50 protein-coding genes (1 of these 50 running past the window's edge) are annotated in these 57671 nt (G+C 61.2%); 22 read left to right on the forward strand and 28 right to left on the reverse strand.

Annotated elements, in window-relative coordinates; all coding sequences use genetic code 11:
- The first annotated feature begins 273 nt into the window (after positions 1–273).
- Together HU806_RS08135 and HU806_RS08140 are read left to right on the forward strand one after the other, a co-directional pair.
- The gene (locus HU806_RS08135; RefSeq protein ID WP_186610905.1) at positions 274–735 is read left to right on the forward strand and encodes an REP-associated tyrosine transposase; all 462 of its coding nucleotides are present in this window, start codon (positions 274–276) and stop codon (positions 733–735) included.
- 230 nt (positions 736–965) lie between these two features.
- Positions 966–4073, forward strand: a complete 3108-nt coding sequence (locus tag HU806_RS08140; protein WP_186610906.1) for a transglycosylase domain-containing protein — start codon at positions 966–968, stop codon at positions 4071–4073.
- 212 nt (positions 4074–4285) lie between these two features.
- On the opposite strand, the gene HU806_RS08145 is transcribed toward HU806_RS08140, so the two are convergent.
- The 8 genes from HU806_RS08145 to HU806_RS08180 all read right to left on the reverse strand — a co-directional run bounded on the left by HU806_RS08145 (position 4286) and on the right by HU806_RS08180 (position 13489).
- Complete coding sequence (locus HU806_RS08145; RefSeq protein ID WP_186610907.1) at positions 4286–4798, reverse strand: CS1 type fimbrial major subunit; 513 nt, start codon at positions 4796–4798, stop codon at positions 4286–4288.
- Between the two features lie 143 nt (positions 4799–4941).
- The gene (locus HU806_RS08150; RefSeq protein ID WP_186610908.1) at positions 4942–5424 is read right to left on the reverse strand and encodes a CS1 type fimbrial major subunit; all 483 of its coding nucleotides are present in this window, start codon (positions 5422–5424) and stop codon (positions 4942–4944) included.
- A 44-nt stretch (positions 5425–5468) separates the two neighbouring features.
- On the reverse strand, positions 5469–6212 hold the full coding sequence (locus HU806_RS08155) for a molecular chaperone (RefSeq protein WP_186610909.1): 744 nt from the start codon (positions 6210–6212) through the stop codon (positions 5469–5471).
- 60 nt (positions 6213–6272) lie between these two features.
- Positions 6273–7517: a hypothetical protein gene (locus tag HU806_RS08160; RefSeq protein WP_186610910.1), complete on the reverse strand. Its 1245-nt coding sequence runs from the start codon at positions 7515–7517 to the stop codon at positions 6273–6275.
- 43 nt (positions 7518–7560) lie between these two features.
- Positions 7561–8808: a hypothetical protein gene (locus HU806_RS08165; protein ID WP_186610911.1), complete on the reverse strand. Its 1248-nt coding sequence runs from the start codon at positions 8806–8808 to the stop codon at positions 7561–7563.
- A 49-nt stretch (positions 8809–8857) separates the two neighbouring features.
- Entirely contained in the window at positions 8858–10105 is a 1248-nt protein-coding gene (locus HU806_RS08170) for a hypothetical protein (RefSeq protein ID WP_186610912.1), read from the reverse strand.
- A gap of 242 nt (positions 10106–10347) precedes the next feature.
- The gene (locus HU806_RS08175; protein ID WP_186610913.1) at positions 10348–12882 is read right to left on the reverse strand and encodes a TcfC E-set like domain-containing protein; all 2535 of its coding nucleotides are present in this window, start codon (positions 12880–12882) and stop codon (positions 10348–10350) included.
- Positions 12883–13003: 121 nt separating this feature from the next.
- Positions 13004–13489, reverse strand: a complete 486-nt coding sequence (locus tag HU806_RS08180; protein ID WP_186610914.1) for a CS1 type fimbrial major subunit — start codon at positions 13487–13489, stop codon at positions 13004–13006.
- 423 nt (positions 13490–13912) lie between these two features.
- Between HU806_RS08180 and HU806_RS08185 the strand changes: the two genes are divergently transcribed.
- The 4 genes from HU806_RS08185 to purT all read left to right on the forward strand — a co-directional run bounded on the left by HU806_RS08185 (position 13913) and on the right by purT (position 17246).
- On the forward strand, positions 13913–14491 hold the full coding sequence (locus HU806_RS08185; RefSeq protein ID WP_186610915.1) for a PadR family transcriptional regulator: 579 nt from the start codon (positions 13913–13915) through the stop codon (positions 14489–14491).
- Complete coding sequence (locus tag HU806_RS08190; protein WP_186610916.1) at positions 14488–15285, forward strand: siderophore-interacting protein; 798 nt, start codon at positions 14488–14490, stop codon at positions 15283–15285. Before HU806_RS08185 ends, HU806_RS08190 begins: the two co-directional genes overlap by 4 nt.
- Before the next feature lie 220 nt (positions 15286–15505).
- Positions 15506–15973 (forward strand): preQ0 transporter, encoded by a 468-nt coding sequence (locus HU806_RS08195; RefSeq protein WP_186610917.1) that lies wholly within the window; start codon positions 15506–15508, stop codon positions 15971–15973.
- A 91-nt stretch (positions 15974–16064) separates the two neighbouring features.
- Positions 16065–17246 carry a formate-dependent phosphoribosylglycinamide formyltransferase gene (gene purT / locus HU806_RS08200; RefSeq protein ID WP_186610918.1) on the forward strand — a complete coding sequence of 394 codons (1182 nt, stop codon included), beginning with the start codon at positions 16065–16067 and terminating at the stop codon, positions 17244–17246.
- 208 nt (positions 17247–17454) lie between these two features.
- Here the strand turns inward: purT and HU806_RS08205 are convergent, their stop codons facing one another.
- Positions 17455–19869, reverse strand: coding sequence for a glucose/quinate/shikimate family membrane-bound PQQ-dependent dehydrogenase (locus HU806_RS08205; RefSeq protein ID WP_186610919.1), 2415 nt, complete (start codon positions 19867–19869; stop codon positions 17455–17457).
- A gap of 495 nt (positions 19870–20364) precedes the next feature.
- On the opposite strand from HU806_RS08205, the gene HU806_RS08210 reads away from it, so the two are divergent.
- Together HU806_RS08210 and HU806_RS08215 are read left to right on the forward strand one after the other, a co-directional pair.
- Positions 20365–20595 (forward strand): VF530 family protein, encoded by a 231-nt coding sequence (locus HU806_RS08210; RefSeq protein WP_047228895.1) that lies wholly within the window; start codon positions 20365–20367, stop codon positions 20593–20595.
- A gap of 51 nt (positions 20596–20646) precedes the next feature.
- Positions 20647–21234, forward strand: a complete 588-nt coding sequence (locus tag HU806_RS08215) for a Pr6Pr family membrane protein (RefSeq protein ID WP_186611067.1) — start codon at positions 20647–20649, stop codon at positions 21232–21234.
- 165 nt (positions 21235–21399) lie between these two features.
- Here HU806_RS08215 and HU806_RS08220 read toward each other — a convergent pair whose 3' ends face one another.
- Genes HU806_RS08220 through HU806_RS08230 form a run of 3 tightly spaced genes read right to left on the reverse strand, consistent with a single transcriptional unit; the run spans position 21400 to position 22753 of the window.
- Positions 21400–21615, reverse strand: coding sequence for a DUF1289 domain-containing protein (locus HU806_RS08220; RefSeq protein ID WP_186610920.1), 216 nt, complete (start codon positions 21613–21615; stop codon positions 21400–21402).
- On the reverse strand, positions 21612–22136 hold the full coding sequence (locus HU806_RS08225; RefSeq protein WP_058546722.1) for a gamma carbonic anhydrase family protein: 525 nt from the start codon (positions 22134–22136) through the stop codon (positions 21612–21614). Before HU806_RS08225 ends, HU806_RS08220 begins: the two co-directional genes overlap by 4 nt.
- Positions 22137–22153: 17 nt before the next feature.
- Positions 22154–22753, reverse strand: coding sequence for a CoA pyrophosphatase (locus tag HU806_RS08230; RefSeq protein ID WP_186610921.1), 600 nt, complete (start codon positions 22751–22753; stop codon positions 22154–22156).
- A 147-nt stretch (positions 22754–22900) separates the two neighbouring features.
- Here HU806_RS08230 and HU806_RS08235 point away from each other — a divergent pair, with 147 nt between their 5' ends.
- Entirely contained in the window at positions 22901–23452 is a 552-nt protein-coding gene (locus HU806_RS08235) for an NUDIX hydrolase (RefSeq protein WP_186610922.1), read from the forward strand.
- A 42-nt stretch (positions 23453–23494) separates the two neighbouring features.
- Positions 23495–24001: a L,D-transpeptidase family protein gene (locus HU806_RS08240; protein ID WP_053124801.1), complete on the forward strand. Its 507-nt coding sequence runs from the start codon at positions 23495–23497 to the stop codon at positions 23999–24001.
- Between the two features lie 191 nt (positions 24002–24192).
- Here HU806_RS08240 and HU806_RS08245 read toward each other — a convergent pair whose 3' ends face one another.
- Positions 24193–24546, reverse strand: coding sequence for a DUF6124 family protein (locus tag HU806_RS08245; protein ID WP_186610923.1), 354 nt, complete (start codon positions 24544–24546; stop codon positions 24193–24195).
- Between the two features lie 569 nt (positions 24547–25115).
- On the opposite strand from HU806_RS08245, the gene HU806_RS08250 reads away from it, so the two are divergent.
- The 5 genes from HU806_RS08250 to nagE are packed head-to-tail and all read left to right on the forward strand — an operon-like array spanning position 25116 to position 32306.
- A complete protein-coding gene (locus tag HU806_RS08250; protein ID WP_186610924.1) occupies positions 25116–25847 on the forward strand; it encodes a UTRA domain-containing protein in 732 nt (243 codons plus the stop codon).
- 17 nt (positions 25848–25864) lie between these two features.
- The gene (gene nagA / locus HU806_RS08255) at positions 25865–26971 is read left to right on the forward strand and encodes an N-acetylglucosamine-6-phosphate deacetylase (RefSeq protein WP_186610925.1); all 1107 of its coding nucleotides are present in this window, start codon (positions 25865–25867) and stop codon (positions 26969–26971) included.
- Complete coding sequence (locus HU806_RS08260) at positions 26952–27974, forward strand: SIS domain-containing protein (RefSeq protein WP_186610926.1); 1023 nt, start codon at positions 26952–26954, stop codon at positions 27972–27974. Before nagA ends, HU806_RS08260 begins: the two co-directional genes overlap by 20 nt.
- Before the next feature lie 54 nt (positions 27975–28028).
- Complete coding sequence (gene ptsP, locus HU806_RS08265; RefSeq protein ID WP_186610927.1) at positions 28029–30542, forward strand: phosphoenolpyruvate--protein phosphotransferase; 2514 nt, start codon at positions 28029–28031, stop codon at positions 30540–30542.
- A gap of 33 nt (positions 30543–30575) precedes the next feature.
- Positions 30576–32306, forward strand: a complete 1731-nt coding sequence (gene nagE / locus HU806_RS08270; RefSeq protein WP_186610928.1) for an N-acetylglucosamine-specific PTS transporter subunit IIBC — start codon at positions 30576–30578, stop codon at positions 32304–32306.
- 185 nt (positions 32307–32491) lie between these two features.
- Here the strand turns inward: nagE and cutA are convergent, their stop codons facing one another.
- Positions 32492–32803, reverse strand: a complete 312-nt coding sequence (gene cutA, locus HU806_RS08275; protein WP_186610929.1) for a YqfO family protein — start codon at positions 32801–32803, stop codon at positions 32492–32494.
- Positions 32804–32807: 4 nt separating this feature from the next.
- Positions 32808–36704 carry a phosphoribosylformylglycinamidine synthase gene (gene purL / locus HU806_RS08280; RefSeq protein WP_186610930.1) on the reverse strand — a complete coding sequence of 1299 codons (3897 nt, stop codon included), beginning with the start codon at positions 36702–36704 and terminating at the stop codon, positions 32808–32810.
- A gap of 287 nt (positions 36705–36991) precedes the next feature.
- Here purL and mltF point away from each other — a divergent pair, with 287 nt between their 5' ends.
- On the forward strand, positions 36992–38452 hold the full coding sequence (gene mltF / locus HU806_RS08285) for a membrane-bound lytic murein transglycosylase MltF (protein WP_186610931.1): 1461 nt from the start codon (positions 36992–36994) through the stop codon (positions 38450–38452).
- A gap of 196 nt (positions 38453–38648) precedes the next feature.
- Here the strand turns inward: mltF and pdxJ are convergent, their stop codons facing one another.
- The 8 genes from pdxJ to lptF form a co-directional block, all read right to left on the reverse strand.
- Entirely contained in the window at positions 38649–39392 is a 744-nt protein-coding gene (pdxJ, locus tag HU806_RS08290) for a pyridoxine 5'-phosphate synthase (protein WP_186610932.1), read from the reverse strand.
- A gap of 50 nt (positions 39393–39442) precedes the next feature.
- Positions 39443–40132, reverse strand: coding sequence for a DNA repair protein RecO (recO, locus tag HU806_RS08295; protein WP_186610933.1), 690 nt, complete (start codon positions 40130–40132; stop codon positions 39443–39445).
- A 98-nt stretch (positions 40133–40230) separates the two neighbouring features.
- Complete coding sequence (era, locus tag HU806_RS08300) at positions 40231–41133, reverse strand: GTPase Era (RefSeq protein WP_186610934.1); 903 nt, start codon at positions 41131–41133, stop codon at positions 40231–40233.
- Positions 41126–41815 carry a ribonuclease III gene (gene rnc / locus HU806_RS08305; RefSeq protein ID WP_186610935.1) on the reverse strand — a complete coding sequence of 230 codons (690 nt, stop codon included), beginning with the start codon at positions 41813–41815 and terminating at the stop codon, positions 41126–41128. The genes era and rnc overlap by 8 nt, the downstream gene beginning before the upstream one ends.
- Before the next feature lie 184 nt (positions 41816–41999).
- A complete protein-coding gene (gene lepB, locus HU806_RS08310; RefSeq protein ID WP_186610936.1) occupies positions 42000–42854 on the reverse strand; it encodes a signal peptidase I in 855 nt (284 codons plus the stop codon).
- Positions 42855–42859: 5 nt separating this feature from the next.
- Positions 42860–44659 carry a translation elongation factor 4 gene (gene lepA, locus HU806_RS08315; RefSeq protein WP_186610937.1) on the reverse strand — a complete coding sequence of 600 codons (1800 nt, stop codon included), beginning with the start codon at positions 44657–44659 and terminating at the stop codon, positions 42860–42862.
- A 162-nt stretch (positions 44660–44821) separates the two neighbouring features.
- Positions 44822–45883 carry an LPS export ABC transporter permease LptG gene (lptG, locus tag HU806_RS08320; RefSeq protein WP_186610938.1) on the reverse strand — a complete coding sequence of 354 codons (1062 nt, stop codon included), beginning with the start codon at positions 45881–45883 and terminating at the stop codon, positions 44822–44824.
- Positions 45876–46997 carry an LPS export ABC transporter permease LptF gene (gene lptF, locus HU806_RS08325; protein WP_186610939.1) on the reverse strand — a complete coding sequence of 374 codons (1122 nt, stop codon included), beginning with the start codon at positions 46995–46997 and terminating at the stop codon, positions 45876–45878. Before lptF ends, lptG begins: the two co-directional genes overlap by 8 nt.
- Before the next feature lie 415 nt (positions 46998–47412).
- Here lptF and HU806_RS08330 point away from each other — a divergent pair, with 415 nt between their 5' ends.
- The 5 genes from HU806_RS08330 (at position 47413) to rlmF (ending at position 53931) form a co-directional block, all read left to right on the forward strand.
- A complete protein-coding gene (locus HU806_RS08330) occupies positions 47413–48903 on the forward strand; it encodes a leucyl aminopeptidase (protein ID WP_186610940.1) in 1491 nt (496 codons plus the stop codon).
- Positions 48904–48963: 60 nt separating this feature from the next.
- A complete protein-coding gene (locus HU806_RS08335; RefSeq protein WP_135847032.1) occupies positions 48964–49392 on the forward strand; it encodes a DNA polymerase III subunit chi in 429 nt (142 codons plus the stop codon).
- Positions 49393–49399: 7 nt separating this feature from the next.
- Positions 49400–49777, forward strand: a complete 378-nt coding sequence (locus HU806_RS08340) for a DNA polymerase III subunit chi (protein ID WP_186610941.1) — start codon at positions 49400–49402, stop codon at positions 49775–49777.
- A gap of 123 nt (positions 49778–49900) precedes the next feature.
- Positions 49901–52747, forward strand: a complete 2847-nt coding sequence (locus tag HU806_RS08345) for a valine--tRNA ligase (protein WP_186610942.1) — start codon at positions 49901–49903, stop codon at positions 52745–52747.
- A gap of 164 nt (positions 52748–52911) precedes the next feature.
- On the forward strand, positions 52912–53931 hold the full coding sequence (rlmF, locus tag HU806_RS08350) for a 23S rRNA (adenine(1618)-N(6))-methyltransferase RlmF (RefSeq protein ID WP_186610943.1): 1020 nt from the start codon (positions 52912–52914) through the stop codon (positions 53929–53931).
- Positions 53932–54003: 72 nt separating this feature from the next.
- Here the strand turns inward: rlmF and HU806_RS08355 are convergent, their stop codons facing one another.
- Positions 54004–54285, reverse strand: a complete 282-nt coding sequence (locus HU806_RS08355; protein ID WP_039591491.1) for an HU family DNA-binding protein — start codon at positions 54283–54285, stop codon at positions 54004–54006.
- A 395-nt stretch (positions 54286–54680) separates the two neighbouring features.
- Here HU806_RS08355 and yejK point away from each other — a divergent pair, with 395 nt between their 5' ends.
- A complete protein-coding gene (yejK, locus tag HU806_RS08360) occupies positions 54681–55685 on the forward strand; it encodes a nucleoid-associated protein YejK (protein ID WP_186610944.1) in 1005 nt (334 codons plus the stop codon).
- A gap of 41 nt (positions 55686–55726) precedes the next feature.
- Here the strand turns inward: yejK and HU806_RS08365 are convergent, their stop codons facing one another.
- The 4 genes from HU806_RS08365 to HU806_RS08380 all read right to left on the reverse strand — a co-directional run.
- Positions 55727–56662, reverse strand: a complete 936-nt coding sequence (locus HU806_RS08365; RefSeq protein WP_186610945.1) for a glutathione S-transferase family protein — start codon at positions 56660–56662, stop codon at positions 55727–55729.
- Between the two features lie 79 nt (positions 56663–56741).
- The gene (locus HU806_RS08370; RefSeq protein ID WP_186610946.1) at positions 56742–57065 is read right to left on the reverse strand and encodes a GIY-YIG nuclease family protein; all 324 of its coding nucleotides are present in this window, start codon (positions 57063–57065) and stop codon (positions 56742–56744) included.
- Between the two features lie 40 nt (positions 57066–57105).
- Positions 57106–57576 (reverse strand): nuclear transport factor 2 family protein, encoded by a 471-nt coding sequence (locus tag HU806_RS08375; RefSeq protein WP_186610947.1) that lies wholly within the window; start codon positions 57574–57576, stop codon positions 57106–57108.
- Between the two features lie 85 nt (positions 57577–57661).
- Positions 57662–57671, reverse strand: partial view of a CynX/NimT family MFS transporter gene (locus HU806_RS08380; protein ID WP_186610948.1) — the final stretch only. Its footprint extends 1319 nt past the window's final position; 10 of the gene's 1329 nt are visible here — the last part of the coding sequence; its start codon lies beyond the right edge, outside the window; it ends in the stop codon at positions 57662–57664.

Genomic DNA, 57671 nt, shown 5'->3' on the forward strand with positions numbered 1-57671 from the left:
GATGAAACTGGGCGGGCTAAGCCCTGTAGCGTACCGAGCTCAGTCCGCGATAGCCTAGCCAGCCAGTGTCCAGCTTTTGGGGCGCACTTCACTGTGCAGCAGCCGCCTGCATTCAGAAGCCGCGAAGCGAGGGCGGCTTCGCCACCCAGCGGGAGCAAGCTCCCTCGCCACGGGACTACGGCGATTTCAGAAAAGTCGTTCATGTATAAGGGCGTCAGGTCGTCGTGGGCGAAGCTACCGTCAAGGAGTATCCCAGCCACAGGAAGCCACGGAATGCATCCCCTACACCCAAACTCTCATAGGCTGCGTCATGGACGCTCATCAGAAGCGGGGCGAGGTTACCTCGTCACCACAGTCGTTCACCAACGCACACCGATCTTCAAGGACTGGCAGTTGGGCCGTTTGCTGGTGACAGAAATGCGTCAGGCTCATGAGCAAAGTCAGGTTAACTCGCTCGCCTGGGTTGTGATGCCGGATCATCTGCATTGGTTGGTACAGTTGGAACAAGCTCAACTGTCTGATGTGATGCAGAGGGTCAAGTCTCGCAGTACCCTTTCGATCAACCAAGTCATGGGCCGGAAGGGCGCGTTCTGGCAAAACGGCTTTCACGACAGGGCAATCCGCGATAATCAGGACTTGTTGCCCTGCGCCCGCTACATTATTGCCAACCCTCTTCGCGCAGGCCTGGTGGAGCGCATTGGCGACTATCCGCTCTGGGATGACAGTTGGCTCTGACCGCTCTTGTGGCGAGGGAGCTTGCTCCCGCTGGGGGGCGAAGCCGCCCTCGCTTTTCAGCTTTCAAAAGCTGACGACTGCTGCGCAGCCGAGCGGGAGCAAGCTCCCTCGCCACAACGGCCTCGTCACTCAATGACTTCCGTGCCAACCACAATTTCCCCTCCCCCCACGCCAACCACCGTCTAAGCTTCAAGCAAGTCCGATCAATCTGCTTAATGGATCAGTCGACTATGGGCGCTTTGTGGCAAACCGATTCGAATGAACCTGTGGTCCCGACTGAACGTATGGAAGAAGCGCCTTTACCTCAAAAAAAACGCCGCGTACGGCATGGCTGGCGGGCATTCTGGTTGTTGTTGCTGATTATCGTCGTGGTAGTCGGCCTGGCGGCGGCCAAGGAAATGCGCACGTCGCGGTTTCAGGCCCGGGAGCTCAGCCAGTACGCCGCGTCCCTGACCTATTCGGTGCAACCGGGGCCGAGCGATGCCATCGTTTATCCCGGGGCCGGCCCGTTCGATCGACGGTTGGGCTACAGCGCCCTGGGGGAGTTCCTGCCACGACTGCTCAAGCGTGATTACGTAATCGAGGCCCAGGCGCGTTTTTCACCGACCTTGATGGACTACGTCGAAAAAGGCCTGTTCGTACCCTATGCGGAAAAGATCCAGGCCGGGCTGACCATCACCGATTGCCGCGCGGCGCCGGTCTATCAGTTCAAATACCCGCAGCAACTGTATGCGAACTTCGAAGCGATCCCGCCGGTGGTGGTGCAAAGCCTGTTATTCATCGAAAACCGCTTCCTGCTCGACCCCAAGCAGCCACTCGCCAACCCGGCCGTGGACTGGCCGCGCTTCGGCATGGCGGCGTGGTCGCAGGTGGCCAAGCTGCTGAGCCTGCCGGGACAATCGGCCGGTGGCAGTACGTTGGCGACCCAGCTGGAAAAATACCGCCACTCCCCCGAAGGCCTGACCGTGTCGGGGGCGGAAAAAATCCGCCAGATGATTTCCGCCAGCGTCCGCGCCTACCAGGCCGGCCCGCAGACCCTCGAGGCACGGCAGCGGATTATCCGCGACTACCTCAACAGCGTGCCGCTCTCCGCCGTGCCGGGGCATGGTGAAGTCCACGGCATGGCCGAAGGCTTGCGGGTCTGGTACGGCGCCGATTTCAAGCGCGCCAACGAACGCTTGTTCAGCACCGCCACCGACCCCAAGAGCCTGGCGGAAAAAGGCCTGGCCCTGCGGGAAATGCTCTCGTTGATGATTGCCCAGCGCCGACCGTCCCATTACCTGTCCAAGGGCCACGATGAACTGGCACGGCTGACCGACAGCCACATCCGCTTGCTGGCACAGAACGGCGTGATCGACGGGGCGCTGGCCGAGGCAGCCCTTGCGAGCAAGGTCACCTATCGCGACTGGGTCCAGGACCCGACCGTCCAGCCCATCGAAACCAACAAAGGCATCAGCGCCGCCCGCAGTCGCCTCGCCACGTTGCTCAACCGCCCGCTGTACGACCTCGATCGCCTCGACCTCTCCGCCACCAGCACCTTGCAAAGCGATTTGCAGGCCCAGGCCACCGAGTACCTCAAGCGCTTGGCCGACCCGGCCTTCGCCGCCGAGATCGGCCTGATGGGAGAACGCCTGCTGACCCCCACCAGCACCACCCAGGTGCGCTACAGCTTCACCCTGCTGGAACTGACCCCCGATGGCTCGCGCGTGCGGGTGCAGACCGACAGCACCGACCAGCCCTTCGACATCAACGAAGGCAGCAAGCTGGAACTGGGTTCCACCGCCAAGCTTCGGGTACTGACCACCTATTTGCAGATCATCGCCGAACTGCATGAGCGTTATGCCCAACAGACCCCGGCGGCGTTGAAGAAAACCGAGATCGCCGAGCAGGACCGCCTGTCCCGCTGGGCGGTGGACTATCTGATCGAAAACACCGACCGCAACCTGCCAAAAATGCTCGAAGCAGCACTGGACCGCACGTATTCAGCCAGCCCCGGCGAGGCGTTCTTTACCGGTGGCGGGCTGCACACCTTCCACAACTTTCGCAAGGAAGACGACGGTCGCCTGCCCACGCTGCGCGACTCTTTGCGAGAATCCATCAACCTGCCGTTCATCCGCCTGATGCGCGACCTGGTGCGCTACGCCACCTACGCTGGGCCCAACAACAGTTCCGAACTGCTCAAAGACGACAAGGACCCGCGCCGCCAGGAGTACCTGGCCCAGTTCGCCGACCGCGAAGGGACTTCGTTCCTGCTCAGGTTCTGGAAGAAATACCAGAAGAAGGACACCGCCCAGCGCCTGGAAACCTTCCTCGACGGCATGCGCCCCACCGCGATCCGCCTGGCCGCCGTGCACCGTTATTTCTTTCCCAACGACAGCCAGGAAAGCTTCAACCGCTTCGTACGGGCGCACCTGAAGTCAGCCAAGAACGCCGAAAAACTCACCAACGAACGCCTCGAACGGCTCTACCAAAGCTATGGCCCTGGCGCCTATGACCTGCCCGACCAGGGTTTCATCGCCAAGGTCCACCCACTGGACTTGTGGCTGATGGGCTACCTGCTGAACAACCCCGACGCCAAGTTCAGCCAGATCGTCAAGGCCAGCCAGTTCGAGCGCCAGGAAGTTTATAGCTGGCTGTTCAAGAGCCGACACAAGAGCGCCCGCGACAGCCGCATCCGCACCATGCTGGAGATTGAGGCTTTCCTTGATATCCATCAGCGCTGGCAGCAAGTCGGCTACCCGTTCGACCATTTGGTGCCGTCGTTGGCGACCGCCATCGGGAGCTCCGGCGACCGCCCCGCCGCGCTCGCGGAATTGGTGGGTACGATCCTCAACGACGGTGTCCGCCGGCCGGCGCTGCGCGTCGACAGTTTGCAGTTCGCCGTCGGAACGCCTTATGAAACGCGACTGGTCAGCAACCCCGAAAACGGTAAGCGCGTGATGCCGGTGGAAGTGGCCCGCGCCTTGCGCGGTGCGCTGTCCCAGGTGGTGGATGCCGGCACCGCGAAACGCGTGGCCGGCAGTTTCAAATTGGCCGACGGTACGCCGCTGGCCATGGGTGGCAAGACCGGCACCGGCGACAACCGCATCGAAGCCGTCGGGGCCGGCGGGCGGGTGATCAGTTCCAAATCGATCAACCGCACCGCCACCTTCGTGTTCTACATCGGCGACAACCATTTCGGCACCCTCACCGCGTACGTCCCGGGGGCGTCGGCGCAGAACTTCAAATTCACCTCAGCACTACCGGTGCAGGTGCTCAAGGGCATGGCGTCGTTTCTCTCACCGTACTTGCAGCCGGGGACTCAGACCCAGTGCAAGCCGTTGGTGGCGGGGCAATGAGTTGCAGCAGGCAGTCAGGTAACTGTGGCGAGGGGATTTATCCCCGCTGGGCTGTGCAGCAGCCCCCAAAGCAGTCGACCCTATCTGCCTGACAGACCGGGGTATGGGCATTTAGGGCTGCTTCGCAGCCCAGCGGGGCGGTGCGACGTTTCGCTAAATCCCCTCGCCACAGATAAATCCCCTCGCCACAAAATCAGAGGTTGGCCACAAAATCAGAGGCTGACCCGAGGCACCGCGTCGAAGATAACCGTAAAGTCGACGTTATACATGCCAGGTGAGAGTGGGCTAGTAATCGGGTTAGAAACAATGACTTCCATGTCCGCCTGGGTACCGGGCGTGGACGTGGCATCGTCCACAACTTCCCGAGGTCGATCGATCAGAGGTACATTGTTGAATATAACGCGCAAGGGAACAAAATCTACACCGTTGGTGAGAAGGACCGTCCCCGTGCCGCTGCCGCCGTTCTCGACGTATGCGTGGACTGAACCCTCGGTGTTCTTCACATCAAACGTGTGGCGCAAAGAGGTCAATTTGTAGGTCAGTGGGTTGTAGTACATGTATTCATCTTTGCCAAACTCCGGATCCCGTGGCTGCACATGAAACTGCTTGTTCGGAATGTTCGCAGTGATATGAATCGCCGCGCGCGCGTCATCGGCAGCAAACACCAAAGAGCCATTCATGGCACCGGCACCAAATACAGTCGCGCAGAGTAATTTTTTAAGCATGTTTACTTCCTACTGGTCGCATTTTAGACAACGGAAATGCACGCCAGCCAAAAGACCGGCACGCACCTTTAACACTTGGACCGGCCTTGCAAGCCGGCGGGAACAAGCGCTCATGGAACAAATTACAAACGTCTTCGAAAGTCCTACGGCGCAACGGCATCAAAAACCATATGCACCGTGCCGTAGTAATCCCCCGGTTTGTACTCGTCATCGGGCTTGATGGCGGCGATTTCCAACGGCACCTGACGCCCGGGCCTGGCCTCGATGGCAGACACGACCTGGGTCGAGTCCAGGGTCAACTCGACGTTGTTGAACCTCACCCGCAAGTCGATACGCTCCCGACCGTTGGACAAATAAGCTTCTTCGCCCAGACGCGCGCCGATGGCGCCGTTGGAGTTCTTGACCTCGTAGGTTGCGCGCAACGGGGTCAAATCGTTTTTGATGGAGCTGAACGGCAAGCGTTGTTCCCGCTGGACCAGTTGCGGGTCCAGGGGCAGCACATAAAAATCCACCGTTGGAATGGTCACGTAGAGCTCGAATGTTTCCCGCTCCACCGCCGCCCAGGTCGACACCCAGGGCGACGCCAGTGCGAACAATGCAAGGGGCCGTACCATTTTCTTGAACATTTTGATTACCTTCGGCATCAGCATGGGTTCGACGAAGGTGATCGTCACCCCTTGATCTCGATGTTTTTGGTCACGCCGCCTTCGATCAGCGTGAAGCGATATTCGCGCCCCGACTCTTTGTCGAACGAGAACGTGCGACCCGCCATGACGTGGTGCTTGGTGGTCGGCCGGCAGTCGTTTTCCTTCTTCGCGGCACAGTCCTTGAACTCATCGATAATCAGCACGCTGTTGCCGTTGTTGCGCATCAGATAACGGCTGGCGTTGTCATCGATCACGGTCTCGAAACGGGTGTCCTTGGGCCGCACGAAGAACACCGTGCCGTATCCCGCCAGGACCTTGACCCCGGCGGCCACCCGGTCCTTTTTATATTGCTCGCGCTCCTCCTCGCTGACAGCGAACTCATCTTCCGCTTCCGGCACCACCGGCACGAAACGCACCCGGAAGTACCGTTCCTTGTCGCGGTTGCCCATGAACAGCAATCGCGTGCTTTGCATGCCATTGGCCGGCACGATCAGCCGCGCCGGGCTGGCCATCAGGCCGTCCTTGGCCGTGGCGCTGGCCTGATTCTGCAGGGGCACTTCCTGGTAGGTGCCGTCCTGGTTGTAGATGATTTCCAGGATGTTGACCTTGACGAACGCCGTGGACGTTCCGCCGTTGAACACCCGCTTCATGTAGGTACTTTTGTCGCCGTCGAGGTAGTCATAGACCACCCCGACCCCAATCTGCGGCCCGGCCTGGGCCATGCCGCAAAACAGACAGAATCCGATCCATGCCAATAACTGCTTCATCACTTCTCTAACCTCGTGCATTAAACGCAACTCACTGAATATTGCCGGCCTTAAGGCCGCTCAAACTTCCGAATCCCAAATCACCGTGACGTTGCCGGTATAAGCCTTGGCTCCGCTCTCCAACATCTCCTCAACACCTCTATTAGCGACCTCGAAGTGCAGGGCACCCGGTCGTCGATCGATATAAAAACCCGGCTGGAACAATTCGGTGCCGCTACCATCACGCAACAATCGACGGCGGTTGACCGGCTGGTTGGCCGCGTCGGTCAAGCCGTCGGGCAGGCTGACGCGAACGTCCACCGGCACGGCATGACCGGAGGCACCGTCTGATAGGGCACAGGTGTTACCGCTGATGTGTTGGCACTCGAGCATCATCTTGAAACGTGAGGACGTGGAAATATGGAAGCGCTGGTCACGAAACAGTCGCGCCGGCTTGCTTCCGCTGTTCAACCAGGATTGCCAGCCTTGCGGGGGCACGAGTTCTATTCGATTACCGCCTGGGGGCACGTCGATCTTGAGTGTGTGCTCGACGTCAAGTTTGAAATGGAGGTTGAGTGCCGAAACGCTGGGTTGCATCACATCGCCCATGTCCAATTCTCGGCCCGACCCGACGGCAATCGTCAGAATGCCCGTGTAGTGGCCACCCGACATCCTCATAGGGTTGGGTGTTCTCAGTTCATAGGCAAAGTCCACATAGGGATACGCCATGCTGGGAATCAGGTACTGGGCCTGCTTGGCGCATTCCGTTTCCATGGGCGTTCTCCAGAAGAACTCGTAGTAATTTTCCCCAAAGCGGCCAAAACCGCTCCAATGACAGCCTGACGGTGGAAATCCCCAACTGTCTTTCCACAACTTGGCATGAGCAGTCGGTAGGTCCACACCGCCACCGACCAGGTCGACGACGCTGGTCGGCAGTTCGTATCGAGAACCTATGCCGACCCAACGCACCTGGACAATCTCGGTCTCCCCAGTATCTGAGTGAGTGATCTGCGCCGAGCGCCAGTTGGCCGGCACTTTGAACATCGCCCCTTGCCGTGCGTCTATGTGACCAGGCTGGATAGGCCTGATCGAATTGACATTCAGCGGCAACCGGACACTGAACATGTTCCATGCTCGACATTGCGAAGGAACTTCCGCGCAATAACCACTCGCCGGCGTGGTGTTCAGAAACACGTTCTCTTGAGGCCTCGACGGGTCGGGCCGGTACACGGCGCTGATGTCTTGAGTCAAGGCATTGACCTGGGGCATGCAGACAAGCAAACACGTTGAAACCACACAGCTCGCTACTACTGGTGTTCCTGTCATTGGTACGACCTCATTCAAATCCGTTGAATAGACCAAGTTCTTCTTACACTTCCGAATCCCAAACCACCGTGACGCTACCGCCATACGCCTTCGCACCGCTGTCGAGCATCTGCTCGACGCTGCTGCGGCCAATTTCGAAATGCAGGGTTCCTAACCCGCGATCGACATACTGGCCCGGTTGGAACAGTTCGGTGCCACTGCCGTCGCGCAATAGCGGGCGACGGTTGACCGGTTGGCCGGCGCCGTCGGTCAAGCCATTGGGCAGGCTCACGCTGAGGTCCACCGGTACGGCGTGACCGGTGCCGGGTTCGGATACCGCGCAGGTATTGCCGCTGATGACCTGGCATTCGAGCGCCATCTTGAAGCGCGAAGAGGCCGAGATATGGAAGCGCTGGTCGCGAAACAACCGCGTCGGTTTACGACCGCTGTTCAGCCAGGATTGCCAGCCTTCCTGAGGCACCAGTTCGACGCGGTTGCCGCCGGGGGGAACATCTATTTTGAGGGTGTGCTCGACGTCGAGTTTGAAATTGAGCGTGAGCACTGAATCGTTGGGAAGCATGACATTCCCCATGTCAATGTCCTGACCAGGCCCGATGCTATAGGTGATCGACCCTGTGTATTGACCGGACGACATCCTCAATGGGTTAGGTGTGCGCAGTTCGTAGGCAAAATCCAGGTAGAGGTAAGACATGCCTGGGATCAAGTAATTGGCCGTTTTGGCACACACACCTGCGACCGGTGTTTTCCAGAAAAAAGCATATTCAGAGCTGGTAAGAAACCCCATCCCGCTGTATCGACAGGGCGCAGGGGCATATACCCAACTTAGACCGCTCCACAATCGTTGATGGGCGGTCCTGTCATCCACGCCTCCACCGACCAGCTCGACAGCGCTGGCTGAGAGCCGGTATCGCGAACCCAGGCCGGACCAGCGCACTTCCACCGTTTCAGTTTCGCCCGTACTTGCATGCGTAATCTGTGCCGCACGCCAACTGGTCGGCATGTTGAACATCGCCCCTTGCCGGGGGTCGCCATGATTTGCCTGAATAGGGTTGGTTGAATTGAAAACTATGGGCAATCGAATGCTGAACATCCTTGTCGTCCTGCATTCCGATGGATGATCCGCGCAGTAACCACTGATCGGGGTGGTATTGAGAAACGTATTCTCGTTGGGCTTGGAAGGGTCTGGCCTGAATACCGCGCTGACGTCCCGCGTCAAGGCATTCGCCACAGGCACACACGCAAACAGCAACACCGAGACCAAGCCTTGGATTACCAACAGTAATTGCTTCATCTATACCTCATCGCTCAAGTCGGCTCGGATCGGCCAAACCACGCTTTTTTCAAACTTCCGAATCCCAGACCACCGTGACGTCGCCGGTATAGGCCTTGGCGCCGCTGTCGAGCATTTGCTCGACGCTGCTGCGGCCGATTTCGAAATGCAGGGTTCCTAACCCGCGATCGACATACTGGCCTGGTTGGAACAGTTCGGTGCCGCCGCCATCGCGCAATAGCGGGCGCCGGTTGACGGGTTGGCCGGCGCCGTCGGTCAAGCCATTGGGCAGGCTCACGCTGACGTCCACCGGTACGGCGTGACCGGTGCCGGGTTCGGATACCGCGCAGGTATTGCCGCTGATGACCTGGCATTCGAGCGCCATCTTGAAGCGTGAAGAGGCCGAGATATGGAAGCGCTGGTCACGAAACAACCGTGTGGGTTTGCGACCGCTGTTCAGCCAGGATTGCCAGCCTTCCTGAGGCACCAGTTCGACGCGGTTGCCGCCGGGGGGAACATCTATTTTGAGGGTGTGCTCGACGTCGAGTTTGAAATTGAGCGTGAGCACTGAATCGTTGGGAAGCATGACATTCCCCATGTCAATGTCCTGACCAGGCCCGATGCTATAGGTGATCGACCCTGTGTATTGACCGGACGACATCCTCAATGGGTTAGGTGTGCGCAGTTCGTAGGCAAAATCCAGGTAGAGGTAAGACATGCCTGGGATCAAGTAATTGGCCGTTTTGGCACACACACCTGCGACCGGTGTTTTCCAGAAAAAAGCATATTCAGAGCTGGTAAGAAACCCCATCCCGCTGTATCGACAGGGCGCAGGGGCATATACCCAACTTAGACCGCTCCACAATCGTTGATGGGCGGTCCTGTCATCCACGCCTCCACCGACCAGCTCGACAGCGCTGGCTGAGAGCCGGTATCGCGAACCCAGGCCGGACCAGCGCACTTCCACCGTTTCAGTTTCGCCCGTACTTGCATGCGTAATCTGTGCCGCACGCCAACTGGTCGGCATGTTGAACATCGCCCCTTGCCGGGGGTCGCCATGATTTGCCTGAATAGGGTTGGTCGAATTGAAAATTAGGGGCAATCGAATGCTGAACATCCTTGCCGTCCTGCATTCCGATGGATGATCCGCGCAGTAACCACTGATCGGGGTGGTATTGAGAAACGTATTCTCGTTGGGCTTCGACGGGTCGGGCCTGAATACCGCGCTGATGTCCCGCGTCAAGGCATTAGCCACAGGCACACACGCAAACAGCAACACCGAGACCACGCTGCGCACTGCGACCGATAAGGGTTTCATTTATACAACCTCATACATCAAGACAAATAACTGCGTGCAACACGGCTCTTTCCCAGAATCGGTAAACCCGTGGCGAGGGAGCTTGCTCCCGCTGGACGCGACAGCGTCCCCTGCGGTGTGATGGCTGTCCTGGAGGTCTGCTTCGCAGCCCAGCGGGAGCAAGCTCCCTCGCCACGGGTTCATCGTTGATCTCAAGCGACCTGCATTAACCAATAGGGTTGTGCTCCCACAGCCTTGGCGGTTCATGAGCGCTGTTTCGCAGTATCAGCCTCGGCAACCGCCGTATCGGCCAACGTGTCCGGCGTGCAACGCAGATCCCCGATCATCAACACATCGCCCTCGCGGCTCGCACTGTCCGGGTCAAGCCGGAACCGGCAGAACAATTCGTTGCCGTAGCGCACTTCCAGCGTCGGCGAACCGGCGTTCATTTCCATCGAGAAGAACCCGTCCACCTCGCTGATGCCGCGACTGGCGTGGTTGATCACGTGGTGGCCCTTGAGCGGCTGCCCTTGAGCGTCCAACAAGCGCCCGAGCACCGTCACCGTCCGCAGGACCTGGATCCTGCGATAGTCCACGCCACCCTTGTTCAGGTGATAACGGGTGCGCGTGGGCTCGATGTTCGCCGCCGGTGGGTGAAGCCCTTCGAAATCGAAGGTGACCATGCTGTTCTTGTAGGCCGTGATCGGCACGAAGTTGCGACCGGGACGCAGCACGGTGCTGCCGCCGGTCAAGTCGTCGGCGCGCAGGGCGACCTCGTCCAGGTCGGTTTCCACATCGACGATCATCCCCGCGCCACGCCCTTGGGGCACGCCGGTGAACGCGGCTTTCTGGCCGCCCACGGCCACCGTGCTGCTCAGGTTCAGGCCGCCGGTGAGGTTGTCGTTATAGGAGGAGCGCTGGACAAAGCCATCGCCGTAAAGCGAATCGGTCTCGAAACTGGCAAGGCCGGACAGGCCCACGCCATAGGTGTCCGCCAGCACCGTGCCGGAGACGCTTTGCAGCACGTGGTCCTCAAGGCTGCGGCGATACGACAGCGAGGCATTGTTGTCCCGCTCGCCCTCGCGGGAGGTGCGCGTGCCGATGCTGCCCGACCAATACTCGCCCGGGCCGCCCAAGGCCACGCTGAGGCTCAGGTCGAGGCCGCGATTGCGTTTGTCGCCGGTGCTCGAGGTGCCGGGACGATCGAATACCGACAGTCGCCAGTTGGCATCGCTGCCACGAAACGTCGTGCGCTGGGTCCAGCCCAGGTCCAGGCCCGTGCCCTGTACGTTGCCTTCGCTGTAGGCCAGCCGCCCGTTGAGAGAGGTCTTGTTGCTCAAGCGATGGTTGACCGACAGCGATGAATTGCTGGTGTGGCCGACAAACACGTTGCGCTGGCGGATACGGGTACCGTCCGGCAAGGTTTCGTAGGTGTTGCGGGTGTCGAGCCAACTGCGGTTGTGGCTGGCGACGACGCTGCCGTTGCCGTAGCTGTACAGGCCTTGCAGGTCCATGCCGTTGCCGTACTGCTCCGTCTGATAGACGTTGGCGTAGAGGCTGGTACTGCTGCCCAGCGTCCAGTCCACCGAGGTGCCGACTTGCAATTTGTCCTGCACCTGGCGCGTGGAGGCGCCCAGGATAACCCGAGGATGCAGCAGGTAATTGACGCCAAGCCCCGCCGTGTTGAACCCCGAGGGCTGGTCCTCCCAGTTGCTCCAGAGCCGGGTTTCCCGGCCGGCAAACAGGTTGTAGCGCCAGCGGTCTTCGGTGCTGTTCCAATTGTTGGGTTTGTAGACCAGTTCCTGGCTGGTGGCGGTGGTTTGCCCGTCCTCGATCAGCCGTACTTCCACTTCATAAATGCCGCCGGGCAAGGGCCGGGTGTTCAGGCTCTGCAAGCCGGCGCTGACGGCCTGGGTGTTGATCAGCAGGCCGTTGCGATAGATTTCCACCGAAGCCTGACGGCTGGCGGTGACGTAGATGGGGTAGACGCTGGGTTTGGGATTATCGATCACCAAACTGTCGGAGCTGCCATACATGACCCCCAACGCGGTGTCCGGGTTGGCGCCGAACGAACGGATCTGCCGATTCAAGCCGTCGGAGCTGGGGGTGAAATAACCCAGGCGAAAAAAAGTGCCTTCCAGTTCCCGTTGGGTATAGAGCTCATGGACGGCGTGATAGACCTTGTCGTCCGGCCCGCCCAGACGCGAGAGCTGGAGGTCCAGCGACTGGCTCCAGTTGCCCAGACTGGAACTGGCGTTGAGGCCATAACGGCCACCGGTGTCCTGTTCCTGGCCACCATTGATATTGAGTTGGTTATTGAGGATCAGTCCGAGGCTGCCGCCTTCCGGCTGATCGTAGTAGCGCTTGGCTTCAGTGACGCGTTCCACATCCCTGGTCAGGATCGATACCAATGAATTCTCGAGACTGTAATGCACCGCGAGCAACCCTGACGAACAGTTGGCCTCGCAGGCACCCAGTGCCAGCCCTTGCTTGAGAAGTTGCTCCCATTGCTCGCGTTCAACAGTCTTTATGGTGCTTTCCTGCGTTTCGGTGAATTCCAGCAATGTGATGCGATCATCTCGCGTCAAGACCACCATGGCTTCACCGAGGTACTGTTGATTGAGCTCAACACGAACCGCCAGGGGCACATCGAAGAAGTGTGCTTCAAACTCTGCCGGCAGGCCCTTGGCCTGGGACAGCAGGCTTCGTGGCGTCGTACCGGGGGCAGTCGGCGCGGCCAATGCATTCGCGCATAACAGCAGCGCGAGCGCACCCGCGATGGGTGTCATCGGAAACATCAACGGATTCTCATAATCAGCGAGCTATCGGGGCGTTCCAGGTGCGGGCCGACCGGCTGGGGAGGACCGGCCGACCTGCGGCGATGCCGGTGAGATGAGACTCACCGGGCATCGAATGGCCTTACGGACGCGGCACGGCGTCGAAGATGACGGTCATGTCAGCGGTGTAGAGGCCGTTCTGGGTGTCCAGAGGCCTGGCCGGGACGATGGTCATGTCAGCCTGGGTACCGGGTGTGGAGGTTGCATCGTCCACCACTTCCTGAGGGTTGGCGGTCAGGGTGACGCCATTGAACGCGGTGGTCAGGGCGATGGAGTCGCGACCGTTGTACAGCGCAGCTGGGCCACCTTCGATATAGGCGTTGACCGAACCGTCAGTGTTCTTCACATCGAAGGTCTGACGCAACGAGGTCAGGGTGCCGCTGACCGTGTTGTAGCTCATGGTTTCGTCTTTACCAAAGTCTGGGTTGCGCGGCAGCACATGGAACTGCTGGGTTGGGATGTTCGCGGTGATGTGGATGGAGGAGCGTGCATCATCGGCAGCGAATGCCAGCGAGGAACCCAGGGTAGCGGCGATCAGGGCGGTACCGGATACGAGTTGTTTGAGCATGTTGTTAACACCTGTTCTTGGCAATAAAGAGAGAAGGTTGAAATTCCAGACCCAGCACAACTTGGTCCGTCCTTCCAACGCCGAGCATGATCGGCGCTCTTTAATGAAAAAAAAGCAGGCAATTTCCTAGAGACTTGTAGTAAATCCGGCATACGAAAGAGCGAAAAATACGCAACTTTGGTTAAAGCAGAAGTTTAGCTGTCAGAAACAACCTACATTTAAGCCCATACCATCTTTATCATTACCAATACATGTCGCCGCGCCCCGCATACATTGAGCATTCATGTAAGGTCCTATCCTTATCCACAAGTAACTCGCCGCAAAAACAAGATATATCTTAGATTGCAAAAAACCATCAAGTCAAAAGATATATCTATCCAAGATATATCTGAGTGTTATCTATATGCAGAACGGAGACAGCATATGAACGCCCCTTATTCTCATTCCGACTCTTCCTCCAAACACGAACACGACGGTTTCGAACGACGCCCTACAAGTTCGCGTGGCAGCCGGGCGCCCCGGGTCTTCGCCGCCGGTGATTTAAAAGTGCTGTTGCTAGCGCTGATTGCCGAGCAGCCGTGCCACGGCTATGACCTGATCCGCCGGATAGAGAACATGTTCGAGGGTGCCTACAGCCCCAGCCCAGGCGTCATCTACCCGACCCTGACCTTCCTGGAACTGAACGCCATGATCAGTTGCGGCGTCGAAGATGGAAAAAAGTGCTACAGCGTGACCGATGCCGGACGTCTATCCCTTGAGGATCAGGCCGAAGCGCTGGATGAGGTGCGTACGCGCATTGAAATCAGCAAGCGCACGTTGCGCGGCCATGACCGTCCCCAGCAAATCCAGGAAGCGGTGTATAACCTGCGCCATGCCTTGCAAAAGCATCATGGCCACTGGAGCCCGGAAGAAATCCAGCGAGTGCGCGACCTGCTCGACGCCACCGCCAAAGCCATCGTCGACGGCCCCGACCGTCCATCAGTCTCGGAGTCAAGCCAATGACCGAAGTCGATCCAAACACCATTCACCGTGTCAGCCACGAGATCAAACGCCGTCGCCTGCAAGTGCTGCGGGTCGAGGACCTGACCCCACGCATGCGCCGCATCACCGTCGGCGGACCGGAACTGGCCGGGTTCACCAGCCTGGGCACGGACGACCATGTGAAACTGCTGTTCCCGCAGAACGCCGAGGAACAGGCCGCCCTGGATAATTTCAACCCTAGCCCCAGCCTCAGCATCGACAAGGCCCAGGGGCCGATGCCCCCGATGCGCGACTACACGCCGCGCCGCTACGACCTGGACACCCTGGAGCTGGACATCGATTTCGTGCTCCACGGCGACGGCCCGGCCGCGACCTGGGCGGCCCAGGCGGCGCCAGGGCAATCCCTCTACATCGCGGGGCCACGAGGCTCGATGATCGTGCCGGACATCTTCGACAGCTACCTGCTGATCGGCGACGAAACCGCCCTGCCCGCCATCGCCCGCCGCCTCGAAGGCCTGGCGCCCAATCGGCGGGCGCTGGTGGTGGTGGAAGTGGAAAACGGCGCCGAGCAGCAGGTTCTCCAAAGCCCGGCGCAGGTGCATGTGATCTGGGTGCTGCGCGAGGGTCGCCAGGACAACCTGCTGCGCACCGTGCAACAGTTGGACATGCCCGGCGGCAAGCTGTACGCCTGGGTCGCGACCGAGAGCAAGGTGTCGCGGCAGATTCGCAAGGTGTTGCTGGAGGAGAAAGGCCTGGACCAGGATTTCGTGAAGGCGGTGGGGTATTGGAAGCTGGATGACAGCGAGGAAGATTGAGGGACGGCTTGCTGCTGAAGTACCCTTCTTGACACTAATGGCTCTTGTGGCGAGGGAGCTTGCTCCCGCTGGGCTGCGCAGCAGCCCCCCCAAGCAGTCATCTCGACTATCTGATCCACCGAGTTGCCAGGTTTTGGGGCTGCTTTGCAGCCCAGCGGGAGCAAGCTCCCTCGCCACGGTCGTTTCGCCCTACATCCCAACCCACCAGGTACCCGGCCCCATGCTTTTCCTGCTTGCCTACATCAGCAGCGTCGTGCTGATCAACTTCGCCTTTTCCGCCGCGCCGCACCTGGACATCATCTGGTCGGCCTGGGGCGGGCTGGTATTTATCCTGCGGGACATGGTGCAGACCCGTTTCGGCCATGGTGCCATCGTGGCGATGCTGGCGGCGCTGGTGTTGTCCTATGTCACCTCGGACCCGACCATTGCCCTGGCCAGCGCCACCGCGTTCGCGGTGTCCGAGTGCATCGACTGGCTGGTGTTCACGATCACCAAGCGCCCGCTCCATGACCGGTTGTGGATCAGTTCGGCCCTGAGCATCCCCATCGACACGTTCATTTTCTTCGGCCTGATCGACGCCCTGACGCCCGCCGTGGTGATCACTGCCCTGCTCTCGAAATTCGCCGGGGTGACGGCCGTTTGGCTGATCATGGCCTGGCGTCTGCGCAAACAGGCCATCGCCGGCTGACGCGGTTCATGTAAAATGCCGCGCTTTCTCCCCATGGGAAGCACGCCCGGCGCGCGCCCCCGATGACCTGCTCCTGTTTGAGGACCTTCAGATGACCCGTATCGGAACCCCATTGTCGCCCACCGCGACCCGCGTTTTGTTGTGTGGCAGCGGCGAGCTGGGCAAGGAAGTGGTAATCGAACTGCAGCGCCTGGGCGTCGAGGTGATTGCCGTGGATCGCTATGCCAACGCACCGGCCATGCAGGTGGCCCACCGCAGCCATGTGATCAACATGCTCGACGGCGCCGCCCTGCGTGCGGTGATCGAAGCCGAGAAGCCGCATTTCATCGTGCCGGAAATCGAAGCCATCGCCACCGCCACCCTGGTGGAACTGGAAGCCGAAGGCTTCACCGTGATCCCAACGGCTCGCGCCGCGCAGTTGACCATGAACCGCGAAGGCATCCGCCGCCTGGCCGCAGAAGAACTGGATCTGCCGACCTCGCCGTACTTCTTCGCCGACACCGTGGAAGACTACCGCAAGGCCGTCGAGACCCTGGGTTTCCCGTGTGTGGTCAAGCCAGTGATGAGTTCCTCGGGCAAAGGCCAGAGCCTGCTGCGCAGCGTCGATGACGTGCACAAAGCCTGGGACTACGCCCAGGAAGGCGGCCGCGCCGGCAAGGGCCGCGTCATCATCGAAGGGTTCATCGACTTCGACTATGAAATCACCCTGCTCACCGTGCGCCATGTCGGCGGCACCACGTTCTGCGCACCGGTCGGCCATCGCCAGGAAAAAGGCGATTATCAGGAATCCTGGCAGCCCCAGGCCATGAGCCCGGTGGCCCTGGCCGAATCCGAACGCGTCGCCAAGGCGGTGACCGAGGCCCTGGGTGGTCGCGGCCTGTTTGGCGTCGAGCTGTTCATCAAGGGCGATCAAGTGTGGTTCAGCGAAGTCTCGCCGCGCCCCCACGACACTGGCCTGGTGACGCTGATATCCCAGGACCTGTCGCAATTCGCCCTGCACGCCCGCGCCATTCTCGGCCTGCCGATCCCGCTGATCCGCCAGTTCGGCCCGTCGGCTTCGGCGGTGATTTTGGTGGAAGGTCAGTCGACCCAGACCGCCTTCGCCAACCTCGGCGCCGCCCTGAGCGAGCCGGACACCGCCCTGCGCCTGTTCGGCAAGCCGGAAGTCAACGGCCAACGCCGCCTGGGCGTGGCCTTGGCCCGCGACGAGTCCATCGAAGCCGCCCGCGCCAAGGCGACCCGGGCTTCGCAGGCGGTCCAGATCGAGCTCTAGAACCTCGTACACAAAACCCCGTGGCGAGGGAGCTTGCTCCCGCTGGATGCGTCAGCATCCCCTATGGTGTGATGGCTGGCAAAAGCAGGGGCTGCTTCAACCCAGCGGGAGCAAGCTCCCTCGCCACAAAAGCGGCTTGTGTTCAGATTTCGTACAAAAAAGGCGACACCCGCCAGGGTGTCGCCTTTTTCATGAGCGCTGCTCGGGTTTAATCCGGCAGCTTGTAGGCAATTACATAGTCACCCTGCTTGGTGCCCAGGGAACCATGACCACCGGCAACGACCAGCACGTATTGCTTGCCGTCCTTGCCGGTGTAGGTCATCGGCGTGGTCTGGGCGCCGGCGGGCAGGCGGCCTTCCCACAGCTGCTTGCCGTTCTTCACGTCGTAGGCGCGCAGGTACTGGTCCAGCGTTCCGCTCAGGAACGCCAGGCCGCTAGCGGTGGTGAACGTGCCGCCCAGGCTTGGTACACCCATGCTCAGCGGGATCGGTACCGGCGAGCTGTCGCGCACGGTGCCGTTCTTGTGCTTCCACAGAGTCTTGTTGTTGGTCAGGTCGACTGCCGCGACATAACCCCAGGCCGGCGCCTGGCATGGCAGGCCCATGGGCGACAGCAGCGCTTCGAGGATCACGCCGTACGGCGCGCCTTTGTTCGGCTGCACGCCTTCGGTTTCGCTCTTGCGACCCGGGCCGCCTGCCACTTCCGCCGCCGGCACCAGTTTCGACTTGAATGCCATGTAGCTCGGGTTGACGAAGGCGATCTGGCGCACCGGGTCCACCGAAATGCCGCCCCAGTCGAATACGCCAAAGTTGCCAGGATAGACGATCGAGCCTTGCAGCGACGGCGGTGTGAACATGCCGTCATAACGCAGCGACTTGAAGTCGATCCGGCACAGCATCTGGTCGAACGGGGTCACGCCCCACATGTCGCGCTCTTTAAGGACCGGCGGCACGAAGTTCAGGTCGGACATCGGTTGGGTCGGCGAGGTGAAGTCGCCTTCCACCGCGCCTTGCGGCACCGGGATTTCCTTGATCGGCACGATCGGCTGGCCGTTGCTGCGGTCCAGCACGTAGATGCTGCCCTGCTTGGTCGAGGCCAGCACGGCCGGTTTCACGCCGTCTGCGGTTTTCAGGTCCATCAGGGTCGGTTGACCACCGACGTCCATGTCCCACAGGTCGTGGTGGGTGAATTGGAAATACCAGCGCACCTTGCCGGTGGCGATGTCGAGAGCGGTCAGGCCGGCAGCGTATTTTTCCGACTCCGGTGTACGGAATCCGCCGAACTGGTCGGGAGTCTGGTTGCCCATCGGCAGATAGAGCATGCCGAGTTTTTCATCAACACTGAACATCGACCACATGTTCGGCGAGTTGCGGGTGTAGGTCTTGCCTTCGGCAATCGGCGTGGTGTCGTCCGGGTTGCCGCTGTCCCAGTTCCACACCAGTTGGCCGGTGTGCACGTCGTAGGCGCGAATCACACCGCTTGGCTCATCGGTGGAGACGTTATCGGTAACGTGGCCGCCGATCACCACCAGGTTCTGGGTCACCGCCGGGGGCGAGGTGGAATAGTAACCGCCGGCCGTGAAGCCGCCGATGTTGGCGGTCAGGTCGACCTGGCCCTTGTCGCCGAAGTCTTCGCACATCTTGCCGGTATCGGCGTTGAGGGCGATCAGGCGGGTGTCGGCGGTCGGCAGGAAGATGCGTCGCGGGCAAACGGTGCTGGCCGGCGTGGTGCTCGCGGCGCCGGTCGGGCTCTGCTCGGCGGAGGCGTACACGGCGTCATCGTGGTAGGTCACGCCACGGCAAGTCATGTGGGCCCAACCCTTGAAGTTCTCCGCTTTTTGCGTGGAAAGCTTCGGATCGAAACGCCAGATTTCCTTGCCGGTTTCAGGCTCCAGGGCAATCACCTGGCTGTGAGGCGTGCACACATAGAGCATACCGTTGACCTTCAACGGGGTATTTTCGGCAGTGGTTTCACCCGGGTCGTTCGGCCCTGGCAGATCGCCGGTGCGATAGGACCAGGCTTCCTTCAACTTGCCGACGTTCTCAGGGGTGATCTGCGCCAGCGGCGAATAGCGGTCGCCATGAGCGCTGCGCCCGTAGGAATTCCAGTCGCCGTCCGGCATGGCCGGTGCGGTATTGGTCATGCCCGGCACGCTGTCGCGGTCCAGTTGGCCCTTGATTTCACCCGGGTTGGTGAACTGGCTGGCGAGCGCGGCGATACCGGCGATGACCACGGCGGCGCCCAATGCGCGGGAGCCCATGACCGAGGCATTGGCGATCAGCAGCGGGCGGCGGAACCATGGCAGGAGCATGACGATGCCCAAGGCAAACAGCATCGCCAGGCGCGGCACCAGTTGCCACCAGTCCAAGCCCACTTCCCACAGCGCCCAGACCGTACTGGCGAACAGCACCAGTGCGTACAGCCCCAACGCCGCACGACGGGCCAGGATCAGCAGTACGCCCGTGACCGCCAGGCCGACACCGGCCAGCAGGTAATACCACGAGCCGCCGAGCGTGCTCAGCTTGATTCCCCCGGCCAGCAGGGCCAGGCCCATCAATAGAAGCAGAATGCCGAGCAGGCTCGGTAACAGACGGCTTCGACTCAAAGCACCCTCAGTGCTCATAGTGTGATTCTCCGTGTCGTTTTAAAGAGTCCCGCGCAAGGTGTCACTTTAGATGACGATCTGATGCGGGCTTGGTTCAGTTGAAAAAGGTATTCGGTTTGTGCGATTCCTCTGTGGGAACGAGCCTGCTCGCGATTGCAATTCCACATTCAATCGCGATGTCGATTGCCAGGCCGCAATCGCGAGCAGGCTCCCACAGGTTTTTCCAGCAAAGACAGCGCTGTCTTTCTGGGCATTAACATAGGCATAAAAAGAAGCTTCCCAGCAGGAATGAGCGGGACGCAGAGGCTCTGGCACACCAGAAGAAACGTTTCAGCAAGCGGCGCAAGGATAATGTCCTGTTACAAATAGAGAAAGCGCTTTTGTTGACATGAATCATCTCGGAATCGGTAACAGTGTGCCTGGCTCGGGGGGTGACGATGAAGGCTATGCTTCCACCACGAGGGCACCTCGGCTAAGGTGCGCGGCTTTACAGCCTTTTCGCGCAGGCCTGCCATGACCGAATCGAACAACAACCCGCTGCACGGCGTCACGCTGGAGCAAATCCTCAACGCCCTGGTGCAACACTATGAATGGTCAGGCCTGGCCGAACGCATCGACATCCGTTGCTTCAAGAGCGACCCGAGCATCAAGTCGAGCCTGACCTTCCTGCGCAAGACGCCGTGGGCGCGAGAGAAAGTCGAGCGTCTTTACATCAAGCTGATGCGCACTAAACGGCCAGTCTGAATCGTGAGCAGGCGAACCGGGTTCGTGGCGACGCTGGCCTTGCTTGGCTGGATGGGATTAAGCATCCAGCTTTACCTGATCCTGCTCGGTCGCTGGGAATTGGGCGCGAGCCTGTTGGGCGGCCTGGTGAACTTCTTGAGTTTCTTCACGGTACTGACTAATACCCTGGCAGCCGTGGTGCTGACCTGGGAACTGACTCGCCGCGAGTCAGCGGCACGGCGCTGGTTCCTGCGACCGGCGGTTCGCAGCGGCATTGCCGTGAGCATCGCCCTGGTCGGCCTGGCCTATAACCTGCTGCTGCGCCACCTCTGGCAACCCGAAGGCTGGCAATTCGTCGCCGATGAACTGCTGCACGACGTGATGCCCGTGCTGTTCCTCATCTATTGGTGGCGGTGTGTACCCAAAGGTACCCTGCGCCTGGGCCATATCGGGCTTTGGGTGATTTATCCGCTGGTGTACTTCGGCTACGTCCTGTTTCGCGGGGGTTTACTCGCGGCCTATCCCTACCCCTTCATTGACGTGGCGAACCTGGGTTATCCACAGGTGTTGGTCAATGCCGGAGGAATATTGGCGGGGTTTGTCGGGATTGCGCTGGGGGTGGTGGGGTTGGATCGGTGGTTGGGGCGACGATCGTACTGACGGAACTGCGGATAAAAAGCTTTTGTGGCGAGGGAGCTTGCTCCCGCTGGGTTGCGCAGCAGCCCTGAACCCGACAACCCGGTGTGTCAGGCAGATTAAGTCGCCTGCTTTGGGGTCGCTACGCGACCCAGCGGGAGCAAGCTCCCTCGCCACAGGGGAACGTATTCACAATCCGCGCTTTGTCGGCAACATCCACACCAACCCACTGGCCTTGGCCCGTTCATGACACAACGCCAGGACCCCGCGTCGTTCGTCGTTGTCCATCCGGCTCCAACGGGTGATTTCCGCGACAGTGCGCTGGCAGCCGGTGCAGATGTCGTCATCGTCCAGCGCGCAGATGTTTACGCAGGGCGAGGGAACCGGGCGTTCGGGCGTGTTCATTGTTCCTGCTCGGCCAAGTCGCGGGCATAGCGCTGCGAATTGTGCACATAGTGCGCCGCGCTGGCTTCGAGCATTTTTTTCTGGGCCTCGGTCAGTTCTCGCACAACCTTGCCCGGCGAGCCCATCACCAGCGAACCGTCGGGAATTTCCTTGCCTTCGCCGATCAGCGAGTTGGCGCCGATGATGCAGTTCTTGCCGATCTTCGCGCCGTTGAGAATCACCGCGTTGATGCCGATCAGGCTGTAGTCGCCCACCGTGCAGCCGTGAAGCATGGCGTTGTGGCCGATGGTCACGCCGGTGCCGATGGTCAACGGATAGCCCATGTCCGTGTGCATCACGGTGCCGTCCTGCACGTTGCTGTTCTTGCCGATCAGGATCAACTCGTTGTCGCCACGCAGCACGGCGTTGAACCAGACATTGGCGCCCTCTTCGAGGCGAACCTTGCCCACCAACGTGGCGTTGGGTGCAACCCAGCTCTGCGGGTGAGTTTCGACACGGGCATCGCCCAGGCGGTATTTCATGAAAGTCCTCGGGGGCGTCAGGTATTGATGAAGCTCTTGGGTGGCGCGTGCAAGTCGATATCGGCGTCGTACAGCAGGTTGACCAGTTCCACGATCATGATTGCAGTCAGGCCCCATATCTTGTATTCGCCGAACCGGTAGCTGGGTACATACCAACTGCATCCCTGATAATCGATGCGGTGGGTGTGTTCGCGCGGATCCTTGCGGAAGAACTCCAGCGGCACACTGAACACCGCGGCGATCTCGGCGTCGTTGGCCTGGTACTCGACGTAATCCGGAATCACGCCGACATAGGGCGTGACCTTGATGCCGTGCAGCGAAATCAAAGGGCTGAGGGGCCCGATCACTTCCACCAGCCCGGGCGGCAGGCCGATCTCTTCCTCGGCTTCGCGCAGGGCTGTGAAGATCAGGTCAGGGTCTTCCGGGTCGCGGCGCCCGCCAGGGAACGCTACTTCGCCGCCGTGGGTCGATAACCCGCTGGCGCGCAACGTGAGGACCAGTTCCGGCTCGCCGCTGCGGGTAATCGGCACCAGCACCGCTGCTTCCGGGAAGCGCCGATCGGTCTCCAGATCGCGTGGGGTATGGTTGCTTACTCGATGCAGTAGCTCGTCCAGCATGAGACTTCTCGATTTATTCGCTACCTTGCATCATGCACCAATCACGCAAGCGGCCCAAGCCCCGAAACGGCGTCATGTCGCGAAACGACAACTTGCCGATACCCGTGCGCACACGCCAAGATAGGCGCAGCCTCCAGGAATCCAAGCATGAAATTCTGCAGCCAGTGCGGTAACCCGGTGACCCAGCGCATACCCGAGGGCGACTCGCGCCTGCGCTTTGTCTGCGACATCTGTCACACCATTCACTACCAGAACCCCAACATCGTGGCCGGTTGCGTACCGACTTGGGGCTCCAAGGTGCTTTTATGTCGACGCGCCATCGAACCTCGACGCGGCTATTGGACCTTGCCGGCCGGTTTTATGGAGAACGGCGAAACCGTCGAACAGGCCGCCGTCCGTGAAACCGCCGAGGAGGCCTGCGCCAGGGTCCGAAACTTGAACATCTATACGCTGATCGACGTACCGCACATCAGCCAGGTGCATGTATTCTTCCGCGCCGAACTGGTGGACGTGGATTTCGCCGCCGGGCCCGAGAGCCTGGAAGTGCAATTGTTCGAAGAAGCCGACATCCCATGGGACGAGCTGGCTTTCCGCACGGTGGGCCGTACCCTAGAATACTTCTACGCAGACCGGCGAGCCGAGGATTACCCGGTGCGATCCGAGTCGATACCGCCGCTTGCTCAGCCTGCCAACACTTAAAAAATCCAATATAGCCGCGACACCTCTAGGGATATCGTTTCAATGCGCTGGTTGCTTGTCCTGTTCTGCCTGTCGTTTACCGCTGTGTCCCAAGCCGCTGCCGTGGGAACCTACAATGGCAAGGTTATTGAAAAAGTCCTGGTGCTCAAGTCCGCCCATCAATTGCAATTGATCAACGACGGCAAGCCCCTCAAGACGTATCGCATCTCCTTGGGCAAAGGCGCCAAGAAAGGCCCCAAGTTGATCGAAGGCGACAAGCGCACTCCCGAGGGTTTTTATTGGCTGGACTGGCGCAAGACCAGCGACCGTTTCTACCTGTCGATGCATATTTCCTACCCCAACATCAGCGACGCCGCCCGCGCCCGCCGCGAAGGCGTGGAGCCGGGAGGCATGATCATGATCCACGGCACCCCGGATTCGGAAGAGAACCCAGAGCAGTTGTTTCATACACTGGACTGGACCGATGGCTGCATCGCCATGCGCAACGTGGACATGCGCGAGGTGTGGAACCTGGTGCCGGATGGGACGATGATCGAGATTCGCCCGTAACCCCACTTTCCTGCGGCAAGGAGCTCCTGTGGATGGGAGCTCTTGTGGCGAGGGAGCTTGCTCCCGCTGGGTTGCGCAGCAACCCCAAAGCAGGCAACTCAACCCTGTCTGACACACCGCGCTGTCAGGTTTCAGGGCAGCTGCGCAGCCCAGCGGGAGCAAGCTCCCTCGCCACACAGGTTACGTTGGCATCAAGTCCGCAGCTCGACTCGATCCAGCGCTTTGTTCGTCAACAATTCTCCCAACTCAATCATCTGCGCCACCCCAAACGCCACCCGTCGTCGAGAACCTTCCAGGCCAAATGCAAGTTCACTGAGCATTGCGTTGGCCGAGGCCAGGGTTTCGCTGAGGTTGGCTAGCAGGGCTTCGGTATCAACGTTGTCCGATACGGTGAACAACTGCACCGAGGGTTGGGGGTCTGGTTCATCGTCGGGCTTGAGGTAGTGGTCCATTGCGCGATTGGCGGCTTCTTTCAGTTTTTCGGGGGCGTAGTCGCCGTAGGGGAAGGTGGACGCGGGTTTGGGGATGTCAGAATTATTTTTCAATTGAAGCTCCTTTAATTTAATGGAGCCCAGGACAAAACGTCCGGGCCTGTTGCCCCTTGATTTTTTCGGACGGTCAAACCCGGTCGCTGAATTGGCAGCGACACCCAGAGGCTAGAGTCCTCGCTTCCGACGGACAACCTTAAAAACATGTCGGAAACTTCGGGGCGTCTGACAGACCATCCATCTGGTCATGGATGTTTCGCACAAGTTTCCGAGTAGTCTTTTGGGGTGGGTTGGATTGGGGGCATATCCGTTGCTGCGGTAACGGCGGCATTGGATATACACGCCCAGCTGAAAACAGCCCATCACCACCGCCATCAGAAAATAAATATCAAAATTCACAACTCACAGGCCGGGCATACCACTGCCCCTCTGAGGCAGCCGCCAGCGCCGTAGTTTCACGCCCCCTTCTGCCCCCACTAATACCACTTTAAGCCAACCTTATCCAAGCACCCCGCAATTCCCCAAAACCCGCCGAGGATCACATTGACATGGTATTCAAGTGGTATTAGCTTCACCCCTCATTCACCGAGCGAAAAACTCCTACAAACGCATCGGACACACCGCACGTGAACAACATCCAGACCCTGCGTCCCGACGACACCCAACCCACCCCGCTCTACCTGCAACTGGCCCGCAACCTGGAAGCCGCCATCCACGCCGGCCAATGGAAAGCCGAACAGGCGATGCCATCCGAACGCAGCTTGAGCGAGCAACTGGGCATTTCCCGAGTCACCGCCCGAAAAGCGCTGGAAGTGCTGTTCGAACAAGGCCTGATCCGCCGCAACCAGGGTTCCGGAACGTTCATCACCCCGCGCCTGGAGCAACCGCTATCACGCCTCAGCGGCTTCAGTGAAATGCTCCGGCTCAAGGGCTTTGTGCCGGGTTCGCAATGGCTGGAGCGCGAGATCACCCCGCCGACCCACGAAGAACTGATCCGCCTGGGCCTGTCGCCCAATGACAAAGTCGCCCGGCTCAAACGGCTGCGCAAAGCCGACGACACAGTCATGGCCATCGAGATGAGCACCCTGCCCGCGTCGATCATTCCTAAGCCACAGGCCGTGGGCGATTCGCTTTATGAATTCCTCGACGGCATCGGCAAACCCGTGGTGCGCGCCCTGCAACACATCCAGGCCATCAATGCCTCGGGCGAATTCGCCGCCTTGGTGGGCATCGCCCCCGGCACCGCGATGCTGCTGATGACGCGGGTCGGCTACCTGGAAGACAACACGCCCATCGAAGTCACCGACACCTACTGCCGCAACGATTACTACGACTTTGTCGCGGAACTGCGGCGCTAGACGACCAGGGAATTCCCATGTTCGAAGACAACATCCTCACCGCCAACGGCTGGATACGCGGCCGTCTTTTCCATGAACACGGCAAGGTCGTGTCCATCGAAGGCCAGCCCTGCGATCCGACGAGCAACGACCTGCCCTACCTGCTGCCGGGATTCATCGACCTGCATGTGCACGGCGGTGGCGGCAAGGACACCATGGAAGGCGCGCCGGCGTTCGAGACCATCGCTCGCACGCATGTGCGCTTCGGCACCACGTCGCTGTTGGCCACCACCATGACCGCGCCGAGCGAGGAAATCGCCGGCGTGCTCAAGGCCCTCGGCGAGTTTTGCGAACAGCGGCCCAGCGGCAGCGCGCGCGTCCTGGGCGTGCATTTGGAAGGCCCCTACATCAACCCCGGCAAACTCGGCGCTCAACCGAATTTCGCCCACACGGCATTGATGGCCGAGGTGGAAGCGTACCTGGCGTTGGCACCGATCCGGGTGATCACCATCGCGCCGGAGATCGCCGGCCACGACGCCTTGATTCGCGCACTCAGTTCCCGCGGGGTGCGCATGCAGATCGGTCACACGCTGGGCAGCTATGAGGAAGGCGTCGCGGCACTGGCGGCCGGGGCCAGCAGCTTTACCCACTTGTACAACGCCATGAGCCCGTTGCATCACCGCGAGCCAGGCATCGTCGGCGCGGCGCTGGCCCATGCGCAATATGCCGAGTTGATCCCGGACCTGTTGCACGTGCACCCCGGCGCTATCCGCGTGGCGTTGCGCTCGATCCCGTGCCTGTATTGCGTCACCGATTCCACGGCCGCGGCCGGCATGCCCGACGGCGAATACAAGCTGGGCAGCCACACTGTGACCAAATGCCTGGGCGGCGTGCGCCTGGCCGACGGCACCCTGGCCGGCAGCACGCTGACGATGGATCAGGCCCTGCGCAACCTGGTGAAGATTGGCTTGCCCCTCGCCGAAGCCTCGCAGCGCTTGTCGCAATTCCCCGCCGACTACCTCGGCCTGCCTGAACGTGGACGCCTGCATCCTGGTGCCTGGGCCGATTGCGTACGCCTGGACCGTTCCCTGAACCTGATCGACGTGATGGTCGAAGGAGAAGCCATTGTCTTCAAAAATGCTTGAAGAGGCCCTGGCCTCGTCCGAGGCCGTCGAACGCCAATTGCGCCAATTGGACCCCGCCCTGCAAGAGATTGCCGGACGCTTGCGCCGCCAACCGCCGCAAGTAGCTATGACCGTGGCCCGTGGCAGCTCTGACCACGCCGCCAGCTACTTTGCCTACCTGACCATGCACCAACTGGGCTTACCGGTAGCCTCGCTGCCGATGTCGGTGGTGACGATGCAGCAGGCGCCGCTGAAGGTCAGCGGCCAGGTGGCGTTCGCGTTTTCCCAATCGGGGCAAAGCCCGGACCTGGTGAACAGCCTGCGCCTGTTGCGCAAGCGCGGCGCGTTGAGCGTGGCGATGGTCAACGCAGAAGATTCTCCGCTGGAGGCGGCTTGCGAATTCAGCGTGCCCTTGTGCGCCGGCATCGAAAGCAGTGTCGCCGCCACCAAGAGTTTCATCGCCACCCTCAGCGCCAGCGCGCGCCTGGTGGCCCACTGGAAAGACGACGCCGAGTTGCTCGAAGCCGGCACCGCGCTGCCCGAAGGCCTGCGCGATGCCGCGAGTCAGGATTGGAGCGCCGCCGTCGAGGCGCTGCGTGACTGTCAGCGCTTGATGGTGATCGGCCGTGGCGCCGGGTTCGCCATCGCCCAGGAAGCGGCGCTCAAATTCAAGGAGACCTCGGCGATCCAGGCCGAAGCCTTCAGCAGCGCCGAGGTCCGCCACGGGCCGATGGCGCTGATCGACGAGCACTATCCGTTACTGGTTTTTGCCCCGCGCGGCGCCGAGCAGGCTGGGGTGTTGAGCCTGGCCGCCGACATGCGCCAGCGCGGCGCCCGGGTCTTGCTGGCCGCGCCGGATGACATCGCCGAGCGCGACCTGACGCTGAGCCGCGCCGAACACCCGGCCCTGGACCCGATCCTGGCGATCCAGAGCTTCTATGGCATGGCCGCCAGGCTGGCCGTGGCTCGCGGCCTGGACCCGGACCGACCGCGCCACTTGAGCAAGGTCACCCGGACCCACTGAACCGCCGGCCCTCTTCCATCGAAGGCCAATGAGATTTCAAGAGAGAGCGAGCCCATGCCCAACAACAATAAAGAGCTGATCCTCAGCGCCCCGCTCAGCGGTCCGGTGCTCACCCTCGCGAATGTCCCGGACGCGGTGTTCGCCAGTGGCGCCATGGGCGACGGGATCGCCATCGACCCGTTGAACGACACCCTCTACGCGCCCTGTGACGGCGAGGTGATCCACGTCGCCCGCACCGGCCACGCCGTGACCCTGCGAGCCGACAACGGCGCCGAACTGCTCCTGCACCTGGGGCTGGACACGGTCGAATTGCAGGGCGACGGCTTTTCCATGCTGGTCAAGGAGGGCGCGCGGGTCAGCAACGGCCAGGCACTGCTGCGCTATGACCTGGATAGCGTGGCACAGCGCTGCAAAAGCCTGGTCAGCCTGTTGATCATCACCAACGGCGAGCATTTCCAGGCACGACCCATCACGCTTAAAGGGGTCAAGGTCGGCGAACCGTTGCTGCACATCGTCAGCAAGACATCGGGTGAAACCCGCGGCGATGAAGCGGACGTCGGTGTCGAAGTGTTCGGCCAGGTCCGTATCGCCCATCGAGGCGGCCTGCACGCGCGGCCGGCAGCCTTGGTTCGCCAGACTGCACAGGGTTTCAAAAGCCGCTCGCACCTGCATTTCGGCGGCCGGTCGGCGTCCTGCGACAGTGTGATGGGCATGATGGGCTTGGCGATCACCGAACAGGCCGACGTGCACGTCAGTTCTCGCGGCAGCGATGCCGAAGCGGCGTTGCAGGCGCTGCTGAAGACGTTATCCACAGCCTTGGCCGAAGAAGCCCATGCCGAGGCGCCGCCGGCCAAGGCCACCAGCCGTACCGCCGAAGACGGTGTGCTGAACGGCGTATGCGCCGCGCCCGGCCTGGTCAGCGGACCACTGGTTCGGCTGGAAGGCCTGCAGTTGCCCAAGGATGCCGGTGGCCACGACGTCGCAGAACAACGGCAACGGCTGCGCGATGCCTTGGCGCACGTCAGTCGCGACATCGAGTTGACGTTGGAGAACGCCAAGGCCCGGCGCCACGTCGATGAGCAAGCGATCTTCAGCGCCCACCTGGCGTTGCTGGAAGATCCGGTCCTGCTGGATGCCGCGTACCTGTCCATCGAGCAAGGCAGCGCGGCGGCCCACGCCTGGAGCCGGTCCATCGACGCGCAGTGCCAAGTGCTGCGGCAGCTACAAAGCGCGCTGCTGGCCGAGCGCGCCAATGATTTACATGACCTGCGCCAGCGGGTCCTGCGGGCGTTGCTGGGTGAAGCCTGGCAATTCGACGTGCCGGCGGGCGCCATTGTCGTCGCCCAGGAGCTGACCCCGTCGGACCTGCTGCATCTCAGCGCCCAAGGCGTGGCCGGTGTCTGCATGGCCGAGGGCGGCGCGACGTCCCACGTGGCGATCCTCGCCCGTGGCAAAGGCCTGCCCTGCCTGGTGGCGTTGGGCGAGGCGCTGCTTGCACAGACGCCAGGGCAATCGGTGGTGCTGGACGCTGACGGTGGCCGCCTCGAACTCACGCCAAGCGCCGAGCGCCTGGCGCAGGTGCGGCAAGCACAGACCCGACGAGCAGCCCTGCGCGCCCAGCAACAGACCCTCGCCGACGTGCCGGCGTGCACCGTTGATGGGGTGGAGGTTGAAGTCGCCGCCAACGTAGCTTCCAGCGTCGAAGCCGACCAGGCCTTCGCCAACGGTGCCGATGGCGTTGGCTTGCTGCGCAGCGAATTTCTCTTCGTCGATCGCCACACCGCACCGGACGAAGAAGAGCAACGCCAGGCCTATCAAGCCGTGCTCGATGCCATGGGCGACAGGCCGGTGATCATCCGCACCATCGACGTCGGCGGCGACAAGCAATTGGACTACCTGCCGCTGCCTGCCGAAGCCAACCCGGTGCTCGGCCTGCGAGGCATTCGCCTGGTCCAGGTGCGCCCGGATCTGCTGGATCAACAACTGCGCGCCCTGCTGCAAACCCGCCCGCTGCACCGTTGCCGGATCTTGTTGCCGATGGTCACCGAGGTCGACGAGCTACTGCACATCCGCCAGCGCCTCGATGCGCTGGGCGCCGAACTCGGGTTGAGCGAACGCCCACAACTGGGGGTGATGATCGAAGTGCCGGCCGCCGCCTTGCTGGCCGAACAACTGGCCGAGCACGCGGACTTCCTGTCCATCGGCACCAATGACCTTTCCCAATACACCCTCGCCATGGACCGCGACCACGCCGGCCTCGCCGCCCGAGTCGATGCCTTGCACCCGGCGCTGTTGCGGCTGATCGCCCAAACCTGCGCCGGCGCCGCCAGGCATGGCCGTTGGGTCGGCGTGTGCGGCGCCCTGGCTTCGGATCCCCTGGCGACGCCGGTGCTGATCGGGCTGGGCGTACGGGAGCTGTCGGTCAGCCCGCCGCAGGTCGGCGAGATCAAGGACCGCGTGCGTCACCTCGACGCCGGCCAGTGCCGCGACGCCAGTACCGATTTGCTGAACCTGGCCAGTGCCGCCGCCGTGCGCCAGGCCTGTCACCAACACTGGCCTTTGGGCTGAGCCACGTCGAAGAACAATAAAAGGAGAGACGCCATGTACCAGCATTTCATTGAAGGGCTGCAACGCCTCGGCCGGGCGCTGATGCTGCCCATCGCGATCCTGCCGATTGCCGGCCTGCTGCTGCGCCTGGGTGACACGGACCTGTTGAACATCGCGATCATCCACGACGCTGGGGAAGCGATTTTCGCCAACCTGCCGATGATCTTCGCCATCGGCATCGCCGTGGGTTTCGCCCGGGACAACAACGGCACGGCCGGGCTGGCCGGGGCCATCGGCTACCTGGTGATGATCGCGACGCTGAAGGTGCTCGACGCGACCATCAACATGGGCATGCTTGCCGGGATCATCAGCGGCCTGTTGGCCGGCGCGCTGTACAACCGCTTCAAGGACATCAAGCTGCCGGAATACCTGGCGTTTTTTGGCGGACGGCGCTTTGTGCCGATCGTCACCGGCTTCAGCGCCGTGGGCCTGGGCCTGGTGTTCGGCCTGGTCTGGCCGCCGATCCAGCACGGCATCAACACCTTTGGCGAACTGCTGATGGCCAGCGGCAGCTTCGGCGCGTTCGTCTTCGGCGTGTTCAATCGGTTGCTGATCGTCACCGGCCTGCACCACATCCTCAACAACATGGCCTGGTTCATCTTCGGCAGTTTTACCGACCCGCAAACCGGCGCGGTGGTCACCGGTGACCTGACCCGTTATTTCGCCGGCGACCCCAAGGGCGGCCAGTTCATGACCGGCATGTTCCCAGTGATGCTCTTCGGCCTGCCCGCCGCATGCCTGGCGATGTACCGCAACGCCCTGCCCCAGCGGCGCAAAGTCATGGGCGGGATTTTGCTGTCCATGGCGCTGACCTCGTTTCTCACCGGGGTCACCGAACCGATTGAATTCGCCTTCATGTTCCTCGCGCCGCTGCTGTACCTGGTGCACGCACTGCTCACCGGGCTGTCGATGGCGGTGACCAATCTATTGGACATTCACCTGGGCTTCACCTTCTCGGGTGGTTTCATCGACATGGTCCTGGGCTGGGGTAAATCCACCAACGGCTGGTTGGTCGTCCCGGTGGGCCTGGCGTACGCGCTGATTTATTACCTGGTGTTCGATTTCTGCATCCGCCGCTTCGACCTCAAGACCCCAGGTCGGGAGGAGGTGCCGGCGGGCGACGCGCCGGTCATCGCCGAAAACCAGCGCGCCGCTGCCTATATCCAGGCGCTGGGCGGTGCCGAGAACATAATCACGATTGGCGCCTGCACCACGCGACTGCGGCTGGACATGGTGGATCGCAACAAGGCGTCCGACGCCCAGCTCAAGGCCCTCGGCGCCATGGCCGTGGTCCGCCCTGGCAACGGCGGCAGCTTGCAAGTGGTGGTTGGGCCGATGGCCGACAGCATCGCCGATGAAATTCGCCAGGCGTTGCCCTCTTCCTCTTCCGATACGCCAGTCAGTGCGCCCGCGAACGCCGTGGTCGAGCCGGCCTTAACGACAATTGTCTCGGAAGCCGAAGCACAGCAATGGCTAGCGGCCCTGGGCGGTGGCGGGAATGTGCTGCAACTCGATTGCGTGGCGATGAGCCGTTTGCGCGTGCAGTTGGCCGATGGCAAGGGGTTGTCGGAAAGCCGGCTCAAGGCGCTTGGCTGTCAGGGGGTTAGCCCGCTGGCGGATGATGTGTGGCATTTGTTGCTGGGAGAGAAAGCGCCGGGGGTGTGGCAGGCTCTGGAGTCGGTTGCGAATCGGAACGAGGTCAAGGCTAAAACCTTCAGTGGCTGACACACCAATCCCGTGGCGAGGGAGCTTGCTCCCGCTGGGTCGCGCAGCGGCCCCAAGCTTTGGCGGTTGCTACGCAACCGAGCGGGAGCAAGCTCCCTCGCCACAAGGAGTTCGTGTACACAGAATCGCGGACAACAAAAAACCCGCTGAAGCAATCAGCGGGTTTTTCATTTAAGCGGGGAAGATCAGAAATCCTCCAACCGCCACACTTCATACGCCGGTGTCTCGTAGGGATGGCTGTGTTTCAGCGCCTCCACCACTGGGCGGATCGATTCATCGGCCACCACCAGCTCGACCTTCCATTCCTCGACCTGCTCGACCCGCCCTGCCTCGCCAATGAACGGCTGGCTGCCGTCCAACGGGCGAAACTGGCCCAGGCCCAGCACTTGCCAGGCGCAGTGGTCGTAGTCGCCGATTCGCCCGCCTCCGGCAGCGAATACGGCGCTTTTGACCACGTCCAGATGGCTGGCCGGGACGAAGAAGCAGAGCTTGTACACCCTCTTAGTTCACCCAGACGCGCGCGTTGCGGAACATGCGCATCCAGGGCGCGTCTTCGTTCCAGTCGTCCGAACGCCACGAGTTCTGCACCGCGCGGAACACCCGCTCCGGGTGCGGCATCATGATCGTGACGCGGCCGTCGCGGCTGGTCAAGCCGGTGATCCCGCGCGGCGAGCCGTTCGGGTTGGCCGGGTAGGTTTCGGTGACCTTGCCGTGGTTGTCGACGAAACGCAGCGCCACGCAACCGGACAGGTCGGCTTCGAGCAAGGCTTCTTCGCTTTCGAATTCCGCGTGGCCTTCGCCGTGGGCGATGGCGATCGGCATGCGCGAACCGGCCATGCCCTGCAGGAAGATCGAGTTCGACTCTTGCACCTGGACCATTGCCACGCGGGCTTCGAACTGCTCGGAACGGTTACGCACGAAGTGCGGCCAGAACTCGCTGCCCGGAATCAGCTCGTGCAGGTTGGACATCATCTGGCAACCGTTGCACACGCCGAGGGTGAAGCTGTCGGTGCGCTCGAAGAAGCTTTGGAATGCATCGCGGGCGCGGCTGTTGAACAGCGCCGACTTGGCCCAGCCTTCACCGGCACCCAGCACGTCGCCGTAGGAGAAACCGCCGCACGCGACCATGCCCTTGAAGTCGTTCAGGTCGACGCGACCGGCGAGGATGTCGCTCATGTGCACGTCGATCGCGTTGAAACCGGCGCGGTCGAACGCTGCCGCCATCTCCACCTGGCCGTTGACGCCCTGCTCGCGCAGGACCGCCACTTGTGGGCGAATGCCTTTCTTGATGTAAGGCGCGGCCACGTTGTCGTTGACGTCGTAGCTGAGCTTGGCGCTCAGGCCCGGGTTGTCTTCTTCCAGCAGCGCGTCGAATTCCTGCTCGGCGCAGTCGGCGTTGTCGCGCAGGCGCTGGATCTGGTAGCTGGTCTCGGCCCACTGGCGCTGCAACACGCGACGCTGGCCTTCAAAGACCGTGTCGCCGTTGAAGGTAATGTTGATGTGGGCGTTGTTGATCGGCTGGCCGATTACCGAGACGCACTCAGCCAGGCCAGCGGCGCTGAACTGGGCGAGGATGTCCGGGGTGGCGTCCTGGCGAACCTGGATCACCGCACCCAACTCTTCGTTGAACAGGATCGCCGGGATCTCGGCGGCGGATTCGGCGACGCTGTCCAGGGTCAGGTTCAAGCCACAGTGACCGGCGAAGGCCATTTCCACCACGGTGGTCAGCAAACCACCGTCGGAACGGTCGTGGTAGGCCAGCAAGTGACCGTCGGCGTTGAGGCCCTGGATCACCGCGAAAAAGGCTTTCAGGTCTTCGGCATCATCGACGTCCGGCGCTTGCGAGCCGAGCTTGCCATGCACCTGGGCCAGGATCGAGGCGCCCATGCGGTTCTGGCCACGGCCCAGGTCGATCAGGATCAGGTCGGTGGTGCCCTTGTCCATGCGCAGTTGCGGGGTCAGGGTCTGGCGGATGTCGGTGACCGGAGCGAAACCGGTTACGATCAACGACAGCGGCGAGGTGACGCTCTTGTCCACGCCTTCGTCGTTCCAGCGCGTGGCCATGGACATGGAGTCCTTGCCCACCGGAATGGTGATGCCCAGCTCAGGGCACAGCTCCATGCCGACCGCCTTGACGGTGTCGTACAGGCGGGCGTCTTCGCCCGGATGACCGGCGGCGGACATCCAGTTGGCCGACAGCTTGATGTCGGACATCTTGCCGATGCGCGACGCCGCGATGTTGGTCAGGGTCTCGCCGATCGCCATGCGACCCGACGCCGGGGCGTCCAGCAGCGCCAGAGGGGTACGCTCGCCCATGGCCATGGCTTCGCCGGTGTAGACGTCGAAGCTGGTGGCGGTCACGGCGACGTCGGCCACCGGCACTTGCCATGGGCCGACCATCTGGTCGCGGGCCACAAGGCCGGTGATGGTGCGGTCGCCGATGGTGATCAAAAAGCTTTTGCTCGCCACGGCCGGGTGATGCAGCACGCGCTCGATGGAGTCGGCAATGTCGAGGGTCGACGGATCGAAATCGTCGCCCAGCTCCGCTTCGCGAACAGCCGAACGGTGCATGCGCGGGGCCTTGCCCAGCAGCACCTCCAGCGGCATGTCCACCGGGCTGTTGCCGAAGTGGCTGTCGGTCACGGTCAGTTGCGGCTCGGCGGTGGCTTCACCCACCACGGCGAACGGGCAACGCTCACGCTCGCAAATGGCCTGGAAGCGTTCGAAGTCGGCCGGGCCGACCGCCAGGACGTAACGCTCCTGGGATTCGTTGCTCCAGATTTCGTGCGGGGCCATGCCCGGCTCGTCATTCGGAATGTTGCGCAGTTCGAAGCGGCCACCACGGCCGCCGTCGTTGACCAGTTCCGGGAACGCGTTGGACAGGCCGCCCGCGCCGACGTCGTGGATGAAGCTGATGGGGTTGTGTTCACCCAACTGCCAGCAACGGTCGATAACTTCCTGGCAACGGCGTTCCATTTCCGGGTTTTCCCGCTGGACCGAAGCGAAGTCCAGGTCGGCCGAGCTGGTGCCAGTGGCCATGGAGGAAGCCGCGCCGCCACCCAGGCCGATCAACATGGCCGGGCCGCCGAGGACGATCAGCTTGGAGCCGACCACGATCTCGCCTTTCTGCACGTGTTCGGCGCGGATGTTGCCCATGCCGCCAGCGAGCATGATCGGCTTGTGGTAACCACGAACTTCTTCACCACGCGGGGTGGTGATGGACTGTTCGAAGGTACGGAAGTAACCGGTCAGGGCCGGACGGCCGAATTCGTTGTTGAATGCCGCGCCGCCCAGCGGGCCTTCGATCATGATGTCGAGGGCGTTGACGATGCGCTCAGGCTTGCCGTACGGCTTTTCCCACGGCTGCTCGAAGCCCGGGATCTGCAGGTTCGACACGGTGAAACCGGTCAGGCCGGCCTTGGGCTTGGCACCGCGACCGGTGGCACCTTCGTCGCGGATCTCGCCACCGGAACCGGTGGACGCGCCCGGAAACGGGGCGATGGCGGTCGGGTGGTTGTGGGTCTCAACCTTCATCAGGATGTGCACCGGCTCCTGGACCGCACCGTACTGGCGGGTCTCGGGGTTCGGGTAGAAGCGACCGGCAACGTTGCCGACGATGACCGCCGCGTTGTCCTTGTAGGCCGACAGCACACCTTCGTTGTGCATCTGGTAGGTATTCTTGATCATGCCGAACAGGCTTTTTTCCTGGCTCTGGCCGTCAATGTCCCAACTGGCGTTGAAGATCTTGTGGCGGCAATGCTCGGAGTTGGCCTGGGCGAACATCATCAGTTCGATGTCGTGGGGGTTGCGCTTCAGGCCCTGGAAGGCATTGACCAGGTAATCGATCTCGTCTTCGGCCAGGGCCAGGCCCAGCTCGGCGTTGGCTTTTTCCAACGCGGCACGGCCGCCGCCCAGTACATCGATGGCGGTCAGTGGCTTGGGTTCGGCGTGGCTGAACAGGCCGGCGGCCTGCTCCAGGTTGCCCAGTACGACTTGGGTCATGCGGTCATGCAGGCCATCGGCGATCAGTTGGGCCTCGGCCTCGCTGAACTGACCAGCGACATAAAAGGCAATGCCGCGCTCCAGGCGCTGGATTTTCGCCAGGCCGCAGTTGCGGGCGATGTCGCTGGCCTTGCTCGACCACGGCGAAATGGTGCCAAAACGCGGCAGGACCAGGAACAGGCGACCGGCCGGCTCCTGGACTGGAACGCTGGGACCGTACTTCAGAAGGCGCGCGAGCACCTGCTGTTCGTCGCCGGTCAAACCGCCGGTGACTTCGGCGAAGTGAGCGAATTCAGCATACAAGCCACTGACAGCCGGTACTTTCTGGCTCAGTTGCTCAAGAAGTTTGCTGTGGCGAAAGGCAGAAAGGGCAGGAGCGCCGCGCAGGATCAACATCTTCGGGACAGCCTCGGGAAGGGGTGTGCTTTGAGGCCGTGCATTCTAGCCTAAACCGCTGGCGACGGCATCCGAAACGGTAGGTGCAATGCCAGCCGAACGTCGGTCGTGACGCAGACGGCCTGATCGCGCCGCTGTTGCGATAACGCCATGGAGTTATTTTTTACCAACATAAAATCCGCCGCGCGCCGGCCCGCCTGTGTTGCGGACACGTTTTGCAACCTCTGGCAGGCTGGCCTTTTACTGTCGATATATGGCGGTCGAGGCCGTTTGCGTATACTGCGCAGATGTTTTCCCCAACGGCTTTGCGTCCGCGGTACGCCAGATGGCTGATCGCAACCGGACTCTTCCTGGTGCTCAGTGGTTGTGTTGAGAAACCCAACACACTGGAGCGCGTAAAGGAGGATGGCGTGCTGCGGGTCGTCACCCGTAACAGCCCCGCCACCTACTTCCAGGATCGCAACGGTGAAACCGGCTTCGAATACGAGCTGGTGAAGCGCTTCGCCGAGGATTTGGGGGTCGAGCTTAAAATCGAGACCGCCGACAACCTCGACGACCTGTTCGGCCAGGTGGGCAAGCCCAACGGCCCGGTGCTGGCCGCCGCAGGCCTGGTCAGCAGCGAACAGCGCAAGAAACAGGTACGGTTTTCCCACCCTTACCTGGAAGTCACCCCCCAGATCATTTACCGCAACGGCCAGTCCCGCCCTACCGACGCGGCTGCCCTGGCCGGCAAGAAGATCATGGTGCTCAAGGGCAGCTCCCACGCCGAACAGCTGGCGCAGTTGAAGCAGCAATATCCGGGCATCGAATACGAGGAGTCCGACGCGGTTGAGGTCGTCGACCTGCTGCGCATGGTCGATGAAGGCCAGATCGACCTGACCCTGGTGGACTCCAACGAAGTGGCGATGAATCAGGTGTACTTCCCCAACGTACGCGTGGCGTTTGACCTGGGCGATGCCCGCAACCAAAGCTGGGCGGTGGGCCCGGGCGAAGACAACAGCCTGCTCAACGAAATCAACGCCTACCTGGACAAGGTGCAGAAAAACGGCACGCTGCAGCGCCTCAAGGACCGCTATTACGGCCACGTTGACGTCCTCGGCTACATGGGCGCCACCACGTTCGCCCAACATCTGCAGCAACGCCTGCCCAAATACGAACAGCACTTCAAGGCCTACGCCAAGAAAGAGAAGGTCGATTGGCGGCTGCTGGCGGCGATCGGCTATCAGGAATCGCTCTGGCAACCGACGGTTACTTCCAAGACCGGCGTGCGCGGCCTGATGATGCTGACCCAGAACACCGCGCAGGCCATGGGCGTGTCCAATCGCCTGGATCCGAAGCAAAGCATCATGGGCGGCGCCAAGTACCTGGCGTATATGAAGGAGCAACTGGACGAGAGCATTGAAGAGCCAGACCGCACCTGGTTCGCCCTCGCCGCCTATAACGTAGGCAGCGGCCATCTGGACGACGCGCGCAAGCTCGCCGCCAAGGAAGGCCTGAACCCGAACAAGTGGCTGGATGTGAAAAAGATCCTGCCGCGCCTGTCCCAGAAACAGTGGTACAGCAAGACCCGCTACGGCTACGCCCGGGGCGGCGAACCTGTGCATTTCGTGGCGAACATCCGCCGCTACTACGACATCCTGACCTGGGTAACCCAGCCGCAGCTTGAAGGCGACCAGGTGGCCGAAGGCAACCTGCACGTACCGGGCGTGGACAAGAGCAAGCCAAGCCAGGAATCCCCGCAGTTATAAACAGCTGAACACAATTCCTGAGACTGCGATGACCCCGTGGCAAGGAAGCTTGCTCCCGCTGGGCCGGTCCGACGCTTCGGGCGAAGTGGCCCCAAGATTTTGCGGTTGCTACGCAACCGAGCGGGAGCAAGCTCCCTCGCCACAATGAATCAGGCAAGCCTTAAGTGAGCAGCCACATTAGGTTTTGTGGCTGCGGTCAGGACTTGGCCGCAGCCAGGATCAGCGCTTTCATTTCAGACACAGCCGACTTGAACCCGACGAACAACGCGTGAGCCACCAGCGCATGGCCGATGTTCAGTTCGTTGATGCCTTTGATGGCCGCGACGGCTTCGACGTTATGGTAGTGCAGGCCATGGCCGGCATTGACGATCAACCCGTGGGCCAGGCCAAAGGTGACGCCATCGGCGATCCGTTGCAGCTCATCGGCCACGTCCGTCGGCGTTTCGGCATCGGCATAACGACCGGTATGCAACTCGATGGCCGGTGCGCCGACACGCTTGGAGGCCTCGATCTGCCGCTCGTCGGCGTCGATGAACAGCGAGACTTCGGCACCGATCTTCGACAGCCGCTCCACCGCGAGGCTGATCCGCGACTCCTGGCCCGCGACGTCCAGGCCGCCTTCGGTGGTCAGTTCCTGGCGCGTTTCCGGTACCAGGCAGATATGTGCCGGGCGGATGCGCTCGGCGAACGCCATCATCTCTTCGGTCACGCCCATTTCGAAGTTCATGCGGGTTTGCAGCACATCCTTGAGCAGCAGCACGTCGCGCTCCTGGATATGGCGACGGTCTTCGCGCAGGTGCACGGTGATGCCGTCGGCACCCGCCTCTTCGGCGTCCAATGCGGCCTTGACCGGATCCGGGTAGCGCGTACCACGGGCCTGGCGCAGGGTGGCGACATGGTCGATGTTCACGCCGAGAAGAATGCGATTGCTGGTGCTCACGAAAAGCGCTCCTGAATGGACAGAGATTCGGCCCACAGCATACGGGTAGATCAGGGCTTGCGAAACAGCTCGCGACTGACCAGCGGCCGACCACCCAAATGAACCGCCAAGGCTTGGCGCATCAAGCGCTTGGCCGCCGCCAAGGCGCCCGGTGCGGTCCAGTCGGCCTCGGCCATCGCCAGCAACTCAACGCCATTGAACAGGCCAGGCTGCAATTGATAGACCTGCTCCAGGCCCGCATCCACTTGCAAGCGGTACAGACCGTCCGCGGCGATGGGCTGGCCGTGCAGGTCGGTGTCCAGGGCAAAACCGTAGCCCAGGTCGTCCAGCAGGCGCCACTCGAATGAACGCAGCAGCGGTTCCAGGGGGCGACCCTCGGCCAAGGCTTGCAGCGTGGCGGCGTAGTGGTCGAAAACGGCGGGATGGGGATCTTCGGCCGGCAGCAGGCGAATCAGTAACTCATTAAGGTACAAGCCGCTGAACAGCGCCTCGCCGTTGAGCCAGGCCGCCACGCCATTACTTTCCATGCGCCCGACGTTCTTCAACTCGCCCCGCCCGCGGAATTCGACTTCCAGCGGCACGAACGGCCGCGCCAGCGTCCCGGCCTTGCCCCGCGCCCCACGCAACACCGCCCGCAACCGCCCTTGGGGCGTGAGGAAGTCCACCAGGGCACTGCTTTCGCGGTAGGCGCGCGAGTGCAGGACGTAGGCGGATTGCGCGAGGGGTTGGTTGGGGGACATCAGGGGCCTGAATATCAATAAGATATCAATGGATGAACAGATCTTGTGGCGAGGGAGCGTGCTCCCTCGCCACAAGAGCCCGCCCCCAGCCAATCAGATTACAGGTCGCCGTAACCCAATGAGCGCAATGCACGCTCGTCGTCGGACCAGCCGCCCTTCACCTTGACCCACAGGTTGAGCATGATCTTGGAGTCGAACAGCAGCTCCATGTCCTTGCGCGCCTCGGTGCCGATGCGCTTGATACGCTCGCCCTTGTCGCCAATGATGATTTTCTTCTGGCCGTCACGTTCAACGAGAATCAACGCATGAATATGCAGGGTCTTCCCTTGCTGCTTGAACTCTTCGATCTCGACCGTGATCTGGTACGGCAGCTCGGCGCCCATCTGGCGCATGATTTTCTCGCGCACCAGCTCGGCGGCGAGGAAACGGCTGCTGCGGTCGGTGATCTGGTCTTCGGGGAAGAAATGATCATTTTCCGGCAGGTGGTCGGCAATCACCCGTTCCAGCGCGTCGAGGTTATGGCCGTGCTGGGCAGAGATCGGGATGATCTGGGCATTGGGCAACTGCTCCTGCAACCAGCTCAGGTGCGGCATCAGCTCGGCTTTGTCTTCGATGCGGTCGGTCTTGTTCAGCGCGACGATCAAAGGGCCGGTTACGTACTGGACGCGCTCGAGGACCATCTGGTCTTCGTCGGTCCACTTGGTGCGGTCGACCACGAAGATCACCACGTCGACGTCTTTCAACGCCGCCGAGGCGGTCTTGTTCATGTAGCGGTTCAGGGCCTTTTCGCCGCCCTTGTGCATGCCCGGGGTGTCGACGTAGATCGCCTGAACGGCGCCTTCGGTCTTGATGCCCAGCATGTTGTGGCGGGTGGTCTGGGGCTTGCGCGAGGTGATCGCCAGCTTCTGGCCGAGGATGTGGTTCAGCAACGTGGACTTGCCCACGTTCGGCCGTCCGACAATGGCAACATAGCCGCAGCGGGTGACGGTTGTATCAGTCATTGCCATTCTCCACGCCCAAGGCGATCAGTGCTGCGGCCGCGGCTACCTGTTCGGCAATACGACGACTCACACCCTGGCCCCGGCTTTTTTCATTCAATAAGACCACTTCGCATTCGACGAAGAAGGTTCGGCAATGCGGCTCACCTTGGATATCCACCACTTCGTAGCGCGGCAGATCACAGCTGCGCGATTGCAGGAATTCCTGCAATCGGGTCTTCGGATCCTTGTTGGTGTCCACCAGCGTCAAGCTGTCGATCTCGGAAGTCAGCCAGGCCAGCACACGCTCACGTGCCATTTCCATGCCCGCGTCCAGGTAAATCGCCCCGATCAATGCCTCCAGGGCGTCGGCCAGGATCGACTCGCGACGGAAACCGCCACTTTTCAATTCACCCGAGCCCAAGCGCAAGTATTCGCCCAGGTCGAAACCGCGGGCGAGTACCGCCAGGGTCTCACCTTTCACCAATCGTGCGCGCAAACGCGACAACTGGCCTTCGCGAGCCAGGGGAAAGCGTTCGAACAACGCCTCGCCAGCCACGAAATTGAGAATGGCGTCGCCAAGGAATTCCAGGCGCTCATTGTTACGCCCGGCAAAACTGCGGTGAGTGAGAGCCAGGAGCATCAGCTCCTGATCCTTGAAAGTGTAGCCGAGCTGGCGCTCGAGACGACTTAGAGAAACGCTCACGGTTTACCCACGCTGAGTTCGTGGCTGGATTCCACCGCCACGGCGGCGAGGCGCCGTTGGCTTGGGACAATTAACGCTGTGTTCAAAAATGACGTCCTGACTATCGTTGGCTTCATGCCTTCGGGCAACCTTGTGCAGGCTCCAGAAATGCATTCGGCGCTGTGTTCAACAGCGCCGTGTGTGATTACTTGATCAGGCCAACCCGCGAGAAATTCGGCAGGTGACTGAGTTTGGGTTCCGGCCAGCTCATCCAGACCGCAAAGGCCTTGCCGACGATATTGCGGTCGGGGACCATGCCCAGCATGTCCTTGGGAATGTTCGGATCATCCCAATACCGGCTGTCGTTGGAGTTGTCGCGGTTGTCGCCCATCATGAAATAGTGCCCTGCCGGCACGGTCCACGAATGGTCCGGCGTGGCGCGGTAGCGGCTCATTTCCTTGCGGATCAGGTGTTCGGCTTCGCCGAGTTTTTCCTTGTACAGCTCGGCGCTGCCCAGGGTGCCCGGTTCGGAACCGATCAACTGCTCTGCCACCAGTTCGCCGTTGACAAACAGGCGCTTGTCGGCGGTGTAGCGGATCTTGTCGCCCGGCAGGCCGACCACACGTTTGATGTAATTGACGTTAGGGTCGCTCGGGAAGCGAAACACCATGACATCGCCGCGTTGCGGGTCGCCGATCTCGATGACTTTCTTGTCGATCACCGGCAGCCGGATCCCGTAGGAGAACTTGTTCACCAGGATGAAATCGCCAACGTCCAGGGTCGGCTTCATCGAACCGGACGGAATCTGGAACGGCTCCACCAGGAACGAGCGCAGCACGAGCACGATGAACAGCACCGGGAAGAACGACTTGCCGTATTCGACCAGCAGCGGTTCCTTGTTGAGCTTTTCGATGACCACGCCATCAGGCTGGCTGACGCTGCCCTGATAAGAGGCAATCGCGGCCCGGCGCCGAGGCGCCAGGAACAACAGATCAAGCAACGCCAACAAGCCGCAGACGAACACGGCGATAACCAGCAACAGCGGGAAATTTAGCGACATAGGACCTAACTATCCAACCTGAGCACCGCAAGGAAGGCTTCCTGTGGAATTTCCACGTTGCCGACCTGCTTCATGCGTTTTTTACCGGCCTTCTGCTTTTCCAACAGCTTGCGCTTACGGCTAACGTCACCGCCGTAGCATTTGGCCAATACGTTCTTTCTGAGCGCCTTGACGGTTGTGCGCGCCACAATCTGCCCGCCAATGGCGGCCTGGATTGCCACGTCGAACATCTGCCGCGGAATCAGTTCCTTCATCTTCTCGGTCAATGCGCGACCTTTGTAGTGCGCGTTGTCACGGTGCACGATCAATGCCAGGGCATCGACTTTCTCGCCGTTGATCAGCACATCCAGCTTCACCAGGTTAGCCGATTGGTAGCGATCGAAATGATAGTCCAGCGAAGCATAACCGCGGCTGGTGGATTTCAGGCGATCGAAGAAGTCCAGCACCACTTCGTTCATCGGCAGGTCGTAGGTCACCTGGACCTGCGTACCGAGGAACAGCATGTCATGCTGCACCCCACGCTTTTCAATGCACAGGGTAATGACGTTGCCCAGATGCTCCTGAGGCACAAGGATGTTGGCGCGCACGATCGGCTCGCGCATGTCCTCGATGGCCGACAGGTCCGGTAGCTTGGACGGGTTATCGACGTAGATCGTCTCGCCGTTCTTGAGCAACAGTTCGAAGATTACCGTCGGCGCCGTGGTGATCAGGTCCAGGTCATATTCGCGCTCCAGGCGCTCCTGGATGATTTCCATGTGCAGCATGCCCAGGAACCCGCAACGGAAGCCGAAGCCCAGGGCGTCGGAGCTTTCCGGAGTGTATTGCAGGGACGAGTCGTTCAGGGTCAGCTTTTGCAGGGCTTCGCGGAAGTCTTCGAAGTCGTCGGAGCTGACCGGGAACAGGCCGGCATAGACCTGCGGCTGGATGCGCTTGAAACCTGGCAGCACATCGACATCGGGGGTGGAGCTCAAGGTCAGGGTGTCGCCGACCGGCGCCCCATGGATGTCCTTGATACCGGCGATGATGAAGCCCACTTCACCGGCCTTCAGGTCGACGGTGGCAGTGTGTTTCGGGTTGAAGACACCAACGCTGTCCACCAGGTGGATCTTGCCGGTGGACTTGACCAGGATCTTGTCGCCCTTCTTCACGCGGCCATGGCGCACGCGAACCAGGGAAACAACACCCAGGTAGTTGTCGAACCAGGAGTCGATGATCAACGCTTGCAGCGGATCTTCGATGTTGCCGGTCGGCGCGGGGATAGTGGCGACCAGGCGCTCGAGCACTTCGTCGACGCCCAGGCCGGTCTTGGCGCTGCACGTGACCGCGTCAGTGGCATCGATGCCGATGATTTTTTCGATTTCTTCCTTCACCCGGTCCGGATCGGCCTGGGGCAGGTCGATCTTGTTCAACACCGGCATGACTTCAAGCCCCTGTTCGATGGCCGTGTAGCAGTTGGCGACCGACTGGGCCTCGACACCCTGGCCGGCATCGACCACCAACAGCGCACCTTCGCAGGCCGCCAGCGACCGGCTGACTTCATAGGTGAAGTCGACGTGACCCGGGGTATCGATGAAGTTGAGCTGGTAGGTGATACCGTCGCGGGCTTTGTAATAGAGGGTAACGCTGTGGGCCTTGATGGTGATCCCGCGTTCACGCTCCAGGTCCATGGAATCCAGGACCTGGGCTTCCATCTCACGCTCGGCCAGGCCGCCGCACATCTGGATGAACCGATCAGCCAGCGTCGACTTGCCATGGTCAATGTGGGCGATGATGGAGAAATTGCGGATATGACTCAAATCACTCACGGATCAACACTCAAAAAGGCTGCAGGCATGGCCCGCGGAAAAATAGCCGGGAATTGTACCTGATCCATCGAGCAAGCGTCACGCTCGCCTGTCGATGAGCTTTTGTGGAGAGGGAGCAAACTTCCCTCCCCACAGAAGCTCGCTCGCCACATTGAACTCAGGTCAACCGGCCCGGCGCAGCAGCCAGAGGCCGGCCAGCGCGCAGACACCGGCCGGCACCAGCACCGCGAACAGCGGCGAGAAACCGAACACCAGGCTCGATGGTCCCAGCAAATCCTGGGCGATGCGGAAGGTGAAGCCCACCAGCACACCGGTGAATACCCGCTGACCAAGGGTCACCGAACGCAGCGGACCGAAGATGAAGGAAATCGCCATCAGTACCAGGGCAGCGGTCACCAGCGGCTGCAACACCTTGACCCAAAAAGCCAGCCAGTAGCGACCGTTGTTCAGACCCTGGTCCGCCAGATAGTGGATATATCCCCACAATCCGGTAATCGACAAGGAGTCCGGCGCCATCACCACGGTGCTGAGCAATTGCGGGCTCAGGGCCACGTCCCAACGCTCCTCGGGAGCAGTGACCACTTCGGTGCGCTTGTCATGGAACAGGGTGGTGGTGACGTCCGTCAGCTGCCAATGATCCTCGGTAAATTTCGCGCGTTTGGCGAAGCTCGACGACAGCATGTGACGCTGGTCATCGAAGCGATACCGCGTCACGCCATACAGCGTTCCGTTGGGCTGGACCGAGTTGATATGAATGAATTCGTCGCCCTGGCGGTGCCAGAGGCCATGCTTGGCGCTTTGCGCATCACCGCCGCCCTGGGCCAGGGAACGGTTGGCCTGGGCGGTATTCTCAGTCGCCGGGGCGACGTATTCACCGATAAGCACACCTACCAGCATCAGCACCAGCATCGGCTTCATCACCGCCCAGACGATCCGACCGATGGACACGCCTGCGGCGCGCATGATGGTCAGCTCGCTGTTGCTCGCCAAGCTGCCCAGGCCGATCAAGCAACCGATCAACGCGGCCATCGGCAACATGTCGTATAGACGGCGCGGCGCGGTCAGCAACACGTAGCTCAGGACATCGGCCAGGGTGTACGTATCGCTGACATCGCTCATTTCGTCGATGAAGGCAAACAAGGTCGCCAGCCCGAGAATGATCCCCAGGACAGCGAGGATCGCCATGAATACGCTGCTACCGATATAGCGGTCGAGTTTAACCACGGGCCACCTCCAGCGCGCTGCGACGGCTGGCCAGTTTCAGGCGCAGCGGCTCCCAGTAGAGCAACCCCAGGCCAATGGCGAGGAAGATCGAATGCACCCACCACAGGCCCAGGGCCGGCGGGATCTTGCCTTTTTCCAGGGCGCTGCGGGCGGAAATCAGGATAGTCAGGTAAGCCATATACAAAAGAATCGCCGGCAGCAGCTTGAGGAAACGGCCCTGGCGCGGATTGACCCGCGACAGCGGGACCGCCATGAGCGTCACGATGAACACCAACAATGGCAACGACAGGCGCCACTGCAGTTCGGTGCGGGCCCGAATGTCATCGTTGCCCAGCAGGCTGGCCGTAGGCATGGCATCGCGGTCGGTGACTTCGTCGCTGGCCTCGGGCTTGGGCAGCAGCACGCCATAGGTGTCGTACTTGATGGCGCGGTAATCGGCCTGCCCCGGCTTGCCGTCATAGCGGTAGCCATTTTCGAGGATCAGGTAGCGGTTGCCGTCAGGGTTGATTTCCTGGCGGCCCTTCTCTGCCACCAGCACGGAGATGCCGCGATCCTTCCTGGTATCCGATGACAGGTTCTTTTGCGTAATGAAGACCCCGCCCAGGTTGACCCGGTCGTCCGAGAGCTGTTCGGTATAGGTGACACGCGTCCCGTCGCGCAGGGCCTGGAAGCGCCCCGGCACCAGGGTGTCGAATTCGGTCATGGCGTCCTGTTGGTTGATCAGCAACTGGAACTGATTGGCGCCTTGGGGCGACAGGCTCAGGCTCAGCCAGGCCACCACCAGCGCCACCAGCGTTGCCGGGAACAAGGTGATGCGAAACAGACGCTGCTGGCTCATGCCGGTGGCCGACAGCACGGTCATTTCACTGTCCAGGTACAGGCGACCGTAAGCCAGCAGGATGCCGAGGAACAACCCCAGCGGCAGGATCAATTGCAGGAAGCCCGGCAGGCGGAACCCCATGATCAGGAACAGCGAGCCTGGGTCCAGGGCGCCGGAGGCCGCCTGGGCAAGGTACTTGATGAAACGCCCGCTCATGATGATGACCAGCAGCACGGCGCTCACAGCGCTCAGGGTCAGCAGGACTTCGCGGGATAAATAACGGAAGACGATCAAACCAGACACTCCAGGATTGTCAGGCTAAGGCGGCCAAACAAGACACGTATCGAGCCAGCCCATACGAGCGAGCCGCCGAAAAAAGAGCCGCATTATCCTGTGATTGGAGGCGCCTGTCACTGCGAACGCTTTAATGCAGACGCCTCAACGTCAAAAAGTTAACAACGCCGAGGGTTGTCAGGCTCGGGCGCCGGGGTTCAAACTGCGGCCTTTGTCGCCGGCATGCACCGGCGCTTCTTTTATAAGGTCAGCTGCAAGCGGCAAGCTCCAAGCGGCAAGTTCAGGGCAGTACGCGTACTGCTTCAGCTTGCCGCTTGGAGCTTGCCGCTCGAAGCTGCCTCATAGATAGAAGACAGCTGTTCAGCGCGCCACTGCCCGGCGCCTGCCTCTTGACCATTCACTCAGGGATCCGGACATGGAACTGGTTGTAAAAAGCGTCAGCCCAGAAACGTTGAAGACTGCCACGCTGGTAGTTGCCGTTGGTGAAAACCGCAAGCTTGGCGTCGTCGCCACCCAGCTCGACGCCATGAGCGGCGGCGCCATCAGCGCCGTGCTCAAGCGCGGCGACCTGGCTGGCAAGGTCGGCCAGAGCCTGTTGCTGCACAGCCTGCCCAACCTCAAGGCCGAGCGCGTGCTGCTGGTGGGCGTGGGCAAGGATGCCGAGCTGGGCGACCGGCCGTTCCGCAAGATCATAGCCGGCGTGCTCGGCACCCTCAAAAGCCTGGGCGGCGGCGATGCCGCACTGGCATTGGACGAACTGGTGGTCAAGGGTCGCGACAGCTACGGCAAGAACCGCCTGTTGGCCGAAACCCTGGTGGATGGTGAATACCAGTTCGACCAATTCAAGAGCCAGAAAGCCGAACCCCGCGCCCTGAAGAAAATCACCCTGCTGACCATCAAGGCCGCCCAGGCTGAAGTCCAGCGCGCCGTGACCCACGCCACCGCAATCGCCAATGGCATGGCCTTCACTCGCGACCTGGGCAACCTGCCACCGAATATCTGCCATCCGACCTTCATGGGCGAACAGGCCAAGGCTCTGGGCAAGGAGTTCAAGGGCCTCAAGGTCGAAGTCTTCGACGAGAAGAAGATCAAGGACCTGGGCATGGGCTCGTTCTATGCCGTGGGTCAGGGCAGCGCCCAGCCGCCGCGCCTGATCGTCATGCAATACAACGGCGGCAAGAAATCCGAGAAGCCGTACGCACTGGTCGGCAAGGGCATTACCTTCGACACCGGTGGCATCAGCCTCAAGCCCGGTGCCGGCATGGATGAAATGAAGTACGACATGGGCGGCGCCGCGAGCGTGTTCGGTACCCTGCGCGCCGTGCTCGAACTGCAATTGCCGATCAACCTGGTGTGCATCCTCGCCTGCGCCGAGAACATGCCCAGCGGCACCGCCTCGCGTCCGGGCGATATCGTCACCACCATGAGCGGCCAGACCGTCGAAATCCTCAACACCGACGCCGAAGGCCGCCTGGTACTGTGTGACGCCCTCACCTACTCCGAGCGCTTCAAGCCGCAAGCGGTGATCGACATCGCGACCCTGACCGGCGCTTGCGTCGTCGCCCTGGGCGCCCACACGTCGGGCTTGCTGGGCAACAATGACGAGCTGATCGGCCAACTGCTCAGCGCCGGCCAGCAAGCCGACGACCGTGCCTGGCAATTGCCGCTGTTCGACGAATACCAGGAACAACTGGACAGCCCGTTCGCCGACATCGCCAACATCGGTGGCCCGAAAGCCGGGACCATCACGGCGGCGTGCTTCCTGTCGCGCTTCACCAAGAACCTGAACTGGGCGCACCTGGACATCGCCGGCACTGCCTGGACCAGCGGCGGCAAGGACAAGGGCGCCACCGGCCGTCCGGTCCCCCTGCTGACCCAATACCTGCTGGACCGCGCCAAGGCCTGACACCGATGACCGTCGTTGGCGTCGCCCTCGGGTGGCGCCAGCGGCGACTCAGGAACCGCAATGACCAAAGTAGATTTCTATATCCTGCCCAGCGCCGATCCGTCGGCGCGGCTGGATTTCGCCTGCAAGCTCACTGAAAAGGCCTGGCGCATGGGCCATCGCATCTACCTGCATTGCAGCGATGCCGCCCAGCGCGAGGACCTCGATGCGCGCCTTTGGGCGTTCAAGGGCGAAAGCTTCGTGCCCCATGGCCCGGCGGAAAGCGAACCTGAAGGCTTGATCGTGCTCGGGCTGGGCGATGACTGCGGTCAGCACCAGGACCTGCTGGTCAACCTCGACCTGAAAGTGCCAGCCTTCGCCCAGCGCTTCGCCCGCGTGGCGGAAGTGGTGGTGGAAGACCCGGCCATCCGACAAGCCGCGCGGGAGAGTTTCCGCTTCTACCGCGAACAGGGCTATCCTCTGCAAGACCACCGTTTACAGCGACTCTGAGCCTACGATGGACACTCCTAAACAACCGCAAAAACCCGCGCAATTGCTGGATGATCTTGAATCGATCCGCCAGTTGCTCGGTGACGACAACCTGCAACCGCCACTGTTGACCGATACGGTCGAGCATGAACCCGTGCACGACGAACAGATCCCGCTGCTGTTCGATCCGATCAACGGCCAACCCGAACCCAAGTCTGCGCCCAAGGCCGAGCCCAAAGGCCCGGATGCCCTGCTGCACCTGGACCGGGAACTGCGCGCGGCGGCGCAATTGATCATGCAAGACGTGATCGACGACTTCGCCCCGCACATCGAAACCGAGATCAAGCGCCGGCTGGAGGCGAGGATGGAACGGCTGCTCGCCGCAGCTACAAGCGGCAAGCTTTAAGCTGCAAGAAAAAAGCAAAAGCCGGACTCCCTTCTTGCAGCTTGAGGCTTATAGCTTGCAGCTGCCCCCCCCGCTATACTTCCCGGCTTTTCCTGAATGAATGCCAATAGGGTCCCGCCGCGCATGGATAAGACCTACCAGCCGCACGCCATTGAAACTTCCTGGTACAACACCTGGGAGTCCGAGAATTATTTCGCTCCGCAAGGCGCGGGCGATTCCTACACCATCATGATCCCGCCGCCGAACGTCACCGGCAGCCTGCACATGGGCCATGGTTTCAACAACGCGATCATGGACGCCCTGATCCGTTTCCGTCGCATGCAAGGCCGCAACACCTTGTGGCAGCCGGGCACCGACCACGCCGGTATCGCCACGCAAATGCTGGTGGAGCGCCGCCTCGAAGCCCAGGGCCAGAATCGCCATGACCTGGGTCGCGAGAAATTCCTCGAGAAAGTCTGGGAATGGAAAGACGAGTCCGGCGGCAACATCAGCCGCCAGATCCGTCGCCTCGGCTCGTCCGTGGACTGGAGCCGCGAGCGCTTCACCATGGACGACGGCCTGTCCGAAGCGGTCAAGGAAGCCTTCGTGCGCCTGCATGAAGACGGCCTGATCTATCGCGGCAAGCGCCTGGTCAACTGGGACACCAAGTTGCACACGGCCATTTCCGACCTCGAAGTGGAGAACCACGACGAGAAAGGTTTCCTGTGGAACCTGAAGTACCCGCTGGCTGACGGCGCCAAGACCGCCGAAGGCAAGGATTACCTGATTGTCGCCACCACGCGTCCGGAAACCATGCTGGGCGACTCCGCCGTGGCGGTGAATCCGAACGACGAGCGCTACCAGGCGCTGATCGGCCAGTTCGTCGAGCTGCCGCTGGTTGGCCGTCGTATCCCGATCATCGGCGACGATTACTGCGACCCCGAATTCGGCACCGGCTGCGTGAAAATCACCCCGGCCCACGATTTCAACGACTACGAAGTCGGCAAGCGCCACAACCTGCCACTGCTGAACATCTTCGACAAGAACGCCAATGTCCTGCCAGCGGCCCAGGTGTTCAACCTCGACGGCACGCTGAACGAAAGCATCGACGGCCAGATCCCGGCCGAATACGCCGGCCTGGACCGTTTCGAAGCGCGCAAGCAGATCGTTGCCGCATTCGACGCCGCCGGCCTGCTGGTCAGCGTTGACGACCATGGGCTGAAAGTCCCGAAGGGCGATCGTTCCGGCACCATCATCGAGCCGTGGCTGACCGACCAGTGGTACGTGTCGACCAAGCCGCTGGCCGAGCCGGCGATTGCCGCCGTGGAAGACGGCCGCATCCAGTTCGTGCCCAAGCAATACGAAAACATGTACTTCTCGTGGATGCGCGACATCCAGGATTGGTGCATCAGCCGCCAGCTGTGGTGGGGCCATCGCATCCCGGCCTGGTACGACGAGTCGGGCAAGGTTTATGTCGGCCGCGATGAAGCCGAAGTCCGCGCCAAGCACAACCTCGGTCCGGACGTTGCGCTGCAACAGGACAACGACGTTCTCGATACCTGGTTCAGCTCCGGCTTGTGGACGTTCTCGACCTTGGGCTGGCCGCAGCAGACCGAATTCCTGAAGAAATTCCATTCCACCGATGTGCTGGTCACCGGCTTCGATATCATTTTCTTCTGGGTCGCCCGGATGATCATGCTGACCATGCACTTGGTCAAAAATGAAGACGGCACGCCGCAAGTGCCGTTCAAGACTGTCTACGTCCATGGCCTGGTGCGCGACGGCCAGGGCCAGAAGATGTCCAAGTCCAAGGGCAACGTCCTCGACCCGCTGGACATCATCGACGGCATCGACCTGGAAACGCTGGTGCAGAAACGCACCTCGGGCCTGATGCAGCCGAAACTGGCGAAGAAGATCGAGAAGGCCACCCGCGAAGAATTCGCCGAGGGCATTGCCAGCTACGGCACCGACGCTCTGCGGTTTACCTTCTGCTCGCTGGCATCCACCGGTCGCGACATCAAGTTCGACATGGGCCGCGTCGAAGGCTATCGCAACTTCTGCAACAAGATCTGGAACGCTGCACGCTACGTGCTGGACAAGGGCGAAGACTGTGGCCAGAACGGCGAAGCCGTTGAACTGACCTTGGCCGATCGCTGGATCATTTCCCAGCTGCAACGCACCGAAGCCGAAGTGACCCGCCAGCTGGATCAGTTCCGTTTCGACCTGGCGGCACAAGCGCTGTACGAGTTCATCTGGAACCAGTACTGCGACTGGTACCTGGAACTGTCCAAGCCTGTGCTGTGGGACGAGAACGCGCCGGTTGAACGCCAGCGCGGCACCCGTCGCACCCTGGTTCGCGTATTGGAAGTGGCCCTGCGCCTGGCGCATCCGTTCATGCCGTTCATTACCGAGGAAATCTGGCAGCGCGTCGCACCGCTGGCCGGCGCCCAAGGCAAGACGATCATGCTGCAACCGTGGCCGGTGGCCAACGAAAGCCGCATCGATCCGGCAGCCGAAGACGACATCGAGTGGCTGAAGACCTTCATGCTCGGCCTGCGCAACATTCGCGCCGAAATGAACATCGGCCCGGGCAAGCCGCTGACCCTGTTCTTGAAGAACGCCAACGCCGAAGACCTGCGTCGCCTCAACGAAAACGAGGCGTTGCTCAAGAAGCTGGCGAAGCTCGAATCGGTGACGGTCCTGGCGGCCGGTGAAGAAGCGCCACTATCGGCGACCGCTCTGGTCGGCGAGATGGAAGTGCTGGTGCCGATGGCTGGCTTGATCGACAAGGCCGCCGAACTGGCGCGCCTGGACAAGGAAATCCTGCGCCTCAAAGGCGAAGTCCAGCGCGTCGGCGGGAAGCTGTCCAACGCCGGCTTCGTTGACAAGGCTCCGGCTGATGTCATCGAAAAGGAACGAGCCAAGCTGGCCGAGGCCGAACAGGCACTGGGCAAACTGGCTGACCAGCACGCGCGGATTGCCAGCTTGTAAATGTGATTTGCGATTGAAGAAGGAGGTCCTGGTGACCTCCTTTTTTCTGCCTGTCACTTTCCCTACCGTATCGCTCCCGCATTTAAACCGAGCAGTCATCACGACCAGGCTGGATGTGGGACAATGCCCGCCACTTTTTGAACCAGCCCCGAATCGACCCGCCCATGACCGCCCCTCGCCCCCCCAAACCTGCCCGCCAGAAGCCCAAGCCTGCCCCCCAAGCCAAAGCGCCTCGAGAGCAGGCCAGCCTGCATCCGCGAAACCGCCATCAGGGACGCTATGACTTCCCGGCGTTAATCAAGAGCACCCCGGAACTGGCGAACTTCGTGATCATCAATCCTTACGGCAAGGAAAGCATCGACTTCGCCAGCCCTGAAGCCGTGCGGGTGTTCAACCGGGCGCTACTCAAATCTTTCTATGGCATCGCCCATTGGGACATTCCGGCGGACTACCTGTGCCCGCCGGTGCCCGGCCGTGCGGACTATCTGCACTTTCTCGCCGATTTGCTCGCCAGCCATAACGGCGGCGAGATCCCTCGTGGGGCGGCGGTCAAGGTGTTGGACGTCGGCACCGGCGCCAACTGTGTTTATCCGCTGATCGGCCACAGCGATTACCGCTGGCACTTCCTCGGCTCTGAGATCGACCCGACCGCCATTGCCTCGGCCAAGGCCATCGTTCAATCCAATGGCTTGAACAAGGCCATCCAACTGCGCCAGCAAACCAACCGCAAGCAGATCCTGTTGGGTCTTTTGGAAGACGGCGAACGGTTCGACCTGACGATGTGCAATCCACCGTTCCATGCATCCCTGGAGGAAGCCACCAAAGGCAGCCAGCGCAAATGGCGTGCGCTGGGCAAGGCGGACCCGAAACGCAAGTTGCCGGTGCTGAATTTTGGCGGCCAGGCGGCGGAGTTGTGGTGCGAAGGTGGGGAAGTGCGCTTCGTGACCCAACTGATCAGTGAGAGCGTACAAGTGGCCGGGCAAGTGCTGTGGTTCAGCACGCTGGTGTCGAAAGCCTCGAACCTGCCGGCGATTCAGGCCGCCCTGAAAAAAGCCGGAGCACTGCGCAGCGAGGTGGTGGAAATGTCCCAGGGCCAGAAGCAGAGTCGTTTCGTGGCTTGGACCTTCCAGACCGAGGCACAGCAGCAGGTGTGGCGCCAGTCGCGCTGGGTTCGCAAGGACTAAGCAGCACTTTTTCCAAGGCAACAAAAAACCGTGCCCGGATCACTCCGCGGCACGGTTTTTTATAAAGCGGTCTTACTTGTTGACCGCGTCGGTCAGGCCTTTAGCCACAACCAGCTTGATCACTTTCTTGGCTGGGATTTCGATGGCTGCGCCAGTCGAAGGGTTGCGACCGGTGCGGGCAGGACGCTCGGTGACTTTCAGCTTGCCAACGCCTGGCAAAGTCAGTTCGCCGCCGTTTTCCAGCTGATCGGCAACGATTTGGCCCAGTTGGTCCAGCAGTGCGCGCACGGTAGCTTTTGGTGCGTCTACAGCTTCAGCCAAATCAGCGATCAGTTGGTCTTTAGTAAGAGCCATGTAGTGTTCCTTCCCTATCAAATTCATATGGATTGCAGAGTGCAGTGTCAGCCATCGAGCCCGATCTATCTGATCAGCCGCCCTCGGTCATCACCACGACGGATCGGGGTAATAGATGCCGAAATCCGGGTTTGGTTCGACCTGACAAATGCTGAATGCACGCTTAACGCAGAGACTTCGCGTAAGACCGGGCAAAACTAGCACAACGCCTGTGAAATATCCGCCTCTACCTACCCATTTGGTCAGCTTTATTGCGCTAAATCGGTAAAAAAATGCTCACTGAGCGTCGGACGGGTCTGAAAGAACCTTCGGCGCCTCCCAAAACCAGTGTTTGCGGTACACTGGGCCCTTTTTCGGGGAGCGCGCCCTCCCCCCTTTTGCCAGCCGAGAAAACCATGCCGATCCGTCATTGCATCGTCCACCTGATCGACAAAAAACCCGACGGCAGCCCTGCTGTGCTCCATGCTCGCGACTCCGAACTGGCGGAGTCCACGGCCATCGAGCACATGCTCGCCGACCTCAACGAAAGCTATAACGCCAAACAAGGCAAAGCCTGGGGCTTTTTCCATGCAGAGTCCGGGGCGCATCCGTTCAGCGGCTGGCTGAAGGAGTACCTGGACGGCGGCAAGGACTTCACCGCGTTCAGTCGCGTGGCGGTAGAACACCTGCAGAAACTGATGGAAGAATCCAACCTGTCGGTGGGTGGCCATGTGTTGTTCGCCCATTACCAACAGGGCATGACCGACTACCTGGCCATCGCCCTGTTGCACCACAGCGAAGGCGTTGCAGTCACCGACGAACTGGACGTCACGCCGTCCCGTCACCTGGACCTGGGCCAACTGCACCTGGCGGCGCGCATCAACGTGTCGGAATGGCAGAACAACAAGCAGTCCAAACAATACATTTCGTTCATCAAGGGCAAGAACGGCAAGAAAGTCTCGGAGTATTTCCGTGACTTCATCGGCTGCCAGGAAGGCGTCGACGGCCCTGGCGAGACCCGCACCCTGCTCAAGGCATTCAGCGATTTCGTCGAAAGCGAAGACCTGCCGGAAGACGATGCCCGGGAAAAAACCAAGACCTTGGTGGATTACGCCAGCAGCCAGGCCAAGCTCGGCGAGCCGATGGGCCTGGAGGAGCTGTCGGGGTTGATCGACGAAGATCGCCCGAAAGCCTTTTACGACCACATCCGCAACAAGGACTATGGATTGTCGCCGGAAATCCCCGCGGATAAGCGCACCCTCAACCAGTTCCGTCGCTTCACCGGACGCGCTGAAGGCTTGTCCATCAGCTTCGAAGCGCACTTGCTGGGCTCCAAGATCGAGTATGACGAGGAAGCCGGTACGTTGATCATCAAGGGCTTGCCAACGTCGCTGACCGATCAGCTCAAGCGACGTAACTGAATATTCCCTGAGGAAGCTCGCTCCCGCAGGGAATGCCTTGCTCATCGAGCTTCGATACGAAACCCGAACCGCGGGAAATGCACATGCACCTTCCCGCCGCGTTCATCATCGCGACGCAAGATCAACTCTTCGCTTCCTGCAAAAATCAGCTCCCCAACTACCGGATCGACGCCATAATCAGTGGCGGCGATGCTCACCTGCTGCCCCAGCACAAAGCCATTCGGTTCGTTGAATGACTCGTCCGGCAGCGTGGCGGGCGTAGCGTTGCGGGCAACCTCCAAGGCTTCTTCGGAACTCATCTGGCTCGACGCGCCATGGCCAAAACCCAATACCCGCGCGAGCCACGACGATACTGCTGGGTACTCATCCACCAGCGGTGAAGTGACTGGCGTGCCCTTGAGAAACCACAGCGGATGAGCCATGGCGAAGTCGGCAATCGACGGATCACCCAACAGGAAGTCGCCCTCTTCGCGCAACAGCTGTTGTTCGAGCCGCGCCATGATGGTTGGCCATTGGTGCTTGGCCTGCTCGACAGCCAAGCGCGTGGTCGTGCCACCACTGAACAACCCGGCGCGGTCGCTGATGAATGCCTTGATGGCTTCAGGCGATAGCTTGGCGAAACGCACCGCCACCGATTCAGGCTGGAACACCAAGCTCACCGCGTGCTGGAACACCACCGAATCGGCCCAGGCGGCGAAGGACGCGGCGATCATTTCCCGACCTTCGGGGAACAGTGCCGGCGAGGCTTTTTCCTGCTCCAGCCGGCGGGCCATCAGCGACGTATCGCAATAGATGTCCGCACCAACCTGCAATACCGGGGTCTTGCGGTAACCGCCCGTCAGTGCCGTCAGGTCAGGCTTGGGCATCATTGGCGGAATGTTCACCGAACGCCAGGACAAGCCCTTGAAACCCAGCAACAGTCGGGCTTTCTCCGCGAAAGGAGACGTTGGGTAATGATGAAGAATCAGCTCTGACATGGGATTCGCCACTGCAGGAATGAAGTCTTGCAGCTTAGCGCGCCTCGCCGGGACAGCCTACCGGCCTGATGAACACCTATCAGCGCGACTGATGCAGCGACAGTCCACTGGCCACCAGGCATTCCTTGGCGCTTTTCTTGAGCTTTTTGATCAGCCGCTCCTGGCGCAGGGCCTCGCCCTTGTCGCAACAGGCCTCGGTGTACACCAGGGCCACTGCCGGGCTGGACAGGAAGAAGCGCGCGCCCTTGCCGCTTTGGTGCTTGGCGAAACGCCGCACCGGGTCATCACTGATGCCGCAGTACAGCGAGCCATTGGCAGCCCGCACCAAGTAGACGAACCAGGGTTTATCCGGTTCGGCGGGGGCTTGTGCAGGCAGATCGGAGGATACGTCGACGGTCGTCACAAAATGTTCAACAGGTGAGCCAAGACAAACCGCGATCTTATCAGCGACTGGCCTGGAATGCCCGCAGCCCCTTGAGCGCCTGGGCCCTGACAGCGTTGCGCACCAGCGGCGTCCAGCCCAGCAGCAGGCCCTTGGTACCCAACGCCTGGCGGGACCAGCGCCACAAATCGAAACTGTCGTGATGCTCGCAAATCTTGCCGTCGCGAAATACGAAACGCGCCTGGATATCGTTGACGACGGTATTGCCGGTCTGGCTGAACAGGTACGTCGCTACCCAGTGCGCACCGCCGGTACGCTCGTCGCTGCGCACGTTGTCGAAGGTCAGGGAGAAGTCCTTGGCCCGGGTCGTCAACATGCGCCACATGTCACCGGCATCACGCCCGCGTAGTTCGCCGAACGCAGGATCGCTGAACACCACGTCGTCGGTGTAGCAGGCGTTCATGGCTTCGGCGTCCAGGCGCTGGAACGCCTCATAGAAGCGGGTCACCAGGGCGTTGTGGGTGTCATTCATGGAAGGGCTCCGAAAAGATTTCAGTAGCCGGCACGATAATCTGCCTGCGCGAGGAAGACTATCGTCATTCGCCATGGAAATGACATCAGTGAAGA

This window comes from Pseudomonas sp. SWRI154 (assembly GCF_014268645.1).
GTDB classification, from domain to species: Bacteria; Pseudomonadota; Gammaproteobacteria; order Pseudomonadales; family Pseudomonadaceae; genus Aquipseudomonas; species Aquipseudomonas marvdashtae.

Bases quoted from the DNA above. Each gene is read 5' to 3' on its own strand.
- HU806_RS08135 (WP_186610905.1), top strand. From the start codon at position 274: ATGCATCCCCTACACCCAAACTCTCATAGGCTGCGTCATGGACGCTCA.
- HU806_RS08140 (WP_186610906.1), top strand. From the start codon at position 966: ATGGGCGCTTTGTGGCAAACCGATTCGAATGAACCTGTGGTCCCGACT.
- HU806_RS08145 (WP_186610907.1), bottom strand. From the start codon at position 4,798: ATGCTTAAAAAATTACTCTGCGCGACTGTATTTGGTGCCGGTGCCATG.
- HU806_RS08150 (WP_186610908.1), bottom strand. From the start codon at position 5,424: ATGTTCAAGAAAATGGTACGGCCCCTTGCATTGTTCGCACTGGCGTCG.
- HU806_RS08155 (WP_186610909.1), bottom strand. From the start codon at position 6,212: ATGAAGCAGTTATTGGCATGGATCGGATTCTGTCTGTTTTGCGGCATG.
- HU806_RS08160 (WP_186610910.1), bottom strand. From the start codon at position 7,517: ATGACAGGAACACCAGTAGTAGCGAGCTGTGTGGTTTCAACGTGTTTG.
- HU806_RS08165 (WP_186610911.1), bottom strand. From the start codon at position 8,808: ATGAAGCAATTACTGTTGGTAATCCAAGGCTTGGTCTCGGTGTTGCTG.
- HU806_RS08170 (WP_186610912.1), bottom strand. From the start codon at position 10,105: ATGAAACCCTTATCGGTCGCAGTGCGCAGCGTGGTCTCGGTGTTGCTG.
- HU806_RS08175 (WP_186610913.1), bottom strand. From the start codon at position 12,882: ATGTTTCCGATGACACCCATCGCGGGTGCGCTCGCGCTGCTGTTATGC.
- HU806_RS08180 (WP_186610914.1), bottom strand. From the start codon at position 13,489: ATGCTCAAACAACTCGTATCCGGTACCGCCCTGATCGCCGCTACCCTG.
- HU806_RS08185 (WP_186610915.1), top strand. From the start codon at position 13,913: ATGAACGCCCCTTATTCTCATTCCGACTCTTCCTCCAAACACGAACAC.
- HU806_RS08190 (WP_186610916.1), top strand. From the start codon at position 14,488: ATGACCGAAGTCGATCCAAACACCATTCACCGTGTCAGCCACGAGATC.
- HU806_RS08195 (WP_186610917.1), top strand. From the start codon at position 15,506: ATGCTTTTCCTGCTTGCCTACATCAGCAGCGTCGTGCTGATCAACTTC.
- purT (WP_186610918.1), top strand. From the start codon at position 16,065: ATGACCCGTATCGGAACCCCATTGTCGCCCACCGCGACCCGCGTTTTG.
- HU806_RS08205 (WP_186610919.1), bottom strand. From the start codon at position 19,869: ATGAGCACTGAGGGTGCTTTGAGTCGAAGCCGTCTGTTACCGAGCCTG.
- HU806_RS08210 (WP_047228895.1), top strand. From the start codon at position 20,365: ATGACCGAATCGAACAACAACCCGCTGCACGGCGTCACGCTGGAGCAA.
- HU806_RS08215 (WP_186611067.1), top strand. From the start codon at position 20,647: ATGGGATTAAGCATCCAGCTTTACCTGATCCTGCTCGGTCGCTGGGAA.
- HU806_RS08220 (WP_186610920.1), bottom strand. From the start codon at position 21,615: ATGAACACGCCCGAACGCCCGGTTCCCTCGCCCTGCGTAAACATCTGC.
- HU806_RS08225 (WP_058546722.1), bottom strand. From the start codon at position 22,136: ATGAAATACCGCCTGGGCGATGCCCGTGTCGAAACTCACCCGCAGAGC.
- HU806_RS08230 (WP_186610921.1), bottom strand. From the start codon at position 22,753: ATGCTGGACGAGCTACTGCATCGAGTAAGCAACCATACCCCACGCGAT.
- HU806_RS08235 (WP_186610922.1), top strand. From the start codon at position 22,901: ATGAAATTCTGCAGCCAGTGCGGTAACCCGGTGACCCAGCGCATACCC.
- HU806_RS08240 (WP_053124801.1), top strand. From the start codon at position 23,495: ATGCGCTGGTTGCTTGTCCTGTTCTGCCTGTCGTTTACCGCTGTGTCC.
- nagA (WP_186610925.1), top strand. From the start codon at position 25,865: ATGTTCGAAGACAACATCCTCACCGCCAACGGCTGGATACGCGGCCGT.
- ptsP (WP_186610927.1), top strand. From the start codon at position 28,029: ATGCCCAACAACAATAAAGAGCTGATCCTCAGCGCCCCGCTCAGCGGT.
- nagE (WP_186610928.1), top strand. From the start codon at position 30,576: ATGTACCAGCATTTCATTGAAGGGCTGCAACGCCTCGGCCGGGCGCTG.
- purL (WP_186610930.1), bottom strand. From the start codon at position 36,704: ATGTTGATCCTGCGCGGCGCTCCTGCCCTTTCTGCCTTTCGCCACAGC.
- mltF (WP_186610931.1), top strand. From the start codon at position 36,992: ATGTTTTCCCCAACGGCTTTGCGTCCGCGGTACGCCAGATGGCTGATC.
- recO (WP_186610933.1), bottom strand. From the start codon at position 40,132: ATGTCCCCCAACCAACCCCTCGCGCAATCCGCCTACGTCCTGCACTCG.
- era (WP_186610934.1), bottom strand. From the start codon at position 41,133: ATGACTGATACAACCGTCACCCGCTGCGGCTATGTTGCCATTGTCGGA.
- lepB (WP_186610936.1), bottom strand. From the start codon at position 42,854: ATGTCGCTAAATTTCCCGCTGTTGCTGGTTATCGCCGTGTTCGTCTGC.
- HU806_RS08330 (WP_186610940.1), top strand. From the start codon at position 47,413: ATGGAACTGGTTGTAAAAAGCGTCAGCCCAGAAACGTTGAAGACTGCC.
- HU806_RS08335 (WP_135847032.1), top strand. From the start codon at position 48,964: ATGACCAAAGTAGATTTCTATATCCTGCCCAGCGCCGATCCGTCGGCG.
- HU806_RS08340 (WP_186610941.1), top strand. From the start codon at position 49,400: ATGGACACTCCTAAACAACCGCAAAAACCCGCGCAATTGCTGGATGAT.
- HU806_RS08345 (WP_186610942.1), top strand. From the start codon at position 49,901: ATGGATAAGACCTACCAGCCGCACGCCATTGAAACTTCCTGGTACAAC.
- rlmF (WP_186610943.1), top strand. From the start codon at position 52,912: ATGACCGCCCCTCGCCCCCCCAAACCTGCCCGCCAGAAGCCCAAGCCT.
- HU806_RS08355 (WP_039591491.1), bottom strand. From the start codon at position 54,285: ATGGCTCTTACTAAAGACCAACTGATCGCTGATTTGGCTGAAGCTGTA.
- yejK (WP_186610944.1), top strand. From the start codon at position 54,681: ATGCCGATCCGTCATTGCATCGTCCACCTGATCGACAAAAAACCCGAC.
- HU806_RS08365 (WP_186610945.1), bottom strand. From the start codon at position 56,662: ATGTCAGAGCTGATTCTTCATCATTACCCAACGTCTCCTTTCGCGGAG.
- HU806_RS08375 (WP_186610947.1), bottom strand. From the start codon at position 57,576: ATGAATGACACCCACAACGCCCTGGTGACCCGCTTCTATGAGGCGTTC.